Source organism: Streptomyces sp. NPDC048825 (genome assembly GCF_043198355.1).
Lineage (GTDB): Bacteria > Actinomycetota > Actinomycetes > Streptomycetales > Streptomycetaceae > Streptomyces > Streptomyces xiangluensis.
On the sequence record NZ_JBICUR010000004.1, the window covers coordinates 1 to 57,671 of the forward strand.

Genomic DNA, 57,671 nt, shown 5'->3' on the forward strand with positions numbered 1-57,671 from the left:
GTCAGCCCGTCGCAGGGTGGGCATACGGCCCTTCGTCTGACACAGGGCGCAGGTGACCTGAGACAGAACCTACGCGACGGGCATACGACGCACCGGCCCACGTCCCCTCCCGCCGGTGGGAAAGTGCAGGGTTCGTCTGGGCGCAGGCTTTTGCTTTTAGGGGCGCGGGGAACTGCGCGACCAGCCACGACGCACCCGCAGCCGCGACACGACATGTCACCCCCCACCCCCTGGCGGGGGCCTGGGGCGCAGCCCCAGTTTCGGGAAGGGGCGGGGCTGGGGAAAGAAACCCCCCACCCCAGCCCCCGCGTACCCGCACCGGAATCACTCCCGGGCCGCCGCCCGAATCGCGTCCTCGATCCCGGCGAACGCGAAGGAGAAGCCCGACTCCAAAAGCCGGGCCGGGAGCACCCGCTGGCTGCCCAGCACATCCCCGGCCATCTCGCCGAGTACGAGCCGCAGTGCGGACGCGGGCACCGCGAAGAGGGTGGGCCGGTGCAACACGCGGCCCATCGCCGCCGTGATCTCCCGGTTGGTGAGCGGCTGCGGAGCCGTCAGATTGAAGGGCCCCGACAACGACTCCGTGTCGAGCAGATGCCGCAGCGCGGCCACGTGGTCGTGCAGCGCGATATACGACCAGTACTGCCGCCCGTCACCCAGCCGCCCCCCGAGCCCCGCCTTGAACAGAGGGAACAGCCGCTCCCAGGCCCCGCCCTTGGCGGACACCACCAGACCGGTGCGCGCGAAGACGGTCCGTACGCCCGCCTCCTCGGCCGGAGCCGCCGCCTCCTCCCACTCCACGCACAGCGAGGGCAGAAACCCGTCCCCGGGCGGCGCGTTCTCGTCCACGGCCCGCTCGCCGGTCTCTCCGTAGAAGCCGATCGCACTGCCGTTCACAAAGACCCGCGGCAACGGGGAGAGGGAGGCGGCCGCCTCCGCGAGCGCCGCCGTGCCGAGCACACGGCTGTCGCGGATCTTCCGCTTGTACGCGTCCGTCCAGCGGTGGTCACCGATCCCGGCCCCGGCGAGGTTCACCACGGCGTCGCACCCGCTGAGGCCCGCCGCGTCGACGTACTGCCGCTCGGGATCCCACTCGACCTCGTCCTTCGCCCGGGGTGTACGGCGCACCAGCCGCACCACCTCGTGCCCGTCCGCGGTCAGCGACCGCACCAGTGCCGCACCGATGAGACCGGAGGCCCCGGCCACGGCGATTCGGGAAGCTTCCATGCCCCCATCCTCCGCCCACGGCCTTCGCGGCACCGTGCCGAGGGGTGTCCGAAGCGTGCCGAAACACCGGACGAGGGCTCGCACGCCCGCCGTACAGTGACCTCCATGCCCGTCCTGCACATACGCCCCGCCCTGTTCGAAGACGAGGACGCCCTGGGCCGTCTCGACCGTGCGACCTGGTCGTATCTGCATGCGGTCAGGCCCCGGGAAGAGCCTCCGTACGAGCCGTTCTTCGGTGACCGCTACGGACCCCGCGACCATCTCGTCGCGGAGGTGGACGGACGCCTCGTCGGCTATGTGCGCCTCGGTTTCCCCACCCCGCTCGTCTCCAACGCACACGTACGGCAGATCCAGGGCCTCGCCGTCGCCGAGGAGGCGCGCGGCCTCGGCGTGGGCCGGGCGCTGATCCGTGCGGTGATCGAGGAGGCCCGCCGCCAGGGTGCCCTGCGCATCTCGCTGCGCGTCCTCGGCCACAACACTCCGGCCCGCAAGCTGTACGAGTCGGAGGGCTTCGTCGTGGAGGGCATCCAGCCGGGGGAGTTCTACCTCGACGGGAAGTACGTCGACGATGTGCTGATGGGGCGCAGTCTCTGAGCCTCCGTCAGGGCACCGACCCTGCCCCCTTCAGGGCTCAGGACGTGACCAGGTCGCCCGTGTCCACCGGCGTCGACGACCTCGCCGCCTGCTGTGCGTCGTCGGCGACCTCGTCGGCGGTCAGGACGTAACCCGTCTCGTCGTCGCTCGTGGACCGGGCGAAGACGACCCCGTACACCTTGCCGTCCGTGGTCAGCAGGGGGCCGCCGGAGTTGCCGGGCAGGACCGTGGAGCGGATGGAATAGATCTCGCGGGTGACGATGTCGGAGCCGTAGATGTTCTGGCCCCTGGCCTGGATCTTGTTCGCGACGGTGGCCGCCTGGAGGTCCAGGCCGCCGTCCTGTGGGTAGCCCGCGACCACGGCCGCGTCGCCGCGGGTCGCGCTGTTGTCGAAGGGCAGTACGGGGGCCTCCAGGCCCGGTACCTGGAGGACGGCGACGTCCTTGTCGGGGTCGAAGAGGACGACCTTCGCCTCGTACGCCCGTCCCGTGCCGCCCACGCGTACGGTCGGCTCGTCGATGCCCGCCACCACGTGGGCGTTGGTCATCACATGCTCGGACGCGTACACGAAGCCACTGCCCTCCCGGCCCTGGCCGCCCGCGACGCCCTCGACCTTCACCGAGGAACGCGTCGCCGCCCGGTTGGCCGCCGCGGTGACGCTGTCCCCGGAGGGCTTGGCGACGCTCGTCGCAGGCTCGCTCTCGAATGGGTTGAAGACCTGCGGGAAGCCCGCCTCCGTGAGCGCCGAGGTGGCGCGGGAGAACCACGCCGGGGTCGTCTCCGGCATGACGTCCTGGACCGTGCCGAGCAACGAGGAGCCGCGGATGGCCTGGCTGAGGACGGGAGACGCGGAGGCGGCGAGCACGCTCGCGGCGACCCATGACACCACCAGGACGGCCAAGGTGTTGGCCGCGGCTCCGCCGACTCCGTCGGCGACACGCAGGGGACCCTGGTCCAGCTCGCGGCGCAGCCGCAGGGCGAGGCGCCCAGCCAGCTCGTGCCCGACCACGGCCGGCAGGAGCACGGTGAACACCGCCGTGAGCGTCGCCGCCGTGGTCCCCGCCGCCACCAGGTCCATCATCCAGGGCAGCACCCATACGCCGATGACCGCGCCGCCGACGAAGCCGGCCAGCGACACACAGCCCGCCACGAGCCCGCGCCGGTAGCCGTACGCCGCATAAACGAGGATCACCAGCAACAGCAGGATGTCGAGCAGGTCCACGGAGCACCCTTTCTCTTGGGCCCCTCAGTACGTGCGCCGCAGGCCCAGTGATCAGGCACGCGCGCGGGGAGCCCCTGTTTCGGCCACGCGCGCGTGGAACCTAAGAAACGCGCTGAGCACGGGTGTTGGTTCCACCAGGTGGCACAGCACACATCGCGGACGGCACGGGTGTCCCGGAGAGTGGGCCTCATGCGTGTCTTCCGTGCACCGCTGTCGCGACTGCCGCGTGCGGTGCGGGTGGCCCTGGTCTGTCTGCCCGGCCTCGCGGCCGTCACCGCGCTGGTCCTCTGGGCCATGGGCGCCGACCGGACGCCGACGGGCGCCGGACGGCCCGCCACGGCGCGGACCCCCGCGGGACACCGCGCCGAACGGCCCGCCATCGTGCCCAGGGAGCGCTGGCTCGGCGACGCCGCGTACACGCGCCCGCCCGCCCGGTACGCCGACCGCGTCCTGGCCGTGTTCGTGCACCACACCGACTCGCCGAACGACTACGACTGCGCCGACGCGCCCCGCATCATCCGGGACATGTACGTCGGGCAGGCCGGAGGCCGGCAGTGGGACGACATCGGCTACAACTTCCTCGTCGACCGCTGCGGCACCGTCTACGAGGGCCGGGCGGGAGGAATCGAGCGGCCCGTCGTCGGGGCGCACACGCAGGGCTTCAACGTCGGTACGACGGGGATCGCCGCGATCGGCACCTTCACCGCCGGCGTGCCGGTCCCACGGGCCATGACCGACGCCATCGCGGCCGTCGCCGCCTGGAAGCTGGGCCTCGGCGACATCGACCCGCGCTCCCCGGTGCGGCTGGTCTCCACGAACAGCATGAGCAAGTACCGGGCAGGCGCCCCCGGGACCTTCGCGGCCGTCGCGGGCCACGCCGACGGCTACTACACCGCCTGTCCGGGCGCGGCCCTGACGGCCCGTCTCCCCGCGATCCGGGAACGGGCGGCCCACCTCCAGGGCAGGCGATAGCTCACAGCTACGCCACAGCCGGCTCACCGATCACCCAGAGCCGCGCCTTCCAGCATCGGGGCACGCACTGACCGGAGGTGGGGATCATGAACAGTCACCAGCACGACAGGCATCAGCTGCCCAGGCGGACGTCCCTGTGGGCACGGGCCGTACGGAGCCCGTGGACCGTGGCCTGTGTAGTGGCCGCCGTAGTGGTGGGGCCCTCCGCCGCCACCGCGTCCGCACTCGACCGAGCCAACGCGGCGCCTCCGCACAGCGCGCCGAGGACCGGCTCGTACGCCCCGGACGTTCCCCGGCACGTACCCGTCCAGAGCCGGTAGCGCTCAGTCCGCGAACCGCTCCCACAGCCGTGGAAAACGTTCCGCCAGAACCTTCTGGTTCTCGAAGTCGATCGGCGTGCCCGTCGGCTCCGGGGGCGCCGCCGGGATGCCGAGGTCCGGGGCGACGGCGCCGGTGAGCTGTTCGTACGCCTCGTCCGCCGCGTAGCCGAGCTCCTCCCCGTCCCCGTCGACCTCGTCGTCGAAGTCGGGCAGGAGCTCGGCGAGCTGGTCGGGATCGTGCACGGCGTGCTCGTACACCTCGCGCCCCTGGCCGATCAGCCAGCAGCGGAAGAAGTCGAAGGCGTCGTCGCTGGCGCCGTCGAGGAGGATCCAGGCGGCGCCCCAAAGGTCCCATGTGTAGGCGCGGTTGTAGCGGGCCTCGAAGTGACGGGCGAAGTCCAGCACCGAGTCCGGGTCCAGCCCCAGAAGCCGTTCGACGAGCAGGTCGGCCTGCTCCTCGGGGTCGCCCTCGGCGGCCTCGCGGGTTGTGTCCACCAGCTCCCAGAACTCCGTCTCGTCCATCACGTGCACCAGCATCGGGCCTGTACCCGGCCTGCGCACCCGGGGACGGACAGATCGTTATGCGTGCACATGCCGAAGGAAAGGCCACGGACAGTCCACGCGACAGTCGACTGGAAAGCCGGACAGCGGATGTCGGCTTTTGGCGGGATGCTCGGCGTATGGAGAACGCACAGGCACTCAAGGGGAAGATCGCCCTGGTCGCGGGCGCAACGCGCGGCGCCGGACGGGCCATGGCCGTGGAACTGGGACGCGCCGGAGCCACTGTGTACGTCACGGGACGCACGACCCGTGACCACGTCAGCGAGGTCGGCCGTTCCACCGAGACCATCGAGGAGACCGCCGAACTGGTCGACGCGGCGGCCGGAACCGAAGGCCGGGGCATCGCCGTGCCGACCGACCACCTGGAGCCCGATCAGGTACGGGCCCTCGTCGCCCGCATCGACCGGGAACAGGGCCGTCTCGACCTCCTCGTCAACGATATCTGGGGCGGTGACGCACTCCTCGACATGGGGTCGCGTGAGCAGCCGAAACTGTGGGAGATGGACCTCGACAAGGGACTGCGGGTCATGCGCCTCGGCATCGAGTCGCACATCGTGACCAGCCACTGCGCCCTGCCGCTCCTGGTCCGCAACCCCGGCGGCCTGCTCGTCGAAGTCACCGACGGAACCGAGGAGTACAACCGCGCCACCTACCGCAAGCCGTTCTTCTACGACCTCGCCAAGACGACCCCGATCCGCATGGCGTACGGCCTCGGCGAGGAGCTGAAGGAGTTCGGCTGTACGGCAGTCTGTCTCACGCCGGGCTGGCTGCGCTCCGAGGCGATGCTCGACAGCGCCTTCCACGTCACCGAGGAGAACTGGCGGGACGCCTGCGAGCAGGCTCCGCACTTTGCGATCTCCGAGTCGCCCACGTACATCGGACGGGCGCTGACCGCGCTCGCCGCCGATCCCGATGTGGCGCGCTGGAACGGGCAGTCGCTCTCCAGCGGAGGCCTGGCCCGGGAGTACGGCTTCACGGACACCGACGGGTCCGCGCCCGACGCCTGGCGCTATATCGCCGAGGTCGATCAGACGAGCGCGTCCGCGGACGTCACGGGCTATCGGTGACCTGCGCGTCGTAGTACGCCGCCGTCCGGGCCGCCGCCTGCGCGAAGCGCTGCCGCAGCCCGGACGGCTGAAGGACCTCCACCTCCGGTCCGAGGGCGAGGAGTTGGGTGTACGCCACGTCGTGCGACTCGACGCGCAGTGTGAGCGTCAGCCGGCCCTCGCCGTCGGGCGGCCCTGACTGAGCCAGCGCCTCCTGCGCGGAGAGCGGGTCGACGGCGTACTGCAGCTGCCGCCTGCCCGCCTCCGACAGCCGGATCACCACCGTCGCCCGCAGGATCGACCGCGCGAACTGCACCGCTCGCTCCGCCCAGAAGCCGGGCAGATCGAATGCCTCATCGCGTACGAAGCGCTCGTCGCCGCTCTCGACCGCCGTGAACCGGTCGATGCGGTAGACGCGGAAGGAACCCGGGTTCGGAACGTGGGCGCACACATACCAGACGCCCGCCTTCAGCACGAGCCCGTACGGCTCCAACTCCCGCTCCACCTCGGCCTCTTGCCGCCGATAACGGGCAGTGATCCGCCGGTCGTCCCACACTGCCTCCGCGACGGCGGGCAACAGCTCGGGCGTCTTGGGCTCGGTGAACCAGGCGGGCGCGTCCAGGTGAAACCGCTGCGCCGCGCTGTGCGGGGCGTCGCGCAGGGAGGGCAGCAACGCCGCCGACACCTTCAGCCGCGCCCCCGAGGCAGCATCCTCGAGCCCCATCTCGCGAAGCGCCCCCGGCACCCCACTCAGAAACAACGCCTCGGCCTCACTCCGCGCAAGCCCGGTGAGCCGCGTCCGGTACCCACCGATGAGCCGATACCCACCGGCCCGCCCCCGATCCGCATACACCGGCACACCGGCCTCCGACAGTGCCTGCGCGTCCCGAGTGATGGTCCGCTCGGAGACCTCCAACTCGCGGGCGAGTTCGGCGGCGGTCATGGAGGGGCGGGACTGGAGGAGCAACACCATCTTGATGAGGCGGGCAGCGCGCATGGCTTCATGATGCCGGGCGCTCCGCGGGAAGTGCGGTTGGAATCTGCGGGCTGTCGGTGGTTGAGCGCGCAGTTCCCCGCGCGAAGCCCCTTCAGGGGCGCGGGGAACTGCGCGACAAGCGACGACGGACCCGCAGATTACGAACCGGCCGTTGCTGCGGGGCGCGGGGCGGAGCCCCTGGGGATGGGACGGGTAGGGGCGGCGGAGGCGACCCCCCTCCCGGCCCTTACAACCCGTACCGCTCCCGCGCCTCCTTCACGTCGGAAGCCTTGATCTCCCCCCGGCGGGCGAGCTGGGCCAAGGCCGCTACCACGATCGACTCGGCGTCGACCCCGAAGTGGCGGCGAGCCGCCTCGCGGGTGTCGGAGAGACCGAAGCCGTCCGCGCCGAGTGAGGAGTAATCCTGTTCCACCCACTGCGCGATCTGGTCCGGAACCTGGCGCATGTAGTCCGAGACCGCGAGGACCGGACCCTCGGCGCCATGCAGCACCTGACGGACGTACGGCACCCGCTCCTCGCCCCGCAGCAGCGCCGCGTCCGCCTCCAGGGCGTCCCGGCGCAGCTCCGTCCAGGATGTCGCCGACCAGACATCCGAAGCCACGCCCCACTCCTCCGCGAGCAGCTTCTGGGCCCGGAGCGTCCAGTGGATCGCCGTTCCGGAGCCCAGCAGCTGGATGCGCGGCGCGTCGGCAGCGGGCGAAAGGCCCGCGGACTCGGCCGTGTTGAAGCGGTAGAGGCCCTTGATGATGCCCTCGTCCACGCCGGGGGCGGCGGGCTTCGCGGGCTGGGGGAGGGGCTCGTTGTAGACGGTGAGGTAGTAGAAGACGTTGGGGTCCTCGCCGGGAGCCGACTCGCCGTACATGCGGCGCAGACCGTCCCGTACGATCGCCGCCACCTCGTACGCGAACGCCGGGTCGTACGTCAGCGCCGCCGGGTTCGTCGCCGCGATCACCGGCGAGTGTCCGTCCGCGTGCTGCAGGCCCTCACCCGTCAGCGTCGTACGGCCGGCAGTGGCGCCGATCAGGAAGCCGCGGCCGAGCTGGTCGCCGAGCTGCCACATCTGGTCGGCCGTGCGCTGCCAGCCGAACATCGAGTAGAAGATGTAGAAGGGGATCATCGTCTCGCCGTGCGTCGCGTACGACGTCGACGCCGCGATGAAGTCCGCCATCGAACCGGCCTCGGTGATCCCCTCGTTGAGGATCTGGCCGTCCTTGGCCTCCTTGTAGTACATCAACTGGTCGCGGTCGACCGGCTCGTACGTCTGCCCCTTCGGCGAGTAGATGCCGAGGGAGGGGAAGAGCGATTCCATGCCGAAGGTGCGCGCTTCGTCGGGGACGATCGGTACCCAGCGCTTCCCCGTCTGCTTGTCGCGGACCAGGTCCTTGACCAGGCGTACGAAGGCCATCGTCGTCGCCACGTTCTGCGTGCCGGAGCCCTTGTCGAACGACGCGAAGGTCTTGTCGGCGGGCGCGGGCAGCGGCGCCGGCGCGTGCGTGCGGCGGGCCGGGGCCGGGCCGCCGAGGGCCGCGCGGCGCTCCTGGAGGTAGCGGACCTCGGGGGAGTCGGTGCCGGGGTGGCCGTACGGGACGACCCCGTCCACGAACTGCGCGTCGGAGATGGGCAGTTCGAGCAGGTCGCGCATCTGCTTGAACTCGTCCGTCGTCAGCTTCTTCATCTGGTGGTTGGCGTTCTTGGACGCGAAGCCCTGGCCGAGCGTGAAGCCCTTCACCGTCTGAGCGAGGATGACGGTCGGCGCGCCCTTGTGCTCGACCGCCGCCTTGTACGCGGCGTACACCTTGCGCGCCTCATGACCACCGCGGGACAGATGGAAGCACTCGAGGATCTTGTCGTCGCTCAGCAGCTTCGCCATCGCGGCGAGCGCCGGGTCGGCGCCGAAGAAGTCCTGGCGGATGTAGGCGGCGTCGCGGGTCTGGTACGTCTGCACCTGCGCGTCCGGTACCTCGCGGAGGCGGCGTACGAGCGCGCCCGTGGTGTCGAGCTGGAACAGCTCGTCCCAGGCGTTGCCCCACAGGGACTTGACGACGTTCCAGCCCGCGCCGCGGAACTGCGCCTCCAGCTCCTGCACGATCTTGAAGTTCGCGCGGACCGGGCCGTCGAGGCGCTGGAGGTTGCAGTTGATGACGAAGGTGAGGTTGTCGAGGCCCTCCCGGGAGGCGAGCGCGAGTGCCGCGGTCGACTCGGGCTCGTCCATCTCGCCGTCGCCGAGGAACGCCCATACGTGGGACTGCGAGACGTCCTTGATGCCGCGGCTGGTGAGGTAGCGGTTGAAGCGCGCCTGGTAGATGGCGGAGAGCGGGCCGAGGCCCATCGAGACTGTCGGGAACTCCCAGAGCCAGGGGAGGCGGCGCGGGTGCGGGTAGGAGGGGAGGCCGTTGCCGCCCGACTCCTGGCGGAAGTTGTCGAGGTGCGTCTCGTTCAGGCGGCCGTCGAGGAAGGCACGGGCGTAGATGCCGGGGGAGGCGTGGCCCTGGATGTAGAGCTGGTCGCCCGAGCCGTCGCCCTCCTTGCCCCTGAAGAAGTGGTTGAAGCCCGTCTCGTAGAGCCAGGCCGCGGAGGCGAAGGTGGCGATGTGGCCGCCGACGCCGTGTTTCGAACCCCGGGTCACCATCGCGGCCGCGTTCCAGCGGTTCCACGCGGTGATACGGGCCTCCATCGCCTCGTCGCCGTCCACGGTGGGCTCGGCGGCGGTGGGGATGGTGTTGACGTAGTCGGTCTCAAGGAGCTTGGGCAGCGCGAGACCGCCCGCCTCCGCGCGCTCCAGCGTGCGGCGCATCAGATATGCGGCGCGGTGCGGCCCGGCCGCCTTGGTGACGGCGTCCAGAGAGGCACGCCACTCGGCGGTCTCCTCGGGGTCGCGGTCCGGGAGCTGGTCGAGCTCGCTCGGCTGGATAGCGGTGGGGTCGGTCATTGCGCCGCCTTCCGGATACGGAGGGGCACGTGAAGGGGGTTCCTTCGACGGTCTCCCTCAGCGGTAAGGGGTTGGGATGTGCCCTTTGTCTTTGGCAGGACAGGGCGGCGGGCTGTGTGGCAGCCCGTCGGCGACTGTAACTCCCTGATCGATGATCGATCAAAGGGTTGAAGCCCTAAATCTGCCGATGTCGAGAAATTGGCATGCGGTGCCGCCAGTTGAGGCACCGGGTGCCGCGTTTTCCCTGCTCAGCTGAGCGCGAGCCGGGCAGGGCTGAGCGGGCAGGGCTGAGCGGGCAGGGCTGAGCGGGCAGGGCTGAGCGGGCAGGGCTGAGCGGGAAGGGCTCAGAAGGGCTCAGTTGGAAGGGCGGTTCGAAGCTGCGGGTCCGTTGTGGCTGGTCGCGCCCGCGCGGCGGAGCCGCACATTGATACAGCCCCGCGCCCCTCGAGGGGCGCGGGGAACGTCAGCGTCATCCGGTCGCCGTCTGCCTCTCGGTCTCCGGCTGATCTGCGGCGGAGGAAGTCTGCCTGCTCTCCTCGCGTTCGGCGCGTTCGCGCTCGATGCGTTCGTGTTCCTCGCGTTGGCGTGCGGACTGCTCCCGGGTGACCACTTCGGTGGCGGCGCCGACCGCTACCGCCACTGGCCAGCCGATGGCCCCGGCCGCGGTCATGCCGCCGAGGAGGCCGTAGAAGGCCAGCTTGCGGGGTGAGGGGAGCAGTGAAGTGGCCGCAGAAGTCGCGGTGGTGGCCACGGACGTGGCTGCGGAAGTGGCCGTACGGAAGGCGTCGCCCGGAGTTACGTACGGAATGGGGACCTTGGCGTGCGCGGTGTGCATGTGCACCACCTTGCCGCCGGTCCGCTTCTCCTGGTCCTGCGCCTCCCGGGCGCGGGTCTCCTCGCCCTGCGCCTGGGTCGGTTCCTCCTGGGGTTGTTCCTGGGATTCTGGCTTGACGTGTGGGGGAATCATCTCCGCCCTCCCATGCTGGAAAGCGTGAGTCGCTGTCCCCGGACCGCCTTCCATGCATACGCGCTGATAAACCCAACAAACGGACAAACATGCCCGGGGTTACCGGGAGGTTCAGAGTCCGCGCGGCGGTCAGGCAGTGGCGGCCACCGGACGCCCGCTCGCGGCGAACGACTTCCAGAGCTGCATGATCAGGCGTACCAGAACGGCCTCGATCAGGGCGATCGCCACCTGGGTCAGGATCGTGCTGAGGATCTGCGGCACGGTGAGCCGCCTTTCATGTGGACGTGCGGGGTTACGGCTCCTTTGTGCGCCCCGACGTCATCCGGCGGGCTGCCCCAAGGTGACCTGCGCGTGAATATCCCCTTGCGGTCAGGTCAGGTCAAGCCCTGCCGCCCGTTGGCCGCCCCATCCGCGTGACGGCACCGGCCGCGCCCTGCGCCACGGCGGGCACCAGAACCGAGCCCACCGCCGACGCCACCGCGATCGTCCAGCCCACCGGACCCAGGGGCCGGCTGCCGAAGAAGTGGCTGAGCCCGGGCACGCTCACCACCACGCCCAGCACCACCAAGGACCCCACCACCGCCGCGGCGACCACCGGATCGCGGCCCGCGTCCTGCAGCGTCTGGAGCAACTGGGACGCCACCAGGGCGACCAGGGAGACGGTGTCGGCGTGCGCCCTGGTGCCGGTCGCGCGGGCGGCGATCCAGGCGACGGTGGCCGCCGCGGTGGTGACGGCGGCACGCAGCCGGATGTGCCGGATCAGGGCCTTGCCGAGGGAGACCTCCGGGCCCTCCGCGAGCAGCCGGTCGGTGTGGTCGGCGGGCGGGCGGGCGGCGATGGCCATGGCGGGCAGCATGTCGGTGAGCAGGTTGACCAGGAGGAGCTGGCGCGCGTTCAGCGCGCTGCGCCCGGTGAGCAGGGAGGTCGCAAGGGTGAAGGCGATCTCCCCCAGGTTGCCGCCGAGCAGGATGCCCAGCGCCTTGCGCACCGAGGCCCACATGGCCCGGCCCTCGACGAAGGCGTCGACGATGGTCTCGATGCGGTCGTCGGTGACCACCACGTCGGCGGCGGCGCGGGCCGCCGGAGTGGCCCGGGAACCCAGCGCGATACCGACGTCGGCGATCCGGATCGCGGGCGCGTCATTGGCGCCGTCACCCGTGACGGCGACGATCCGGCCGGCCGCGCGCAGCGCGGTGACGATACGGACCTTGTGCGCCGGAGTGACCCGGGCGAACACCGTGATCTCCGGCAGCGTCCTGGCGAGCGCCGCCTTGTCCAAGGACTCCAGCTCCGCCCCGGTCATCAGGCGCGGCTCCTCCTCGGGCCGCAGCTCCCGGGCGATCGCGGCGGCGGTGCTGGGATGATCGCCGGTGAGCATGACGATACGTACCCCTGCCCGGGACAGCCGGTCCACGCTCTCGGCCGCTGTGGACCGCACCGGGTCCGCAAGGCCGAGCAGGCCCAGCAGACTCAGTTCGCCGACGTCCTCGTCATCGAGCTGCGGGGGAGCGGTGCCGGTCCGCTCCGGCGACTGAAGCACCTGCGGCTCCGGCGACGGCGGCTTGGGGGCACCCGTGGGCAGCACCCGTTCGGCGACCGCGAGCACCCGCAGACCGCGCCGGGCCAGCCGTTCGATCTCCGCTTCGAGCTCCTCCCGCACCCGGTCGTCGAAGGGCTCGGGGGTGTCGTCCCGGCGGATGCTCACGCAGCGGGCCAGTACGACCTCGGGTGCGCCCTTGACGACGATCCGCGTCTCGGAGTCGGAGCGCCCCAGCACGGCGTGGTAGCCGCGCCCTGGCTCGAACGGCAGCTCCGCAAGGCCCTCCCAGGAGTCCGTGCCGAGCCCGGCGGCCCGGGCGGGAGGGGCACCGAGCAGTTCGGCGCCGGCCGCGATGGCACGGTCGGTGGGGTGGGCGAGCGTCGCGGCCCGCCCCGGTGGGCCCGCCAGGGCGGCCGTGGCGACGATGCGGCGCAGCGGCGGGGTGAGCCGGTCGGGCGGACGCTCCTCCAAGGCGTCGGAGACCTGCTGGAGACTGATCCGGCCCTCGGTGAGCGTGCCCGTCTTGTCGAAGCACAGCACGTCGGTACGCCCCAGTGCCTCGATGGTGGAGGCGCTGCGTACGAGGGTGTTGTGGGTGGACAGCCGGCGGGCCGCGGCCAGCTCCGCGACCGTGGCAACGAAGGGCAGCCCCTCGGGCACGGCCGCCACGCACAGGCTGACCGCGGAACCCAAGGCGGCGCCCAGGGGCCGCCTGCGCAGCAGGTCGATGGCGAAGAGGGCGACGCCCGCGGCGACGGACAGCGGCAGGAACCAGCGGCCCAGCGCCTTCAGCCGCCGCTCCACACCGCTCTCCGGCGGCCCGCCCTCGGGGCCCGCCTGCGCAGCGCTGCCCGCCTCGGTGGCCGTACCGATGGCGACGACCACGGCCAGCGCCTCGCCGGCCGCCACCGTCGTCCCCTGGTAGAGCATGGACGTACGGTCCGCGACCGTCCGGGCCGCGGTGGGCGAGGCGCTCTTCACGACGGGCAGCGACTCGCCGGTGAGGCTGGACTCGTCGACCTCCAGGCCCTGCGCCCGGACCACCCGGCAGTCCGCCGGGACCGCGTCCCCGGCCCGCAGCTCGATCACATCGCCCCGCACCAGGTGCTCACCGGCCGCTTCGACGGCCTCGGTCCGGCCGGGCCGGCGTACGCGTACCCGCGCCGAGGTGGCCTCGACCAGCCGTTCCGCCGCCTCGTCCGCCTGCTGCCGCTGCACCCCGCCGACCAGCGCGTCTACGCCGAGTACGCCACCGATGAGCACAGCGTCCAGTACGGAGCCGAGCGCGGCCGAGATGCCGCCGCCGATCGCCAGGATGGGCGTGAGCGGATTGGCCAGCTCCTCGACGACCCTGCCGACCAGGGTGACGGCACCGTCATGCCGGTCACGGCCCGCGAACTGCCGGCGCCGCGCGGCCTCGGCCTCGTCCAGGCCACGGGACGAGGTGCCGAGCCGGGTCATCACCTGACGTACCGCCATGGCATGCCAGGGCGTACGCTCGGCCGCCGCCGGGGTCGGACGCCCGTGCAGCCGCCAGCCCGCCCAGAAGCCCGTCGCGATCCCGGCGATGGTCACCGCGTCGGTCACCAGGCGGGCCCGCGCCCAGGCCCGCGGCCGGGGCACCAGCAGCGCGAGGCCCGAGCCCGCCACGGCGCCGGCAGCCTCGAGCCGGGTGCAGAGCCGGCTGATCCGCCGGGCCTCCGGCAGGGCCGTCAGCAGCAGGTGGACGACATCGGGCGGGGCGGCCACATCGGCGTCCCACGGCACGTGCCGCCCACCGGTGATCACCCCGATGCCCAGGTCCGCGCGGACGAGGGCACGCCGGGTCCGTGCCGAGACCACGGCGACACCATGGCCCTGCGACTGGAGGGAGCGGACCAGGGCGGCCGTACGCCGGTGCCCCGTGCGCGCGGCCTCACGCAGTCCGAACCGGCGGTGCAGCCCCGGCGGGCCGCCCACCAGCCGCACCTGGCCGCACTCCCGCGCCGCGCGCACCAAGTGGTGGGCGAGCGGGTGCAGTTGGGGGGCCAGGGCGGCCACGGCCACCGGCCTGCCCTCCCGCAGGACGAGCATGACCCGCGCGCCCTCCTCGGCCCACTGCCGGGCGAGCGCGGCAGGCTGGGCGGGTAGCTCGGCGCCAGGGGCGGCGTCCACGCCGGTGAACGGCCGCAGCTCCCAGTCCCCCTGCCGCTGTGGCGGCAAGGGACCGGCACCGGGCGGCCGGGCGCGCCTCGGAGGACCGTCCGGCTCCATCAACTCGTGGATCCGCGCATGCAGTTCGTCGTCGTCCGGAACGTCCTGCTCCTGCTCAGCTGTGCCCTCCGGGCCGCCGTTCAGGGGCGCCACGCCCTCGACCGTCCAGCCGCCGGTGGCCAGCAGCCGGGCGTCGAGAACCACCGTGTCGATCCGGTCCAGGCGGCGCAGCGCTTCCGGCCGCAGGGCGAGTGCCCCGCGGTCGGAGACAGCGCGGGACACCGAGGACGCGAACGCCTCCCGGCCGAACCGCGGGCCCCGCGGAGTCCCCGCGATCAGCAGCGCCAGGCCCCGGTCATGGCTGAGAGTGCCGGTCGCCGTCAGCCCGTACGCGGCCAGGGACACCGGAGCCGCCACGTTCGCGTACCGGTCGCCGGGCCCCGGCGGCAGCTTGGCCGGCCGCTCGTAACCTGGCAGCGCGTCGTGCCGGTACGTCCCCTCGTGTACGGCCAGCCTGCTCGCCCAGTCCGCCCACGACCTGCGCCGGGCCTGCACTTCCACGTACCGGGCGGCGGCCATCGTGGTGGCCACCGTGGCGCCGAGCGGCCGGAACGTCAGCGTCGTCAGCAGCAGGTTCGTCATGGCGAAACCGCGCTCCGTGGCCTTCTCGCCGATCCGGCGGGCGAGGCCGTCGCGCAGCGGCGGCGCGGACTCGACGAGTTGGAACGCCGACATCACCACCGGCGGCAGGCCCTGCAGCCGGAGCCTGTTGCCCACAGTCGCCACGCCCACCGCCACCAGGCCCGCGCCGAGCCGCACGGCCGCCCCGACCGCGGCGCCCGGATCACCCGGGAAGCCGGCCTGGCTCCGCGCCCGCCCGGCCTCCCCCGCCCGCCGGGCATCCGCACTCTTCGCCTCCTGGGCGGCGGCGTCCGCCGTGGCGACGAGTCCGGTGACGCGCTCAAGGTCGGTTTCCGGCCCGCAGCCGACGTATACGCAGCCCAGCGTGCCGTTCATCTCGGCACGGCTCACCCCCGGCACCCTCCGCAGCGCGGCCTCCACCTCGCGTGCCGCGGCTGCCGTGCCGGGCCGCCCCAGGCGTCGGACCTCGATCTGCACGCCTCCGGAGGTCGGCCAGAGCCGGGGCTTCGACGTCATGGACCGCAGCAGCACTGTCGGTACGGTGGTCAGCTGCCCCGCGCCGGAGCGGACCGTGGAGGACGCCGCGGAGTACATCGCCGCGGGCAGTACGGCCGCGACCTGGACGGACTTGAACAGCACGGACTTGGCGAGCGCGGAGGAGAGCGCTGGCAGCATCATGCGGACTCCACCATCGGCCGGCTACGGGCGTGTGGGCGGCGCCCCGGAGGACACGACTCGCACCAGTATGTGCACGTATGGGTGCCTTGCGCCTGGGCGGGCCCGCTGGATGGGCCAGCGGGAGGAGGGCGTTCGGCGGGCTGAGCAGCCTTGGTGAAGTCCGGTGCGATACCGCGCCCTGACAGGGGCGCGGGGAACTGCGCGACCAGCCACAACGAACCCGCAGCTTGAAACCGCGCAACCCAGCGGAGCGCTTACGCGTCCGCGCGCGGAGCGCACCCCAGCACATGATCCTTCACCAGGCGGCCGATGTCCGGGTCCCGGCGCTTGAACGCCTGGACCAGTGCCTCGTGCTCCTCTGCGTACGACTGCTGCCGGGTGCCGAGCCAGCGGATCGACAGGGCCGTGAACACCTCGATGCCCAGCCCTTCCCAGGTGTGCAGCAGCACGCTGTTCCCGGCCGCCCGCACCATCTCCCGGTGGAAGGCCACGGTGTGCCGCACCTGGGCCTCACCGTCGGCCGCGCGGTCCGCCTCGTACAGCGCCGCGACCTCGGGGTCCAGTGCCGAGGTGTCCTCGGCCAGCCGCTGAGCCGCCAGCTCGGCGGCTATCTGCTCCAGACCGGCCCGGACCGGATAGATCTCCTCCAGGTCGGCCGCCGTCAGGCTCCTGACCCGCACGCCCTTGTTCGGCGCCGACTCGATCAGCCGCAGCGCCTCCAGTTCCCGCAGGGCCTCCCGTACGGGCGTCTGGCTGACCTCCAGCTCCACGGCGATCCGCCGCTCCACGATCCGCTCGCCCGGCTTCCAGCGCCCGCTCACGATGCCGTCCACGATGTGCTCGCGGATCTGTTCGCGCAGCGAGTGGACGACGGGCGCGGTCATGAGGGCTCCTTCTGAGGGGGCGCTGAATCCAATGCTGCGGCCCGAAGGGCCTCGTTGAGGGGCGGTGGTCGGGCGGCGGGCGGGACCCGGGGGCGTTGACGTCTAGACAATAAGGCCGAGTTCCCGTCCGAGAGGGGCGCGAGGGGGTGCTTCGGCGCAGGTGAGACAAGCCTTACACGGTGCCAGGGGGTCGCCCGATGTAAAGAGCCGTGCGGATGACCGTACGGATACCCCGTGCGAGATACGACGACGCCCCCGTCCTCCGAAGAGGACGAGGGCGCGTACGTACGAACGGAGTTACAGCCCGAGCTCGACCTCGAACTCGCCCGCCTCCAGGATCGCCTTGACCGCCGTCAGGTAGCGGGCGGCGTCGGCGCCGTCCACCAGGCGGTGGTCGTAGGAGAGCGTCAGGTACGTCATGTCGCGTACGCCGATGACGGTGCCCTCGTCGGTCTCGATGACCGCCGGGCGCTTGACCGTGGCACCGATGCCCAGGATCGCGACCTGACCCGGCGGCACGATGATCGTGTCGAACAGCGCGCCGCGCGAACCGGTGTTGCTGATGGTGAAGGTCGCGCCGGACAGCTCGTCCGGAGTGATCTTGTTGGCCCGGACCTTGCCCGCCAGGTCGGCGGTGGCCTTGGCGATACCGGCGAGGTTCAGGTTGCCGGCGCCCTTGATGACCGGGGTCATCAGGCCCTTCTCGGAGTCCACCGCGATACCGATGTTCTCGGTGTCGAAGTAGGTGATCGTGCCCTCTTCGACGTTGATCCGGGCGTTGACGGCCGGGTGGGCCTTCAGCGCCTGGGCCGCCGCCTTGACGAAGAACGGCATCGGGGAGAGCTTGACGCCCTCACGTGCCGCGAACGCGTCCTTGGCCCGGCCGCGCAGCTTCATCAGCCGCGTGACGTCGACCTCGACGACCGAGGACAACTGAGCCTGCTCGTGCAGGGCCTTGACCATGTTGTCGCCGATGACCTTGCGGATGCGCGGCATCTTGATGGTCTGGCCACGCAGCGGGGAGGCCTCGAGAACCGGGGCCTTCTTCGCGGCGGTGGCGGCAGGGCCCCCGGCAGTCACAGCAGCGGCCGGAGCCGGAGCAGCGGCGGCGGCCTTCGCGGCCTCGGCGGCGGCGATGACGTCCTGCTTGCGGATACGGCCGCCGACGCCGGTGCCCTTGACGGTGGCCAGGTCGACGCCGTTCTCGGCGGCAAGCTTGCGCACCAGCGGGGTCACGTACGCGCCCTCGTCGGTGGGCTGCGCGGCGGCCGGAGCCGCCGGAGCCGGAGTGACGGGAGCGGGCGCGGCCGGCGCGGGGGCGGCCGGCGCCGCTGCCTGGGCCGGAACGGGTGCGGGCGCGGCCGGAGCCGGAGCCGGAGGGGCCGGAGGCGCGGCCGGGGCAGCGGGCTGGGCCGGAGCGGCGGGTGCCGCGGCCGGGGTGGGCTGCGCCGGAGCCGGAGCGGCGGCCGGAGCCGCGCCCGGGGCACCGATGACGGCGAGCTTGGCGCCGACCTCGGCGGTCTCGTCCTCGGCGACGGTGATCTCCAGGAGCACACCGGAGGTGGGCGCCGGGATTTCGGTGTCGACCTTGTCCGTGGAGACCTCGAGCAGCGGCTCGTCGGCCTCGACGCTCTCGCCGACCTCCTTGAGCCAGCGCGTCACGGTGCCCTCGGTGACGGACTCGCCCAGCGCCGGGAGGACCACATCGGTGCCCTCGGCGGTGCCGCCACCGGTGGCGGCCTGAGCGGTCGGGGCCGGAGCCGGAGCGGCGACCTCGGTGGAAGGCGCGGCCTGCGGTGCCGGCTCGGGGGCGGGCGGTGCGGCGACCTCCTCGACAGCCGGGGCCGGGGCAGCAGCGGGGGCGCCCGTGCCGTCGTCGATGACGGCCAGCTCGGCGCCGACCTCCACCGTCTCGTCCTCGGCGACCTTGATGGACGCCAGTACGCCGGCGGCGGGCGAGGGGATCTCGGTGTCGACCTTGTCGGTCGACACCTCGAGCAGCGGCTCGTCGGCCTCGACGCGCTCGCCCTCGGCCTTCAGCCAGCGGGTGACAGTGCCCTCGGTGACGCTCTCGCCGAGCGCCGGAAGGGTTACGGAAACCGCCATGGTTTCTGTTGCTCCTTACGAATTGCGGAAGTCTGTGTCGTCGCGCCCGAGGGCTGTCAGTCGTGCGAGTGCAGCGGCTTGCCGGCGAGGGCCAGGTGGGCCTCGCCGAGCGCCTCGTTCTGCGTCGGGTGAGCATGGATGAGCTGCGCGACCTCGGCGGGCAGCGCCTCCCAGTTGTAGACCAGCTGGGCTTCGCCGACCTGCTCGCCCATGCGGTCGCCGACCATGTGGACGCCGACGACGGCACCGTCCTTGACCTGGACGAGCTTGATCTCGCCCGCGGTCTTGAGGATCTTGCTCTTGCCGTTGCCCGCGAGGTTGTACTTGAGAGCGACGACCTTGTCCGCGCCGTAGACCTCCTTGGCCTTGGCCTCGGTGATACCGACGGAGGCGACCTCCGGGTGGCAGTACGTCACCCGCGGCACACCGTCGTAGTCGATGGGCACGGTCTTCAGACCGGCGAGACGCTCCGCCACCAGGATGCCCTCGGCGAAGCCGACGTGCGCGAGCTGGAGCGTGGGAACCAGGTCACCGACGGCCGAGATGGTCGGCACGTTCGTGCGCATGTACTCGTCGACCAGGACGTAGCCGCGGTCCATCGCGACGCCCTGCTCCTCGTAGCCGAGGCCCTGCGAGACCGGGCCGCGGCCGATGGCGACCAGCAGCACCTCGGCGTCGAAGGTCTTGCCGTCGGCGAGGGTCACACGGACGCCGTCCTGCGTGTACTCGGCCTTCTCGAAGAAGGTGCCGAGGTTGAACTTGATGCCGCGCTTGCGGAAGGCGCGCTCAAGAAGCTTGGAGCTGTTCTCGTCCTCGACCGGCACGAGGTGCTTGAGGCCCTCGATGACCGTGACGTCCGTACCGAAGGACTTCCAGGCGGAGGCGAACTCGACGCCGATGACGCCGCCGCCGAGGATGATCGCGGACTGCGGGACACGGTCCAGCGTCAGCGCGTGGTCCGAGGAGATGATGCGGTTGCCGTCGATCTCCAGGCCCGGCAGCGACTTCGGCACGGAGCCGGTCGCGAGGAGGATGTGGCGGCCCTGGACGCGCTGGCCGTTCACGTCGACGGAGGTGGGGGAGGACAGCCGGCCCTCGCCCTCGATGTACGTCACCTTGCGCGAGGCCACCAGGCCCTGCAGGCCCTTGTAGAGGCCGCTGACCACGTCGTCCTTGTACTTGTGGACGGCCGCGATGTCGATGCCCTCGAAGGTGGCCTTGACGCCGAACTGGTCGGCCTCGCGCGCCTGGTCGGCGATCTCGCCGGCGTGCAGCAGGGCCTTCGTGGGGATGCAGCCGTTGTGCAGGCAGGTGCCGCCGAGCTTGTTCTTCTCGATCAGGGCGACGTCAAGTCCCAGCTGCGCTCCGCGCAGGGCCGCGGCATAGCCGCCGCTACCGCCGCCGAGGATCACTAGGTCGAAAACGGTGCTGGCGTCGTTCGCCACGTCACGTCCTCCATGCATGTGCGCCGTATGCCGGTCTCCCGACCGGGCGGCGGCTGGTGTCCGGCCGCTCTTTCTTCGGCCCTGTGGTGGGGCCCTGTCCTGCCGAGAACCCATCTTTGCACTTGTCCGCGGGAACGTGGACGCCGGGCCGGTGTGTGAGACGTCGCACGCTCACTTGTGAGAGGGCGGTGGGACAGCCGAACCCAGGGGCGCGGGGCTGTATCGATATGCGGCTCCGCCGCGATGGGGGTCCCCCCGCTCATGGGGGTCCCCCCGCTCGAGCGAAGCCGAGAGTGGGAGAGGAGCCGAGAGTGGGGGAGCGATCAAGCACATACGACCTGCAGTCGCGCAATACCCCGCAGCCCCGAGTTCATGGGCGCCCTCAGCCGAGGTCCCCCGAAGCCGCCAGCTCGGCAACCCGCACCAACGTGCGCACAGCCGATCCCGTGCCCCCCTTCGGGGTGTAGCCGAAGGGACCGGACTCGTTGAAGGCCGGGCCCGCAATATCGAGGTGGGCCCAGGTGATGCCCTCGCCGACGAACTCCTTGAGGAACAGCCCGGCGACCAGGCCCCCGCCCATCCGCTCACCCATGTTGGCAATGTCGGCGGTAGGGGAGTCCATCCCCTTCTTCAGATGGTCCGGCAGAGGCATCGGCCACGACGCCTCTCCGGCCTCCTCCGCGGCCTCGACGACCGCGGAGCGAAACGCGTCGTCGTTGGCCATCACACCGAACGTACGGTTGCCCAGCGCGAGCATCATCGCCCCGGTCAGCGTCGCCACATCGATGATCGCGTCCGGCTTGTCCTCGGACGCCTTCCACAGCGCGTCGGCGAGGACGAGCCGCCCCTCGGCGTCGGTGTTCAGCACCTCGACCGTCTTGCCGCTGTACATCCGCAGCACATCCCCGGGCCGGGTGGCCGACCCCGACGGCATGTTCTCGGCCAGCGCCAGCCAGCCGGTCACGTTGACCTCGAGGCCCAGCCGAGCGGCAGCGACGACCGCGGCGAAGACCGCCGCCGCCCCGCTCATGTCGCACTTCATCGTCTCGTTGTGCCCCGCGGGCTTCAGCGAGATACCGCCCGAGTCGTACGTGATGCCCTTGCCGACAAAGGCCAGGTGCTTCTTCGCCTTGGACGAGGTGTACGACAGCTTCACCAGGCGGGGAGCGGACGCGGAGCCGGCGCCGACGCCGAGGATGCCGCCGTACCCGCCCTTCTCCAGGGCCTTCTCGTCGAGCACCTGCACCTTGATGCCGTGCTCCTTGGCCGCGGCCTGTGCGACAGCCGCGAAGGCCTCCGGGTTCAGGTCGTTCGGCGGGGTGTTGACGAGGTCGCGGGCGCGGTTGAGCTCCTCGCAGACGGCGGAGGCGCGCTCGACGGCCGCCTTGTACGCCTTGTCGCGGGGCTTCCCGCCGAGCAGCGCGACCTCGGCGAGCGGGGCCTTGCCGTTCTTCGCGCCCTTCTTGGCGTCCTTCCCGTCCTTGCTGTTCTCCTTGTACACATCGAAGGCGTACGCCCCGAGCAGCGCGCCCTCCGCGATGGCGCCCGCGTCGGCGGCGTCCGTGACCGGCAGGGCGAACGCGGCCTTCTTGGAGCCGGCCAGCGCGCGGGCGGCGGCACCGGCGGCGCGGCGCAGCGTCTCCGGGCCGAACGAGGCGTCCTTGTCGGGCTGCGCACCCAGACCGACCGCCAGCACGACCGGCGCCTTGAAGCCGGACGGTGCCGGCAGCTTCGTCACTTCGCCCTCGCCACCGGAGGCGCCGAGGGTCTCCAGAACGCCGGCGAGCCCGCCGTCGTACGCCTTGTCCACGGCCTCGGCGCCCGCTGCGACGACCAGGTCCCCGGACTTGGCGGAGCCGCCCTTGGCGACACCGACGACGATCGCGTCGGCCCGCAGGCCGGGCGCTGCGGCGGTGCTGAGAGTGAGAGCAGTCACGGTGGTGAAATCTCGCTTCCATTGAGTTGCTGTGGCCGAGGGGGGTGGCTCGGCCGGGCCCGACGAAGGAGCCTAGGAGACGGCGGATCGGCAGGCTGGACCGGACCAGGGGAGTCCCGGACATGAGCCTACGCTCGGTAGCGGGTTTCGCTCATTCCAGAGGCCGTTCATCCCCCTGTGGCGGACTGGCCACTTCTCAGCGTTCACATGAGGTGACCTGAGTCACACTCGTCGCATTTGGCGTGAGTGATCCTCTCTCCGCTTTGCATGATTTCCACGGATCCTCCTTCGGCTGACCACATGAGGATCCGTCAGGGGAGGAAGTCACCGTGGCGCAGAGCGCGCGCAGTTGGAGAACCGCGGCCGTTGCATCGGCGGCGGCGGGCATGCTGGCGCTGGGCCTCGGAGTACCGGGAGCGTCCGCGGCCGAGGAGCCGCGTATCGATCTCAAGGTGCTGGTCGTCGACAACGGCGACAGTCCCGTCGAGGCCATCGCCGAGGAGCTGAAGAGCACCGGCATCCCGTACACCACCGTCGATCTCGACGATGCGGACCGCCCGACGATCGACGAGGCGTTCCTGAGCGACACGGTGGACGGTGCTTCGCGCGCCAGGTACCAAGGCGTCGTCCTGCCCAACGAGGCGCCGTTCGGGGCGGGTTCGGCCGAGCAGGCCGCCCTGGAGTCGTACGAGAAGACCTTCGGCATCCCCCAGGTCGACGCCTACACCTGGGCGCACCCCGGTGTCGGCCTCGACTACACCAGCGAGGGCGGCTGGGCCGGAACGCTCGACGGCCGTGAGGCGTCGGTCACCGAGGCCGGGCAGGCGGGGTATTTCGGCTACCTCGACGGGCCGCTGAGGTTCGAGGACAACTCCGGCTCCGTACAGGAGAGTTACGGGTACGTGGCCCGGCCCCGCGAGGGCTTCACCAGTTACGTCGACATCGCCGTGCCCGGAGGCACAGGCCGCGGCAGCCTGGTCGGTGAGTACGCCCACGACGATCGCCGCGAACTTGTGGTGACCTTCGCGTACAACGACGACCAGCAGCAGTTCCGGGTCCTGGCCCGTGGAATCGTCGAATGGCTGACTCAGGGCGTACACCTGGGACAGAACAGGAACTACCTTTCCGTCCACGTCGACGACGTCTTCGCTCCCGACAGCCGCTGGGACACCGAACGCAACTGCACACCCGGCGACTTCGACTGCGTCGGCGGTGACGGTGAGGGGACCACGCCGATCCGGATGACCGCGGACGACGCGGTGTACGCCGCGCAGTGGCAGGAGAGCAGCGACTTCACGCTCGACATGGTCTACAACGCGGGCTCCGGCGAGGAGTGGAAGGCCGAGAACGGCGGCGCGGACGCGCTGACCGGCCAACTGCTCGCGGACAAGGACGAGTACCGCTGGATCAACCACACGTACACGCACCCCTTCCTCGGCTGTGTCCAGGACACCAGCACCGTGCCGTGGAGCTGCGCCAAGAACCCCGAGAGCGCCGGCGGCGCGACGCAGTACATGAGCCGCGCCGAGATCTCGGCGCAGATCCGTGACAACAACCAGTGGGCCGCCGCTCACGGACTCCCGGTCGACTCCACCGAGTTGGTGACCGGTGAGCACTCCGGTCTGAAGACGCTGCCGCAGCAGCCGGACGACAACCCGAACCTCGCCGGCGCCCTCGCCGACAACGGCGTCAAGTGGATCGCCTCCGACAACTCCCGTGAACCGGACCAGCGTTCGGTGGGCGCCGCGCTGACCGTGCCGCGCCATCCGATGAACGTGTACTACAACGTCGGTACGGCCGCCGAGATGACCGACGAGTACAACTGGGTCTACACGTCCGCGGCCGACGGCGGCAGCGGCGTCTGCGAGAACAACCCCACGTCCACCTGCCTGGAGGACCCGCTCGACCCGGCCACCGGATTCGAGTCGTACATCGTCCCGCAGGAGGCCCGTATCGCCCTCGGGCACGCCGTGAACAACGACCCGCGCCCGCACTACGTCCACCAGTCCAACCTGGCCGAGGGCCGGCTGCTCTACCCGGTCCTGGACAAGGTGCTCGCCGACTACCGCGCGCTGTTCGCCGACAACACCCCGCTGGAGAACCCGCGGCAGAGCGCGATCGGCACCGAGTTCCAGCGCCGCGCCGACTGGCAGCAGGCCGTCGCCGACGGCGACGTCACGGCGTACCGCGTCGGCGACACCGTCACCGTCACCGCCCCGTCCGGGACCGAGATCCCGGTGACCGCGCCGGAGGGAACGCTCAAGCAACTCCCGCTCGGGACCACCGAGTTCGGTACTCCGTACGCGGGCGAGCGCTCGGCCTGGACCACGCCGGAAGCCTCGCAGACCGCCCTCACCCTGAGACTGCCCGCATAACGACCGACCGCCCGCCTGACGAGAGCGCAGCGCAACAGCACGAGGCCCGCCCCGGCCAGGACCGGCCGGGGCGCGCAACCGTAGACATGTTCCAGGGGGAACCCCACGATGACCACCGGCCGTCATGTCACCATGCTCACGGAGGGCACGTATCCGCTGGTCCACGGCGGGGTCAGCACCTGGTGCGACCAGCTCGTGAAGGGCATGCCCGAAGTCGAGTTCAACCTCATATCGCTCGCCGGCAGCGGTCGCGAACCCGTGACCTGGGAGCTGCCGTCCAACGTCTACCAGCACATATCCGTGCCCCTGTGGGGCAGGCGCCCCGGCTCGAGGCGCCCACCACGGGGGCGCGCCCGCCGCCGTTTCATCGACACCTACGAACGGTTCCTGCTGTCCTTCCTCGACCCCGACGCGCACTGCGACTTCGGCGAGGCACTCTACGAACTCGCCCTGCTCGCCCGCGAAGGACGGCTGTCGGCGGCCCTGCGCACCGAGGCCGCGCTGCGCTCGCTGATGTGGATCTGGACCATGCCGCATCTGCCGACCGCCGCCGCCCGGCCCACCGTGCACGACGCGCTGACCGCGACCGACCTGCTGGAGCACGCACTGCGCCCGCTCGGCGTACGGCTCCCCGAGGGCTCCGTATCGCACTCCACCGGCAGCGGCCTGGCCACCCTTCCGGCCCTGGCCGCACGGAAGTTGGACGGCATACCCTTCCTGCTCACCGAGCACGGCATCTATCTGCGCGAGCGCTATCTCGGCTACCGCAGCGAGGCCCAGCGCTGGCCCGTCAAGGCCCTGATGCTCGGCTTCTACCGCGAACTCAACACCCTCGGCTACAAGACAGCCGACCTGATCACCCCCTGCAACCAGTACAACCGCCGCTGGGAAGAGCGCGGCGGAGCCGACCCCGACAGGATCCGTACGGTCTACAACGGCGTCGACCCGCACGCCTTCCCGCACGCCGGACCCGAGCCGGTGGTGCCCACGCTCACCTGGTGCGGCCGTATCGACCCCATCAAGGACCTGGAGACACTGATCCGCGCGTACGCCATGGTGCGCGCCGAACTCCCCGAGACCAGGATGCGGCTGTTCGGTCCCGTGCCGCCCGGGGGAGAGGCGTACAAGACGCGCCTGGAGAAGCTCGCCGCCGAGCTCGGTGTGACGGACGGGCTCAGCTTCGAGGGCCGGATCAGTGAGGTGTGGCGCGCGTACGCGGCCGGGCATGTGGTGATGCTGTCGTCGATATCGGAAGGCTTCCCCTTCTCGATCATCGAGGCCATGTCGTGCGGGCGGACCACCGTCTCCACCGACGTCGGCGGGGTGAGCGAGGCGGTCGGCGACACCGGGTTCGTGGTGCCGCCCCGTGAGCCCGAGAAGATGGCCGCGGCGGCGCTCACGCTGCTCAAGGACGACGAATGGCGCCTGGCACTCGGCCGGTTGGCGCGCCAGCGGGTCATCGACCGGTTCACCCTCCGCCGTTCCGTGGACGCCTTCCGCACCATCTACCAGGAAGTCGCGGGCCTGCCCGAGGTGTACGAGCCCACCGTCGAGACCGTCGCCGACTGGACCGTCGAGCTGCGCGACCCCTGGTACCAGGCCGTCGCCACGGACGGGACGGACTGGTGAGCGGATCGATCCGGATGCCGCCCGGGGCGCGCACCGACACCCTGCCCGCTGTACCGCGCCGGCGCCGGCCCAGCTGGGCGGGACCCGACGCGGTGGACGAACTCGCCACGCGTCTCGAAGAGTTCATCGCCGCCGCCGTCCACCCCGACGAGATCGCCGCGCTCCTGGAGTCCGACGGCATGTCGGACGACCAGATACGCGAGAAGTACGGCTGCAAGGACTCCTTCTCGCTCGCCGAGGAACTGTACGCACGCGTCGAGCGCCGACATCCCGAACCGGCCGGCCCGGCCCACGACCCTTGGCGCATAGGCCTGTTGGGCTGCCTGCTCCGAGGCGTCGTCTTCGCGCTGCCCGGACTCGGCTACGTCCTCGGGGCGCCCCTCCTCGCGGGCCCCGAGGACGGCCTCGGGCTCCCGGCCGGTACGGCGCCACTGCTGGCCGGTGCCCTGTGCGGCTGGGCCTGGAACCAGGGCCTGGCCCATCGGGCGTACTCCTGGCTGGGGTTGGGCGACCGCACCGCCTCCCGCCGCTCGCTCCTCCTCGGCGCTCCGGCGGGCGCGCTGCTCGGCTCGCTGGTCGCCCTGGCCGTCGCCTCGGACCACCTCGGCGCGGTCGCCTTCGCGGCAGGGCAGTCCTGCTACCTCGGGGCGGCCACCGTCCTGCTGGTGATGGGCCGCGAACGCGCCCTGCTGGCCGCCCTGTTGCCCATGACGGCGGGCGCCCTTCTGGCACTGGCCCGCCCGGTGCCGGACGCCGCGAGACTGGCCCTGCTCCTCGGCTCCCTGGCCGCGGTGTCGGCGCTCGCGGTGCGTGAAGTCGCCCCAGCCGTACGGGAGCCGGGGGACGGGAAACGGATCAGCCGGGCGTCGGCGTTCGCGGCGCTGCTGCCTTTCCGGGGCGGTACCCCGGACAGAACGGGCACAAGTGCCGCGCCCTGGCTCGGCGCCTCGCTGCCGTACGCCTTCTTCGGGGTGGGCAGCGGCGTCCTCGTCGTGTACGTGGCGCTCGGCGACGTGATGGCCGAGGGCGCCGGTTCGGACGCCGCGATCGCCGCACCGGCCGCCGTGGCGCTCACGCTGAGCATGGGGCCCGCGGAGTGGCTGCTGTACCGGTTCCGCAGCTCAAGCCTCGCCGGGCTGCGCTCCAGCCGTACGTCCCGCGCGTTCTGGCGGACCACCGCGGTCACCCTCGTGAAGTGCCTCAGCGGCTATCTGGCGGCTCTGTTCCTGCTCAGCCTCGCCACCGCCGCGCTGTGGCCCGACGCGCCCGGCCTGGGCGGCGTACGGCTCACCGCCCTGATGCTCCTCGGCGTCGTCCTGTGGACGGGCCTGCTGCTCCAGTCGTTCGGCGCGGTCCTGAGCGCCGCCGTGGTCTGCTGCGCCGCGGGGCTCGCCCAGAGCGTGGCGCTGCTCGTGGACGGAGCGGACCCGCATCTGATCGGCCTCGTCGTGTACGCCACGGCCGCCGGGGTGCTGGCGGGCCTGGTGTGCTGGCTGCTGGGCAGAGCGACGGCCCACCGGTGAGCCGCTTGCTGGTCCCCTACTACGAGCACCCGTCCGTCCGCCCCGCCGAATGGGAGGCGATCGTCGCCGCCGCGCCCCGCCTCTACGGGGTCGTACTGAACCCGGCCAGCGGCCCCGGCGAGCGCCCCGATCCTGCCTTCGCCCAGATCGCGGAGCGACTGCGCACGGCGGACGTCCGGGTCCTCGGATACGTCGACACCGCCTACGGCCGAAGACCGCGCGCCGAAGTCGTCGCCGACCTGACCCGACACCGCGACTGGTACAGCACGGACGGCGCCTTCCTCGACCAAGTAGCCACCCGGTTAGGGGAGTTCGGCTACTACCAGCGGCTCGCCACAGCCGCCTGGGGCGCCGGCCACGACACCCTGGCCTTCAATCACGGGGCGCCACCACACCCCGCATACGGCAGGCTCGCCGACGTCCTCGTCACCTTCGAGGGCCCCTGGGACACGTACCGCACCCTGCGCCCGGACCCGTGGCCGGGCGGCACTCGGACCCGCCTGTGCCACCTTGTGTACGGGGTGCCGCCGGGTGCCCGGGTCGGGGAACTGGCGCACGCGCGGGGGGCGAGGGTGCACTGCGCGGTGCCGGGCGAGGGCGAGCACCCGTGGGGCACACTGCCCCACGCCTTGGAACTGCGCTGAGGAGAGCGCCCTGTAAGGGACGGGGGGCCGCGCCGAGGATCGGCTCCTCAGCGGAACGACGAGGTCCAGGCGGCGGCGCGGACTTCAGCGGGGTCGCGGACCTCCGCAGGAGCGCCCCGTCAGGGGCGCGGGGCTGTATCGATTTGCGGCTCCGCCGCGATGGGGGTCCCCCGCTCATGGGGGTCCCCCCGCTCGAGCGCAGCCGAGAGTGGGGGAGAAGCCGAGAGTGGGGGAGCGACCAGCCACGGACGGCCCGCAGTCTCAACACGACCTCCTGGCCCTCATCGGAGAGCCAGGATCAGCAGCGCCGTGGTAGCGGCAGTCTCAGCCAGCCCCCCGAACACATCACCCGTGACCCCACCGAACCTGCGGACACAATGCCGCAGCAGGAGCTCGGCCGCGCCGCAGGCCGCGAGTACGGCGAGCGCGCCGCGCACAACGCCGTACACCCCGTCGTACGCCCCCAGGAGGGCGCCCGCGCCGGTGACGCAGACCCCCACGAGCAGCGCACCCCTCAGGGGAACCGTTCCCGCGACCGCCGCGCCAAGCCCCTCAGGGCGGGCCGCCGGAACCCCCGTACGGGCGGCAAGGGTGAGCGCAAGCCGCGCAGCGGTCGCCGAGACGACGGCCGCCAACATCCCACCGGTCCAAGAGGCCCCGTACGCCTGGGAGAGCGCCGCCACCTGAGCCAGCAGCACGAAGAGCAGGGCAATGACACCGAACGGCCCGATGTCCGACTGCTTCATGACGCGCAACGCGTCCGCCGCGGGCTTGCCGCTGCCGAGGCCGTCCGCCGTATCGGCGAGCCCGTCGAGATGCAGGCCGCGCGTGAGAACGGCGGGTATCGCCGCGGTGGCCACGGCGGCGAGCAGCGGACCGGCGCCAAGGAGCAGGAACAGCCCGCCCGTCACAGCCGCGCACAGGCCGACGACCAGACCCGCGACAGAAGCGCAGAGCATGCCCGCGCGGGCGGCCTCGCGGTCCCAGCGGGACACCGCGACGGGGAACACGGTGAGGGTGCCGAAGGCGAAGCGGAGGCCGTCCGGCCACGGGGTCCCGGACGTCTCGGGCGCGGGCTCGCTTCCGGGCTCGCCCTCGGGCTTGTTCTCCGGCTCGTACACGGGTTCGTTCTCCGGCTTGGACACGGGCCGCAGAGTACGGCACAGCAGGCAGCGGACCGGATCCGGTCGCAGGATGGGGCCATGGGTGACTGGTGGTATCAGAACATTTACGAGCCGGGGAAACTGCCCCTGCTGCTGGCGCTCGCCTCGTTCGTGCTCACCTTCGTGATCACGCGGGTCATCACCCGGCTCATTCGGGCGGGCAAGGGCCCGTTCGGCAACGTCAAGACCGGCGGCGTGCACATTCACCACGTCGTCCCCGGAGTGATCCTGACCGTCGTCGGCGGCTTCGGCTCGGTGGCGGGCGGGGGGCACGGCTTCGGCTCGGGGATGTGCGCGGTCCTCTTCGGGATGGGCGTGGGCCTGGTGCTCGACGAGTTCGCGCTGATCCTGCATCTCGACGACGTCTACTGGAGCGAGCAGGGCCGCCAGAGCGTCGAGGTGGTGACGGTCACGGCGGCGCTGGTGGGCCTGGTCCTCCTCGGCTTCCTGCCGTTCGGGGTCAACGACCTCAGCGAGAACGAACTCCAGGACCGCGGCGCGGCCATCAGCAGCGTGGTGGGGAACTTCCTCATCGCCCTGCTCGCCCTCAGCAAGGGCAAGGCCCGTCTCGCGATCTTCGGCGTGATCGTCCCGCTCATCGCCCTGATCGGCGCCATCCGCCTGGCCCGCCCCGGCTCCCCCTGGGCCAAACGCTTCTACCGCCGCCGCCCACGGGCCCGCGCCAGATCAAGCCTGCGCGCCTACCGCCACGACCGCCGCTGGTCCGGCCCCCGCCGCCGACTGGAGGACTGGATCGGCGGCACACCGGACCCGACCCCGAAGCGGCTCCCCGAAGGCTGAGCCGGAATCGCTGCGTCCGGCGGGGAGCGCCCCGTCAGGGGCGCGGGGCTGTATCGATTTTGCGGCTCCGCCGCGATGGGGGTCCCCCCGCTCGAGCGAAGCCGAGAGTGGGGGAGCGACCAGCCACAACGAACCCGCAGCTTGAAAACCGCCTTACCCAGCGGAGGCCTCCGGCTCCTCCGGGTCTTCCGAGCCCTTCGGCTCCTCCGCCTCCGGCATCTCCGGCAGCTCAGCGGCCAGCGCAGCCGCGGCCTGGACCAAGGGAAGTGCAAGCAGCGCCCCCGCACCCTCACCGACCGTGACCCCGTGGTCGAGCAGCGGCTCGAGGGCCATACGGTCGAGGGCCTTCGCCTGCGCGGGCTCCCCGCTGTTCTGGCCGGCGAGCCACCAGTCGGGGGCACGGAAGGCGACCCGCTGCCCGACCAGCGCGCAGGCGGCGGAGACGACTCCGTCGAGGATCACCGGCGTCTTGCGTACCGCGCTCTGCAGCAGGAAACCGGTCATCGCGGCGAGATCGGCGCCGCCCACGGTCGCGAGCAGCTGCAACTGGTCCCCGAGCACGGGCCGAGCGCGCCGCAGCGCGTCCCGTACGGCCGCGCACTTGCGCATCCAGGCCAGGTCGTCGATCGCGCGCCCGCCGCGCCCGGTGACCACGGAGGCGTCGGTCCCGCACAGCGCGGCGATCAGTACGGCCGCGGCCGTCGTCCCGCCCACGCTCACATCCCCGAGGACGACCAGATCGGTCCCGGAGTCAGCCTCCGCGTCCGCGAGGGCGACCCCCGCGCGAAACGCCGCCTCCGCCTCCTCGACGGTCAGCGCGTCCTCCACGTCGATCCGCCCGGAGCCACGCCGCACCCGATGCCGTACGACCTCGTCGGGCAGCGTCTCCGGCTCGCAGTCGAGCGCCATGTCGACCACCCGTACGGGCACGCCCAGCCGCCGGGCCAGCACCGCCCCGGGGCTCGCGCCGTCGAGCACGGCCCGCACCAGCTCGTCGGCACTGCCGGGCGGTCGTGCCGAGACACCGAGTTCGGCAACCCCGTGGTCACCCGCGAACAACAGCACACGCGGACGCTCGATCGCCCGCACCGGCACGGCCGACTGCGCGGCCGCCAGCCACTCACCCAGTTCGTCGAGGCGCCCGAGGGACCCGGGCGGCACGATCTGCCGCTCCCGGCGCGCCTCGGCGTCCCGGCGCACACCGCCGTCGGGACGCTCGATCAGATCGGTGAAGTCGTCGAGATTAAGCGAGCTCATTCGCCGAACAGTACCGGCAGCGTCCGCAGCCGGCCTTGGACGGGCCGCCCGTGCGACACGGCCCCCGGTCCGCACCGTCAGCGCCCCTGTCACGGCACGTGAAGCGATGACTCCACGACGTGATTGCATCGGTGAGGGTGATCTCATACGTTCCGGTTTGCAGCGAATTGTCGTACGGGTCGTACCGCGTCGTTCTCTCCCGGCAGGAGCAGCTCATGCCCCCCACACCGCAGGCCGGCGCCGTGGGCGCCGCCCACGGCGTCGCCCATCCCGGCGAACTCGCCCTGGGTCCCGACCAGTTCCACGAACCTCGCAGGCGGGACTGTCCCTGGTGCGGCTCGCGGCGGCTGCGCACCCTGCTGCGTACGCGGGACCTGCTCCAGCACAAGCCCGGCATCTTCGTCCTCGACGAATGCCAGGACTGTGCCCACGCCTTCCAGAACCCCCGCCTCACCGCCGAGGGCCAGGCCTACTACCACCGGGACTTCCCCCACGAGACCCTGCCGGTACGCATCCTCCGCACCCGCGCCGGACGCGGACGGCACCTGGCCTTGGCCCGCGCGATGCTCACGTACCCCGAGCCCGAGAGCTGGCTGGACGTCGGAACCGGATACGGCAGGTTCCCGGCCGCCGCGAGGGAGGTGCACCCGTACACCGCCTTCGACGGGACCGACCCGAGTGCACGCGTCGAGCGGGCACGGGTGCTGGGCCGCATCGAGGAGGCGTACCGCGGCCGGCTGCCCGACCTGGTCGAGCGGCTGCGGGCCCGCTACGACGTGGTGAGCATGCTCCACCACCTGGAGCACAGCCCCGACCCGCGCGAGGAGCTGCGCGCCGCGCTCGCCGTGCTGCGGCCCGGCGGGCATCTGCTGGTCGAAGTCACGGACCCCGACTGCGAGTTCGGCACGTTGCTCGGCAAGTGGTGGCTGTCGTACGGACAGCCGCGGCATCTGCACCTCGTGCCGCTCAGCAATCTGCTCGGCGAGCTCGAAGCGCTCGGCTGCGCGGTCGTCTGCGTCGACCGGTGCTCGCCACATGTCCCGTACGACCTCACCGGAGCGGTTTCGCTGCGCCTGGCCGGCCGATGTGCTCCTGCGCTGGCCGTTCCGTTCGCCCTGGACCATGCGCTGGCCCCACTGCTGCGCCGCACCCGGTTCTCCAACTCGTACCGGGTGATCGTGCGGCGGTGAGCCTTGGACGGCTCCGCGGCCCCTCACCCCCGCAGCGGCACCGCCTGCCCCGCCACCACCAGCAACACGTGCTCGCACTCCGCCGCGAACGTCGCATTCAACCGACCCAGCTCATCCCGGTAGCGGCGGCCGGAGGGCGTGGCGGGGACGATGCCGGAGCCCACCTCGTTGGACACGGCCACGACGGTGCGGCGGGTCTCGCGGACAGCGGCCGTCAGCTCCTCCACCCGCGCCCGCAGGGCACGTTCGCCGCCGCCCGCCCATTCGTCGTCGTCCCAGGCGTCCACGGAGTCCATCGCGTCCGTCAGCCACAGCGAAAGACAGTCGATGAGCAGCGGCGGCCCGTCCTGCTTCAGAAGCGGTACGAGATCGCAGGTCTCGGCGGTACGCCAGGAACCGGGGCGCCGCTCACGATGGACGCTCACCCGGGCCGCCCACTCGCCATCCCCGTCGCGGGCGCCACCGGTCGCCACGTACAGCACATCCGGGAAGGACTCCAGCCGCCGTTCCGCCTCCACCGACTTCCCGGACCGCGCACCGCCGAGGACCAGCGTCCGGCGCGGTACGTCAGGAACGTCCTCGTACACCCCTACGGTCAGCGTCGTCCCGTCCGGCACCGCCCGCGCCCCCGCCGCCGCGAGCCGCCGCCGCAGCTCGGGACCCGGCGGCACATCGTGGCCGACATGCACCGCGATCACGTCGGTCGCAGGTCCGGCGGCCCCGGCCGCGCGCAAGCGGGCCAGCGCGTCCGGCCGCCCGAGGACGTCGGCGACCACCATGTCGTACGACTCGTCCTCCCCCACTCTCGGCTTCTCCCCCACTCTCGGCTTCGCTCGAGCGGGGGGACCCCCACCCTCCAGCCCCGCGGGTGCGGCGCCCGGCGGCAGATACAGCAGCCGCTGCCCGTCGGGCCCGGTCACCGCGTACCCCGTGCCGGGTGCGTCCAGTGCCACCGCCCGCACCCGATGCCCGGTGAGCAGCGCCAGCTCCCGCCCGTCCGGCACCCGTCCGGGCTGCGGCAGCCCCGCGGGCACCTCGACCGGGGGCCCGTCATGCGGATGCGACAACAGCACCTGCCGCACACCGGCCAGCGACCGCCCCACCCGGGCAGCCGCGAACGCCGCCCCGGGAGTGAGGTCGAGCAACAACGTGCCGTCGACGAGAACAGCGGTGGCAGCCCGCGCATCCCGCCCGAGCGCAGCCGCGCAGGCCGCACACGGGCAACCGGGGCGGGGCAGACCATCGGGAGCACCGGTCCCGAGCAGAGTGATGTCCACGGGGTTGATTTTTCCGCCTCGGCCCACCGCTTGCGCGGCAGGGGCCCCTTTAGAGGCGTGTTGGAGCCGCGAACCCCGCACCCCCGGCGGAACGCCTAGTCTGGGCCGTAACCCGATCTTGCTCGGTACTTGTTCGGTACTGGTTCGGTACTTGGGAGGCGACATGGCGGCATGGACGTGGCGGTTCGAGAAGGCCGACGGGGCGGAGGTCCAGCCCGCGGTACAGCCCGAGGAGTTCACCACGCAGGGCGACGCCGAGTCCTGGATCGGTGAGCACTGGAAAGCGCTGGCCGACGGGGGAGTGGACCAGGTACGGCTGTTCGAGGACGCCACGGAGATCTACGGCCCGATGAGCCTGCACGCCGAGGCCTCGTAGACGTACCGCAAGAGACACAGCGGTGGCCGCGACCGTACGAACGGTCGCGGCCACCACTCGTTGTTTCCGGGGGCCCTCAGCCCCGCACCCCGCACAGGTGCAGCAACGCCGCCACGCCCCGGTACGGATCCGTCCGCCCGGCCCGCTCCTCGGCGGCCAGCAGCGCCTCCACGTCATCCGGAACGGGTGTGTCGTCCGTGGCCAGATCCGTGAAGACCCGCACCCCGTACCAGGCGTGCAACGGCGCCCCGATCCCGGAGAGTGTGCCGGTGAGTGCGTCGAGCCGGTCCGCGCGTACGTCGAGGCCGAGCCGATTTGTGTACGCGCCTGTGTCGAACGAGGCCAGGGCACCGGCCCAGTCGCCCGCGAGGCCCGGCCGCATGGCGAGGGCGTCGCCGTTCCGTACGAGCAACGAGAGCAGTCCGCCGGGGGCCAGCATCCGGGCCAGGCCCGCGACCAGGGCGTCGGGCTCCTCGACGTACATGAGCACGCCGTGGCACAGCACCACATCGAAACTGCCCGGCAGGAAGTGGACGCCGGTTTCCCGCCCGTCCCCCTCGAAGAGCCGCACCCGGCTGCGGATCCCCTCCGGCTCGGCGGCGAGCGCCTCGCGGGCCGTGGCGACCATCGTCGGGTCCTGCTCGAGCCCGGTGACCTTGTGCCCGGCCCGCGCCAGACGGAGCGCCTGCGTGCCCTGGCCCATGCCCACGTCGAGCACCCGCAGCCGCTGCCCCACCGGGAACCGCCCGGCTATCTGCTCGTCGAGCTGCCGGGTCACCAGTTCCTGCCGTACGACGTCACGCAGTCCGCCCAGCTTGTTCAGCCAGGCATCCGCCGCACCACCCGTGAAAGCTGCCGCGCTCAGGGCCGCTCTCCGCGCTTGACCTGCGGCTTCGGCAGCCGGAGGCGACGCATCTGGAGGCTGCGCATCAGCGCGTAGGCGACGGCGCCGCGCTTGGACTCGTCCGGGAGGCGCTCGTTCAACTGCCTCTTCAGGCGCATCGCGATGCCGATCGAGTCGACCACGATCATCACGATGACGAAGAGCCACAGCAGCAGAGCGATGTTCTGCAACTGCGGGATCTGGACCATGCTCAGTACGAGGATGACCACGGCCATCGGCAGGAAGAACTCGGCGACGCAGAATCGCGAGTCGATGAAGTTGCGCGCGTACTTCCGCACCGGGCCCTTGTCACGGGCGGGCAGATAGCGCTCGTCACCACTGGCCAGCGCCTCGCGCTGTTTCGCCAGCGCACGGCGGCGGTCCTCGCGCTGCTGCTTGGCCGCCTCCTTGCGGTTCGTCGGCGTACTGGCGACGCTGCGGCGCTGGGACTGGGCCTCATTGCGCTTGGGCGTGGGGCGACCCTTGGGGGCCTGCGGGTCGCGGGGCTGCTTGGAGTCGGTCACCTGCGCCTTGTCGGCGGGGGCCTTCTCTTCCTTGGCACGGCTACGGAACACAAAACCCAAGGGTACGGGGTATCCAGGCATGGACCACAGTCCAGAGGGGAACGATCCGGCAACACCCGTCGTCTGTCGGGGCACAGGGGGGACACAGAGAGGGCGTTGCCGACGGTTCGCCCCCAGTGCGCCTGAGGTAATCCCGAACTTGTCCCGTACCTAACCCCGGGAGGCACCTACTCCCTACGCGGGAGCGGTGCCGACCACAGTCGTCCTTGGGGATGAGCGCATCCGTCCCCGAACAGTGCGGTAATGGATGCAGAGCCCGTACCGTGGGTTCTGTTGCAGTCGCTGGAGCCGGAGTCCGTCAGAAGGGGGCGCGCGAAGCCCATGAGCGGTGTCATGAAGCGTATGGGGATGATCTTCCGCGCGAAGGCGAACAAGGCCCTTGACCGGGCCGAGGACCCTCGCGAAACCCTCGACTACTCGTACCAGAAGCAGCTGGAGCTGCTGCAGAAGGTGCGCCGCGGAGTCGCCGACGTGGCGACCTCCCGCAAGCGCCTGGAGTTGCAGCTCAACCAGCTCCAGAGCCAGTCCTCGAAGCTGGAGGACCAGGGCCGCAAGGCCCTCGCCCTCGGCCGGGAGGACCTGGCGCGTGAGGCGCTGTCGCGCCGTGCCGCGCTCCAGCAGCAGGTCACTGACCTGGAGACGCAGCACCAGACCCTCCAGGGAGAGGAGGAGAAGCTCACGCTCGCCGCCCAGCGGCTGCAGGCCAAGGTCGACGCCTTCCGTACGAAGAAGGAGACGATCAAGGCCACGTACACCGCCGCCCAGGCGCAGACCCGGATCGGCGAGGCCTTCTCCGGGATCTCCGAGGAGATGGGCGACGTCGGAATGGCCATACAGCGCGCCGAGGACAAGACGGCGCAGCTCCAGGCCCGCGCCGGCGCCATCGACGAACTGCTCGCCTCCGGTGCCCTCGACGACTCCTCCGGGCTGGCCAAGGACGACATCCAGAGCGAGCTGGACCGGCTCTCCGGTGGCACGGACGTGGAGCTGGAACTCCAGCGCATGAAGGCGGAGCTGGCCGGCCCCTCGTCGCCCCAGCAGGCGATCGAGGGCGGTACGGGTCAGACTCAGTCCCAGGACCAGTCCCAGTCAGGGGCACAGGACCAGCCGCGGGACACTCCGCGCTTCGACAAGCAGTGAGTCCCACGCCGTAGCAGTCCCACGCCTTGAGGAGGGCGTCGTGATCGTACGGATCATGGGGGAGGGACAGGTGAAGCTGGACAACGCCCACTTCACCGAACTCAACAAGCTGGACGACGAACTCCTGGCAGAAATGGAGTCCGGCGACGAGGAGGGCTTCCGCCGCACCCTGGGAGCACTCCTCGCAGCAGTACGCCGCCTGGGCACCCCACTCCCCGACGACGCCCTGGAACCCTCGGAACTGATCCTCCCGTCCCCCGACGCAACACTGGAGGAGGTCAGAGAGATGCTGAGCGAGGACGGCCTGATTCCGGGCTGACGAAAACTCGGGCGCCTTCGAAAGCGGGCTGCCGCTCGGACGCGCCCCCTAGGGGCGCAGGGTTGTGTCAGTTTGCGGCTCCGCCGCGCGGGCGGGACAAGCCACAACGAGCCCGCACTCGCCCACGACCCCGAACCCACCACCCCCATAGACGCCCAGGTTCCGCCCAACGCAGTGGCCCCGTACGGTGAACGCGTGAGCACAATCAAGCGCACCGCAACCTGGCTGCGGGCCCACCCGCTGGCAGTGGACGGCGCGCTCGCGGCAGCCGTCCTGGCGTGCATGATCGTCGCCTCGTTCGCCGCCCCGGACGAGCACGGCGACGGCAAAACCTGGGGCACGCAGGCCCCCGACGCGCTGGGCCTCACCCTGATGACGCTGGCCGCCGTCACCCTGGTCTTCCGCCGCCGCGGCCCCCTGCCGGTACTCGCCGTAACGGGCGCCCTCTCCCTCCTGGAGCTGGTCAGCGGTGACCCGCGGACCCCGGTCGTCATGTCCGCCGTGGTCGCCCTCTACACGGTGGCGTCGGCGACCGACCGGCCCACCACCTGGCGGGTCGGCCTGCTCACCATGACCGTCCTGACGGGCGTCGCGATGCTCGCCGGCTCCATGCCCTGGTACGAGCAGGAGAACCTCGGCATCTTCGCCTGGACGGGCATGGCCGCCGCCGCGGGCGACGCGGTGCGCAGCCGCCGGGCCTTCGTGCACGCCATAAGAGAGCGCGCAGAACGGGCCGAACGCACCCGTGAGGAAGAAGCCCGCCGCCGCGTCGCCGAGGAACGCCTCCGGATCGCCCGCGATCTGCACGACGTCGTCGCCCACCACATCGCGCTCGTCAACGTCCAGGCCGGGGTCGCCGCCCACGTCATGGACAAGCGCCCCGACCAGGCCAAGGAAGCCCTCGCGCACGTACGCGAGGCCAGCCGCTCCGCGCTCAACGAACTCCGCGCCACCGTCGGCCTGCTGAGGCAGTCCGGCGACCCCGAGGCGCCCACCGAACCGGCCCCGGGCCTGGACCGGCTCGACGAACTCGTCGGCACCTTCCGCAGCGCGGGCCTGCCCGTCGAGGTGGCCCGCGCCGACCATGGAACCACCTTGCCCGCCGCCGTCGGCCTGGCCGCGTACCGCGTCATCCAGGAAGCCCTCACCAATGTGCAGAAGCACGCGGGTACGGAGGCGAAGGCCGAGGTCAGCGTCGTACGCGTGGGACCGAACGTGGAGATCACCGTGCTGGACAACGGGCCCGGCGACGACGCGGAGGCCCGGCAGGACGAGAACGGCGGGCACGGGCTGCTCGGCATGCGCGAGCGGGTCGGCGCGCTCGGCGGCAGCTGCACCGCCGGACCCCGCTACGGAGGCGGCTTCCGCGTCCATGCGATCCTGCCGGTCAAGAGCCGCACCGGGGACACGGTCGGGGGCACCGCCTCCGCGAACGTGCCGTCGAAGCCCGCGGCAGCCAGGAGAACGGCACCCACGGGGGACCCCGCATGACCATCCGCGTCCTGCTCGCCGACGACCAGGCCCTGCTGCGGAGCGCGTTCCGTGTGCTGGTCGACTCCGAGCCCGACATGGAGATCGTCGGCGAGGCCTCGGACGGCGCCGAGGCGGTGCGGCTCGCGCGCGAGGAGCGGGCCGACGTCGTCCTGATGGACATCCGCATGCCCGGCACGGACGGTCTCGCCGCGACCCGGCTGATCAGCGCGGACCCTGGCCTCACGCACGTACGCGTGGTCATGCTGACGACCTTCGAGGTCGACGAGTACGTGGTGCAGTCCCTGCGGGCCGGCGCCTCCGGCTTCCTCGGCAAGGGCGCCGAGCCGGACGAGCTCCTCAACGCCATCCGGGTCGCGGCGAGTGGTGAGGCCTTGCTGTCCCCGGTGGCCACCAAGGGGCTGATCGCCAAGTTCCTCGCGCAGGGCGACGGGGACGACGGCCGGGACCCGGCCCGCGCCGAGCGCCTCGACGCGCTGACCGGCCGCGAACGCGAAGTCCTCGTCCAGGTCGCGGGCGGCCACTCGAACGACGAGATCGCCGAACGCCTCGAGGTCAGCCCGCTCACCGTGAAGACCCACGTCAACCGAGCCATGGCCAAACTGGGCGCCCGCGACCGGGCCCAACTGGTCGTCATCGCCTACGAGTCGGGGCTGGTACGTCCAAGGGTGGAGTGAGCCCCGTCCGCCCGTACTGCGCTCGCAGTAGGGGCCGGATAAGGAACGAGACCTGGGAGCGACGGATCGGCTCTCGACGGTGGCTCAGGGTGTAGGGGTGGGCGCTCACCTGTGCCCTTCTTGCCGCTCCAGCACACACAGCCACCCCCAGCCACAGAAGAGAGATCCGCCACCCATGTCCTGGCTGTCCAGGTTCAGCCTCGCACAACGGGCCCTCATAGGGCTGATGTCGATCGTCGCGTTAGCTTTCGGAGCGATCGCGATCCCGCAGCTCAAGCAGCAGTTGCTGCCCACCATCGAACTACCCATGGTGTCGGTGCTCGCGCCGTACCAGGGCGCGTCCCCCGACGTGGTCGAGAAACAGGTCGTCGAGCCCATCGAGGACAACCTCGAAGGAGTCGACGGCATCTCCGGCGTCACCTCCACCGCCAGCGAGGGCAACGCCCTGATCATGGCGTCCTTCGACTACGGCAACGACACCGAGCAACTCGTCGCCGACGTCCAGCAGGCCGTCAACCGCGCCCGCGTCCAGCTCCCGGACGACGTGGACCCGCAGGTCGTCGCCGGTTCCACGGACGACATCCCGACCGTCGTGCTCGCTGTCACCTCCGACAAGGACCAGCAGGCCCTCTCGGACCAGCTCGACCGCACGGTCGTGCCCGAGCTGCGCGACATCGACGGCGTGGGCCAGGTCACGGTCGACGGCGTACGGGACCTCGAGGTCACCGTCACCCCGGACAACGCCGAGATGGCACGCGCCGGGGTCACCCCCGTCGTGCTGGGCCAGGCTCTTCAGGCGGGCGGCGCGACGGTACCGGCCGGCTCCTTCGACGAGGACGGCAGCAACCGCACCGTCCAGGTCGGCGGCGGCTTCACCTCCCTCAAGCAGATCCAGGACCTGATGGTCAGCGGTCAGGGCGTCGAGAAGCCCGTACGCCTCGGGAACATCGCCACGGTCGAGGAGCAGCCCGCCACGGCGCAGTCGATCACCCGCACCGACGGGAAGCCCAGCCTCTCCGTGGCGCTGACGATGGACCACGACGGCAGTGCGGTCGCCATCTCCGACGCGGTCCAGGACAAGCTGGCCGACCTGCGGAAGGATCTCGGCTCCGGCTCGACGATCACCGTGGTCAGCGACCAGGGCCCGGCGGTCTCCAAGTCCATCTCGGGCCTGACCACCGAGGGCGCGCTCGGCCTGCTGTTCGCGGTCGTGATCATCCTGGTCTTCCTGGCCTCGGTCCGCTCGACCCTCGTCACCGCGGTCTCGATCCCGCTGTCGGTCGTCCTCGCGTTGATCGTCCTGTGGACCCGGGACCTCTCGCTCAACATGCTGACGCTGGGCGCCCTGACGATCGCGATCGGCCGCGTCGTCGACGACTCGATCGTGGTCCTGGAGAACATCAAGCGCCACCTCGGCTACGGCGAGGAGCGCCAGGAGGCGATCCTCAAGGCGGTACGAGAGGTCGCGGGCGCGGTCACGTCCTCCACTCTCACGACGGTCGCCGTCTTCCTCCCCATCGGCCTGACCGGCGGCATGGTCGGCGAGCTGTTCGGCTCGTTCAGCCTGACGGTGACGGCGGCGCTGCTGGCCTCACTGCTTGTCTCATTGACGGTCGTACCGGTGCTCTCGTACTGGTTCCTGCGCGCCCCCAAGGGCACGCCCGCGGACGCCGACGAGGCACGCCGCAAGGCCGAGGAGAAGGAGGCCCGCAGCCGACTCCAGCGCAGTTACGTCCCTGTCCTGCGGTTCGCCACCCGGCGCCGCCTCACCAGCGTGGCCATCGCGATCGTCGTCCTCATCGGGACGTTCGCCATGGCGCCCTTGCTGAAGACCAACTTCTTCGACCAGGGCGAGCAGGAAGTCCTCACCGTCAAGCAGGAGTTGAAGCCCGGCGCCAGCCTGGCCGCGACCGACGCCCAGGCCAAGAAGGTCGAGCAGATGCTCGACGGCGTGAAGGGCGTCGAGGACTACCAGGTCACGGTCGGTTCGTCCGGCTTCCTGGCCGCGTTCGGCGGGGGCACGGACTCCAACCAGGCCTCGTACACCGTCAAGGTCGCGGACTCGGCCTCGTACGACGATGTCCAGGACCGGATCGAGGAGGGGCTCGGCAAGCTCTCCGGGATCGGTACGACGACGATCTCGGCCGGTGACGGTTTCGGCGCCCAGGAGTTGAGCGTGGTCGTCAAGTCCGCCGACGCCGAGGTGCTGCGCGAGGCCGCGGAGGAGGTGCGGGACGCGGTCGCAGGGCTCGACGACGTCACGGACGTGACGAGCGACCTCGCCCAGTCCGTGCCGCGGATTTCCGTCAAGGCCAACTCCGACGCCGCCGCGGCCGGGTTCAATGACACGACGCTCGGCGCCGCCGTCGCCCAGGCGATACGCGGCACCCCCAGCGGCAAGGCGATCCTGGACGACACCGAGCGCGACGTGGTCATCAAGTCGGCGAAGCCGGCTCAGACGCTGGACGAGTTGAAGAAACTCCAGCTCGGTCCCGAGGTGGTACTCGGTGACATCGCCACGGTGGAGCTGGTCGACGGCCCGGTCTCGATGACCCGGATCGACGGTCAGCGCGCGGCGACGATCACGGCGAAGCCGACGGGCGAGAACACGGGCGCGGTGAGCGCGGACCTCACGACGAAGCTCGACGCGCTGAAGCTCCCCGACGGGGCGACGGCGGAGATCGGCGGTGTCTCGCAGGACCAGGACGAGGCGTTCGCGTCCCTGGGCCTCGCGATGCTCGCGGCGATCGCGATCGTCTTCATGCTCCTGGTGGCGACCTTCCGGTCCCTGATCCAGCCGCTGATCCTGCTGGTCTCGATCCCGTTCGCGGCGACGGGCGCGATCGGTCTGCTGGTCGCCACGGGCACCCCCATGGGCGTACCGGCGATGATCGGCATGCTGATGCTCATCGGCATCGTGGTCACCAACGCGATCGTCCTGATCGACCTGATCAACCAGTACCGCAGGCAGGGCTACGGAGTGGTCGAGGCCGTACTGGAGGGTGGCCGCCACCGGCTGCGCCCGATCCTGATGACGGCATTGGCGACGATCTTCGCCCTCCTCCCCATGGCCCTGGGCATCACGGGCGAGGGCGGCTTCATCGCCCAGCCCCTGGCGGTGGTGGTGATCGGCGGCCTGATCACGTCGACGCTGCTGACGCTGCTGCTGGTCCCGACGCTGTACGCGATGGTGGAACTCCGCAAGGAGCGCCGGGCGAAGAAGAGGGCGGCGAAGCGGGCGACTCCGCCGTCCCAGCCGGCGGAGTCGGGGGAGCCGGAGCCGGCGGGCGTCTGATGGGTTGATGGTGCCGGATCGATGGTGCCCCGTACGTTCGCGTACGGGGCACCATCGTGCGTTACGCCTAATCACCTCCGCCTGCGCCTCGAAGTCCATGAACCGCCTGTACTGGTCCGGATGCGCCTCGCGCTTGGCCAGTTCGTACAGCCCGTGGAAGTGCCGGTCCGTGCCGAACCCGGCGTCCAGCCGGTCCGGCAGGTCCGGCGGTGGCATCAACTCCGCCGTCTCGACGCGCGCGAGCGTGCTCTTGCTGGAGTTCACGATGCCCGCGAGCTGTACGAGAGACAGGCCCGCGCTCTCGCGGTGGCGGCGCTGCTCGGCGCCGAAGTAGTGGCGGGCGGACAGGTACGGGGTCAGGGTCTGCGGCCTGAACGTCATCGGTCTCGCCTCCCGGCTATCGGCCGTCGTCCCGATCTCAACGTCGGGACGGGGCGCTCCTGTTGAAGCAATCTGCCATAGCGCAACGATGGCGACACACACGGTAATCAATCGCCGGTGGTCATGCCCGACAGAGGGCCAGGTTCGGAGGAGCGACGGAAGATGATGCGCGAAGGAACGGGCACCCCCTTGCGGTTGCTGCCCTGGACCACGCCGGATGGCCGCCCGTGTTACCTCAGCGCGGACGCCGCCGACAGCCGGCTGTCCCGTATGGCGGATGAGTTGGAGACGGAACTGCTCGGCTCGGCCGCGTACGTCCTGGACGCGGCCAAGTCGCTGCTCGACGAACCGGGCGCGGGGAAACGAGAGTTGCACTTCGCGGGCGTACGGCTGGCCGAAGCGTTGGGAGATGCGCTGCGGATCGCGGCGAGCAGAGGGGCGCGGCTACCGGAGAGCTGACCGCTCAACGCATGGGTGGAGTACGGGCAGGAAACTGACAGCCCCGGAGGCAGCCACCCTGGGGCACCAGTCCGGGCGTCGGTTATGTTCCCGTCGGATCGACGGCAGGACAGAGGGGAGAGGCCATGGCGCAGCATCTGGGGCCGCTGGAGCTGATCGGAGACCGGTGGGTGATCGGGGACCCGACGCGGAAGGACGGCCTGTCCATCGTGCTCACGCCCGAGGGCCTGGAGCACCGCCGGCGCGGGGAGGCGGCACCCTTGCTCGCCATCGAGTGGCCCCAACTCATGGAGCTGAAGGTGCGAGCCGCCTACCGGAGGTGGCAGGCCACCCGAGGTGGAGGCTTCGTCGGGCTCGGCCAGCCCGGTGCCGACATGGGCCGCGACGGCTGCTCCCTGTACGGCATCCGGCGCCATCCGTACGAGCCGTGGTCGGTGCGGTACACGCATCACGAGCGCCGTTACACGGGCAGCCACGTCATTGTGCTGAAGGCGCTGTTCGACCAGCTCACCGAGGCGAAGACGCTGGACCGGCTCGGTGATCCCGAGTGGCTGGGTGCGGCGGTTGCCAAGCTGTCGTCGTACACCTTGTGGTACGCGCCCAAGGGCAACCGTCTGGTGAAGGAGACCATCCAGAGTCTCGGCGCCTGAGAAGAGGACGCACGTCGCTGGCCACGGGCGAGCCCGCATTGCGGCGCCCCCCGGGACCGCGGGCGACGGCCGTAGAGGAAGGCGGCCGCCTCCGCCCCATCCTGATGACGGCGCTGGCAATGGCCCCGAACCTCACGGCTCGGTGCCCGGCCGCCCTGTGTGCTGTTACGTATCCTGTGGGCTCGAACTGCTTTACGGGGGAAGGGGATTCGGGCGTGCCACTGCACAGGGACGACCCGAAGTCGGTCGGCGGGTACAAGCTGGTCGACCGGCTCGGAGCCGGGGGCATGGGGGTCGTCTACCGGGGCAGAGCCCGTTCGGGGCGCGAGGTCGCCGTCAAGGTGGTGCACGCCCAGTACGCCGCTGACGGCGTCTTCCGGGCCCGGTTCCGGCAGGAGATCGAGGCCGTCCGCAAGGTGAGCGGCGCCTTCACCGCACCGGTGGTGGACGCCGACCCGGAGGCGGCGCGGCCGTGGATGGCGACGCAGTACGTGCCCGGCCGCTCGCTCGCGCAACGGATCCGCGACCGGGGCCCGCTCCGGGACGCCGAACTGCGACAGCTGGCGCTCGGGCTGGTGGAGGCGCTGCGCGACATCCACCGGGCCGGGGTCGTGCACCGCGACCTCAAGCCGGCGAACGTCATGATGGCCGAGGACGGCCCCCGGGTCATCGACTTCGGCATCTCCCGCGCGGCGGAGAACCAGACCCTGACCGAGACCGGCCAGATGATCGGCACCCCGCCGTTCATGTCCCCGGAGCAGCTCACCGACGCCCGCACGGTCGGCCCGGCATCCGACGTCTTCTCCCTCGGGGCGCTCCTGGTCTACGCGACGACCGGGCGGGGGCCCTTCGACGCCGACAGCCCCTATCTGACGGCCTACCGGGTGGTCCACGACGAACCCTTGCTGGATGGGGTGGGGCACCCGCTGCGCGGGATCCTGGAGCGCTGCCTGGCCAAGGAGGCCGCGGACCGCCCCGGACTGGACGAGCTGGCCGCGGAGTTCGCCACCGCCCTGCCCGAACCCGACGCGGGCGACCTGGCCACCATGTCGCTGCGCCTGGAGGAGCTGCAGGCCACGCCGGACACCCGCATCGGCACCTTCACCGACCCGGCCACCTTCACCGACCCGGCCACCTTCACCGACCCGGCCACCTTCACCGACCCGGCCACCTCCACCGGCCCCGGCCGCCGGAGCCGCCGTGTCCGCCCGCTGTTGGCCGCCACCGGCACGGTCGGGGCGCTCGCCCTCGGGCTGACGGCCTATCTGATGCTCGGGCCGGGATGGGCGGACAGCGGCGACGGCGCGACCCCTTCGCCGTCGGCGCCCGCGCGGTGGTCGGCGCCGCCGAGCGGCTGGAAGCCGTGGCAGACCACGGTGTTCAAGGCGGCGCCGCTCGGCGCTGAGAAGGCGTTGGGAGCGCAGGAGGGTCTGACGTCGGGTGAGCCCGACTGTCTGCTGCACGAGGACGCCGTCTACTGCGCGGGCGAGAGCATCCTTCCGGTACGCGTGGACGCCCTGACCGGCAAGACCGTCTGGCGCGCCGAGGTCGTACCGTCCCGTATCGGGAGCGGGATGTACTCCGCCTCGCTGCTCGGCGTGCAGGACGGCACGCTGCTCCTGAGCCAGTCCGTCTCCAGCGAATCCGCCGAGAGCGACCCGGTCGACGTCTTCGCCCTCGACATCGCGACCGGCGCCGAGCGGTGGCACCGTACGGTGAACGACGCGAACCTCGAGTTGGCCCTGTCCGGCGACGTCGTGCTGACCTCCGACACCGGCCGGGAGGTGACGGCCAGGTCGCCGCGCACGGGCGCCGTGCGTTGGACCGCACGGCTGCCCGCCGGCTATTACTGCTCGTTCGTGACGGTCGGCGACGGGCTGTACGCGAACTGCAGCCCGGCCGAGGCCGCCGATCAGACGACCGCCCGGCTCCTGGAGGTGGACCGGACCGACGGTTCGGTGCGGACCCTGAAGACCCCCGCCGCCAGCGGCATCCTTGGCGCCCTCGACGACCGGCTGGTCCTGCTGGAGATGGACGCGGAGGACCTGAACTACTTCCGGATCCTGCTGCTGGACACGAAGACCGGCGCGCGTACGTCGACGAAGCTGGCGGACGACTACGGGGACAACGTGACGCTGGCGGACGCCACCTTGTGGTTCACCGCGTCCAACGGTCAGGTGACCGCCGTGTCGGCGCGTACGGGCAAGGTGCTGTGGAAGACCAGCACCAGCCTGGAACAACCGGGAGAGGCACGGTACGACCCACGGGCCGGAGCCCTGTACTTGACCAGTGCCAGCGGGCGCGTGGCGGCCCTCGACGGCCGTAGGGGAAAGGTGCTGTGGGAGACGTTGCCGCGCACCGAGTGGGTGACGTCGGGCATCTTCCAGCCCAAGGTGCTGCTCCACGACGGCACGCTGGTCGTGTCCACTCCGAACGGCACCCTCTTCGCCATCGACCCCGCCCACCCCGAGCGGAAACCCGCCGCGGAGTGAACGGGGCCGGTGACAGGCCTACGGAAGCGCCAGCATCCGCTCCAGCGCCAGCTTCGCGAACTGTTCGGTCTCCCGGTCTACCTCGATACGGTTCACGAGGTTGCCCTCGGCCAGGGACTCCAGCGCCCAGACCAGGTGCGGCAGGTCGATGCGGTTCATCGTCGAGCAGAAGCAGACCGTCTTGTCGAGGAAGACGATCTCCTTGCCCTCGGGTGCGAAACGGTTCGCCAGGCGGCGTACGAGATTCAGCTCCGTACCGATGGCCCACTTGGAGCCCGCCGGAGCCGCCTCCAGGGTCTTGATGATGTGCTCCGTCGAGCCCACGTAGTCCGCGGCGGCCACGACCTCGTGCTTGCACTCGGGGTGGACGAGGACGTTCACGCCCGGGATCCGCGCGCGCACGTCCGCCACGCTTTCCAGCGAGAAGCGCCCGTGCACCGAGCAGTGGCCCCGCCACAGGATCATCTTCGCGTCGCGCAGCTGCTCGGCGGTCAGCCCGCCGTTCGGCCTGTGCGGGTTGTAGACGACGCAGTCGTCGAGCGACATGCCCATGTCCCGCACCGCGGTGTTCCGCCCCAGGTGCTGGTCGGGCAGGAAGAGCACCTTCTCGCCCTGCTCGAAGGCCCACTCCAGGGCCCGCTTGGCATTGGACGACGTGCAGATCGTGCCGCCGTGCTTGCCCGTGAACGCCTTGATGTCCGCGGACGAGTTCATGTACGACACGGGCACGACCTGCTCGGCTATCCCCGCCTCGGCCAATACGTCCCAGCACTCGGCGACCTGCTCGGCCGTCGCCATGTCGGCCATGGAGCAGCCGGCGGCGAGATCCGGCAGTACGACCTTCTGGTCGTCGCCGGTCAGGATGTCCGCCGACTCCGCCATGAAGTGCACACCGCAGAAGACGATGTACTCGGCCTCGGGCCGCGCTGCCGCGTCCCGGGCGAGCTTGAAGGAGTCCCCGGTGACATCCGCGAACTGGATGACCTCGTCACGCTGGTAGTGGTGGCCGAGCACGAAGACCTTGTCCCCGAGCTTCTCCTTTGCCGCGCGGGCGCGCTCGACCAGGTCCGGGTCGGACGGCGAGGGCAGGTCACCGGGACACTCGACGCCGCGCTCGCTCCTCGGGTCGGCCTCACGGCCGAGCAGCAACAGGGCGAGGGGCGTCGGCTGTACGTCGAGCTCCTGGGTCTGGGCGGTGGTCACGAAACACGCACCCTTTCTGTTCTGCGGCTCGCTTGAATCACCTGGAACGATCAAGCAGGACAAGCCTTTTCGTCGAATTGACGTTATCTATCATAACCGCTTCACGTCAGATTGACGACGGCCATATTGTCGATGTGACGTGAATCCCGCCGCGTTCCGAGCCGGTTCCGAGCCGGTGGAGGCGGTGGAAGGACCCTGGGCTTGGCGCCGGGCTTGTCCACAGGACATTTTCCGGTGCCGACCGCATGTGCGAGCATGAAGGAGCAAGCGAAAGACACGCGCTCGGCCCGGAATGAATCCGCGGCCCCGCCGGTTGCAACCGTCGGCAAGCAGTCTCCGTACAACCCGGGAGAGAAGCAGATGTCCGTATCGGACGAGACCACCACCGTGAGCGACGGCATCCTCCTGTCGGACGCCGCCGCGGCCAAGGTCAAGGGCCTGCTCGAGCAGGAAGGCCGCGACGATCTGGCGCTGCGCGTCGCCGTTCAGCCCGGCGGCTGCTCCGGCCTGCGATACCAGCTCTTCTTCGACGAGCGCTCCCTCGACGGCGACGTCGTGAAGGAGTTCGGCGGTGTGAAGGTCGTCACCGACCGTATGAGCGCTCCGTACCTGGGCGGCGCCTCCATCGACTTCGTGGACACGATCGAGAAGCAGGGCTTCACGATCGACAACCCGAACGCGACGGGTTCCTGCGCCTGCGGCGACTCCTTCAGCTGACCCGGAGCCCGGCCTCGTACGTCCCAGTACAGAAGGCCGTGTAACGCAGAAAGGCGGCGCCCCCTCCAACGGGGCGCCGCCTTCGCGGGTTCAGGCCCTGCTCGGCAGGCCTACTTGGTTTTACTTCGTCAGCTTCGGCAGGTCCTTCTCCAGCGGCAACGCCTTGCCGTCCGTGCCCACGACCTTGCGGTCGCCGAGCGGCTCCTTCAGGTCCACCGTCTTGTGGAAGGTCTTCGCGATCATGATGCAGACCTTGTCCTTCCATGGTGTCTCGGTCACCTTGACCGTCACGGTGCTGCCCGTCTCCTCGGCCGACGCCGAGTAGTCACTGCACACACCGCCCGTGAAGCGCACGGTCAGCTTTGTGTCGTCCGCGCTGTAGCCCTCGACCCTGACGTTCCGCTGGGATGGTGCGGCGCTCGGCTCGTCACCGGGTTCGCCGGGCTTCGCGGTCGGAGGGGCCGGAGTGTTCTCCGCCTGGTCCGGAGAGGTCAGATACCTCGGCTCGACCGCCGGATGCGTCACCGTGTAGCTCTCCTCGGCACCCTCGGTCCGTACCTCGAAGAGCCAGGACGGCACCAGCGCCTGCTGTCCGTCCACGAAGTGCGACGCCAGACCGAACGTGGTGCCCTCGACTACCGCAGCGGGCGTGAACTTCAAGGTCGACGGCCCGCACGTGACATTGTCCGTCCCCTTCTCCCCGTCCTCCAGGGGTACGGGGGTGGCGCACCCGCCGATGCCCACGCGTCCGTCGCCCGCGGACCGGTTCAAGAGGTCGAGCGTCTGCTCAGCGTCGAGCACCGGGTAGGTGTCGCCCTTCACCGGTGCCTTCAACTGGCCGCTGCCGCCTACGACTTGACCGTCCGCGTCAATCTGGACACCGGTCGTCCAGCCGTACGTCGGCAGCCCGCCGACCTCCGGCTCGGCGTTCACCACGCGCTTCGTGCCCATGAGCTGGCTCGCGTCCAGCTTCGCGTCGTCCTGGCCGATCGCCTTCAGGACGGGCGCGGCGGCCTTCTTCGCGGCGTCCACGCTCACCGGGTCGACCTTGGCGTCCGGGGCGGTCGCGTCGCTCTCGCACACCGTGGTGCTCTCACAGGGGACGGTGCCGGGGACGGAGCGGCTGTACGTCCAGATGCCGGGCGCCTTCTTGTTCACCTGAAGACTCGGCCCCGAACCGGCCTTGGCGGCCCCGACCCTCCAGGCCTCGCCCTCCGCTGTCGGCTTGCCCTGCACGCCGAGGGCCTTCGCAAGGTCGGCCACCTCGGCCGCCGTGACCTCGCCCTTCGTGCGGTACACGGGCGCGGAGTCGGGGCCCTCTGGGGCCTTGTCCTCGAAGCGGTACTTCGTGCCGTTCGGGTCGGGCTCGCCGGGCGCGATGCCGTTCGGGTCGCCCGTACCGCTCTCGGTGTAGCCGTCCAGGGCGAGCGGTGGCGGATCGCCGACGCCGCCCGGCGTACCGGACCCGCCCCGGTCATCCGCGCCACCGCCGTCCGCCGCGGTCGTGGCGAAGTACGCCCCGCCACCCCCGACGAGCAGCACCGCGGCCGCGACCGAGGCGGCGACGACCGCCGAACGCCTCCGGCGTGGCCGGACGGGTTCGTTGCGGGCGGCTTCGTCCCGGACGACCTCGTTCTGGCCGGCCTGGTCCTGGCCGGCCTCGCCTCGGCCGACGTCGTCCCCGACGGGTTCGTCCCGGGCGGCTTCCTCGCGGACGGTCCCGTCCGTGGCCGCTTCCTCCCGGACGGTTTCGTCCTGGGCAGCCTCGTCCCCGACGGGTTCGTCCCGGGCGGCTTCCTCGCGGACGGTCCCGTCCGTGGCCGCTTCCTCCCGGACGGTCTCGTCCTGAGCAGCCTCGTCCCCGACCGTTTCGTCCGGGGCGGCTTGCTCCCGGGCGGCATCGTCATCGGGTCGCTCGGTGTTCACCGCATCGCTCCTTCTACCGCACCGCGGTCCCATGAGACCCAGCCCTGACAGGGCAGGGCGCAGCAGGGTCGTATCCCGTCTCCCCTTTACGGGGGACAGCCATGGGACGCGGCGGGGGAGCGCATGGTTCCCTCCTGGGGCCGTTCGCGGCGTCGGGCCCCTTCAGGGGCGCGGGGCTGTGTCAATGTGCGGCTCCGCCGCGACGTGGGTCCCCCGGTCATGGGGGTCCCCCCGCTCGAGCGAAGCCGAGAGTGGGGGGAGCGGCCGAGAGCGGGGGAGCGACCAGCCACGACGCACCCGCAGCTTCGAATCGTCCTCCCAGCGGAGCGTTCAGTCCCCGTAGTCCGACATCGCGTCCAGCAGTCGCGCGGACGTCGACGGAACCGTTACGCCGTGGATGAGTGAAGGGGACACCGGGAGGGGAGTGATCCGGGCGGGTGCGGCCCAGTGCGGCACCATTCGGGCGCAGTCGCCGCGCAGCTCCGCGAGGCCGCCCTCGAGGTCGACAGAGCCCTCGAGGCCGAGCGGAGCGGAGCCGTGGATCTTGAGGTTCGTCATATTGGAACCGTAAGCACCGCAAGGCCTACGGCAAAAGCCCTACTATCGGGTAGTTCTGCCCGCTTCGAAGTCGCGGAGCCGACCCGATAGCGTGAACTGTCAATCTCCCTCCTCGCAGGAGTGTGTCCTAGCCGTGCGTATCGCAGTCACCGGCTCCATCGCCAACGACCACCTCATGACCTTCCCCGGGCGCTTCGCCGACCAGCTGGTCGGGGACCAGCTGCACACGGTCTCGCTCTCGTTCCTGGTCGACTCCCTCGAAGTACGCCGTGGAGGTGTTGGCGCCAACATCGCCTTCGGCATGGGCCAGCTCGGCTCCTCGCCGATCCTGGTCGGAGCCGCGGGCGCCGACTTCGACGAGTACCGGGCCTGGCTGGACCGGCACGGCGTCGACACCGCGTCCGTACGCATCTCCGAGGTGCTGCACACAGCGCGCTTCGTCTGCACCACGGACGCCGACCACAACCAGATCGGCTCGTTCTACACCGGCGCCATGAGCGAGGCCCGGCTCATCGAGCTCAAGTCGGTCGCCGACCGCGTCGGCGGGCTCGACCTCGTCCTCATCGGCGCGGACGACCCCGAGGCGATGCTCCGGCACACCGAGGAGTGCCGTACCCGGGGGATCCCCTTCGCGGCCGACTTCTCCCAGCAGATCGCGCGCATGGACGGCGAGGAGATCCGGATACTGCTGGACGGCGCGACGTACCTCTTCTCGAACGAGTACGAGAGGGGGCTCATCGAGTCCAAGACCGGCTGGACGGACGCCGAGATCCTCTCCAAGGTCGGTCACCGTGTGACGACGCTCGGCGCGCGCGGCGTCCGTATCGAGGCCGTCGGCGAGGACACCATCGAGGTCGGCACCGCCGAGGAGACGGCGAAGGTCGACCCGACGGGCGTCGGCGACGCGTTCCGCGCGGGCTTCCTCTCGGGCCTGGCCTGGGGCGTGTCGCACGAGCGCGCCGCCCAGGTCGGCTGCATGCTCGCCACGCTGGTCATCGAGACCACGGGCACCCAGGAGTACGAGCTGCGCCGTACCCACTTCATGGACCGCTTCACCAAGGCGTACGGCCATGACGCGGCGGCGGAGGTCCAGGCCCACCTGGCCTGACGGCCGGCCTGACACCTGGCCCGGCAGCCGCCCGGCTACGACGTACGGCGGACCACGTAAGCCGAACCGTGGTCCGCCGGCTCCTCCCCGACGTACTCCTGACCCCGCATCGCGCACCACGCCGGGATGTCCAGGCGGGCCGCCTCGTCATCCGAAAGGACGCGGATCGTGCCGCCCAGGGGGACGTTGTCGATGACCTTCGCGAGTTCGATGACCGGGATGGGGCAGCGCCTGCCGAGAGCGTCCACGGTGAGGGTGTCCTCGGCGGCGGGGGCCTTCGGCGCGTGGACCGGAGCGCCCAGCTTCTCGCGGACCGTCGAGACCGCGCCCGGCAGCACCTCCAGGAAGCGGTCCACGTCTTCCTCGGACGTGCCCAGAGGCAACGACACCCGGACGTTGCCCTCCGTCAGTACCCCCATCGCCTTCAGCACATGGCTCGGTGTCAGCGTGCTGCTCGTACAGGACGATCCGGACGACACCGAGAAGCCCTCGCGGTCGAGCTCGTGCAGCAATGTCTCTCCGTCGACATAAAGACAGGAGAAGGTGAGCAGATGGGGGAGCCTGCGTACCGGCTCGCCCACCACCTCCACATCCGGCACCAGCTCCGGCACCCGCGCCCGGATCCTGTCCGTCAACTCCCGCAGCCGGGCCGACTCCGCGGCGGCCTCGGCGCGCACCGCACGCAGCGAGGCCGCCGCGGCGACGATGCCGGGGATGTTCTCGAAGCCGGGAGCGCGCCCCGACTCCCGCTCGTCGACGGGGCCTTGGGGCGCATACCGCACCCCCTTGCGCACGACGAGAACCCCGACACCCGACGGCCCGCCCCACTTGTGGGCGCTGCCCGTCAGCAACGACCAGTCACCCTCGACCGGCCCCCACGCCAACGACTGCGCCGCGTCCACCAACAGCGGTACGCCCGCCGCACGACACGCGGCGGCGACTGCGGCGACAGGCTGCTCCGTACCCACTTCATGGTTGGCCGACTGCAGACAGGCGAGTGCGGTGTCCGGGCGAAGCGCGGCGGCGTACGCGTCGGGGGAGACGGCTCCCGTGCGCCGTACGGGCACTTCGGTCACCGCCCCGCCCTCGGCCCGGTGAACCTCCGCAGCATGCAGCACCGAAGAGTGTTCGACAGCGGACACGATCAGGTGGCTCCCGACACGGCGACGTCCCGTCAGCGCCCCGGCGATCCCGGAATGCACGGCCGATGTACCGGATGAGGTGAACACCAGCTCGTCCGCCCGACACCCAACGGCCTCGGCCATGGCTTCCCGCGCGGCATCGAGCAACAGCCGGGCGCGCCGCCCTTCGCGGTAGAGCCGCGCGGGATCGGCCCACCCCTCGTCGAGTGAAGCTTGCAGAGCCTGCCGGGCGACGGGATGAAGAGGAGCGCTGGAAGCAGCGTCAAAGTAGGCCACACAGCAACGCTAAGACTTCCAGCAGGGGAGTGCTCCGACAGGGGGGCGGGGCTGTGTGAGCGAAGCCGAGAGTGGGGGAGAAGCCGAGAGTGGGCGAGCGAGAAACCACAGACAACCCGCACTCGCCACACAAAGCCGCACGGCCGAGCTGTTGGGCGCCCCAAACCCCGCCGGTTGAAGGCGATCCCAAGGGCGTCCAACCCGTCGGCGTGACCCGCGGAGCGACTCGCGGCACGTTGGGGCCCCCTCCCCGCGAACCCTCGGAGAGCGTCGGCTAGGGTTTGGTCCGCATAAACATCCAAACCCCTGCCCGACGCAGGGCGGCGACCGACCACCGAGAAGGCCGCAGCCAACACGCGCGGGCGAGACTCTCGGGAAGGCGCTACGTGAGTCCCAACGGCTCCGACCTCCCCCACGCCCCGGGGGGCGCGGGCGGTACCCCCACGCCGCGGCGCCCGCTCCGGCGGAAGCTGCTGCAGGCACTGACTGCGGGCCTGGTTCTGGCGACAGCCTCTGGTTGCTCGTACAACTGGGAAGACTTCCCCCGCCTCGGTATGCCGACCCCGACCACGGAAGAGGCTCCGCGGATCCTCTCCCTGTGGCAGGGCTCCTGGGCTGCCGCGCTCGCCACCGGCGTGCTGGTGTGGGGCCTGATCCTGTGGAGCACCATCTTCCACCGGCGCAGCCGCACCAAGGTCGAGGTTCCCCCGCAGACCCGGTACAACATGCCCATCGAGGCGCTGTACACGGTCGTCCCGCTCATCATCGTCTCGGTGCTCTTCTACTTCACCGCCCGCGACGAGTCGGAGCTCCTCGACACCTCCAAGAAGCCCGACGTGACGATCAACGTCGTGGGCTACCAGTGGAGCTGGGGCTTCAACTACGTCGAGGACGTCGAAGGTTCGGACGGCGACGCGAAGACCGACGAGAACCTGGACGCGATTCCGACCCGGTTCAAGGACGACTTCCCGGCGAACGCCGGCGGTGTCTACGACGTCGGCACCCCGGGTCAGCGGAACCCCCAGACGAACAACCCCGGCCCGACCCTCTGGCTCCCCAAGGGCAAGACGGTCCGCTTCGTCCTCACCTCGCGTGACGTCATCCACTCCTTCTGGGTGGTGCCGTTCCTGATGAAGCAGGACGTCATCCCGGGCCACACCAACGCCTTCCAGGTGACCCCCAACAAGGAGGGCACCTTCCTCGGCAAGTGCGCCGAACTGTGCGGCGTCGACCACTCCCGGATGCTCTTCAACGTGAAGGTCGTCTCTCCCGAGCGTTACGAGGCCCACCTCAGGGAGCTCGCGGAGAAGGGCCAGACCGGTTACGTCCCGGCCGGAATCGAGCAGACGGACCACGAGAAGAACCGGGAGACGAACCAACTGTGAGCATCCTCAACGAACCTCAGGGTGCCGCGCCGGAAGACACGTACCAGAACGAGGTCCCGGTACGGCGGAAGCAGCCCGGCAACGTCGTCGTCAAGTGGCTCACCACCACGGACCACAAGACGATCGGCACGCTGTATCTGGTCACGTCGTTCGCGTTCTTCGTCATCGGCGGCGTGATGGCGCTGTTCATGCGCGCTGAACTGGCGCGCCCCGGCAGCCAGATCATGTCGAACGAGCAGTTCAACCAGGCGTTCACGATGCACGGCACGATCATGCTGCTGATGTTCGCGACGCCGCTGTTCGCCGGCTTCACGAACTGGATCATGCCGCTGCAGATCGGTGCCCCCGATGTGGCGTTCCCGCGGCTGAACATGTTCGCCTACTGGCTGTACCTGTTCGGCTCGCTGATCGCTGTGGGCGGCTTCCTCACCCCGCAGGGCGCCGCGGACTTCGGCTGGTTCGCCTACTCGCCGCTGTCCGACGCGATCCGCTCGCCGGGCATCGGCGCCGACATGTGGATCATGGGTCTGGCGTTCTCCGGCTTCGGCACCATCCTCGGCGCGGTCAACTTCATCACCACCATCATCTGCATGCGTGCACCGGGCATGACCATGTTCCGCATGCCGATCTTCGTGTGGAACGTGCTGCTCACCGCGGTGCTCGTGCTGCTGGCCTTCCCGGTGCTGGCCGCCGCGCTGTTCGCGCTGGAGGCGGACCGCAAGTTCGGCGCGCACATCTTCGATGCCGCCAACGGCGGCGCGTTGCTGTGGCAACACCTGTTCTGGTTCTTCGGGCATCCAGAGGTGTACATCATCGCGTTGCCGTTCTTCGGCATCATCTCCGAGGTCATCCCGGTCTTCTCCCGCAAGCCGATGTTCGGCTACATGGGCCTGATCGGCGCGACCATCGCGATCGCCGGCCTGTCGGTCACCGTGTGGGCGCACCACATGTACGTCACCGGCGGCGTGCTGTTGCCGTTCTTCTCCTTCATGACGTTCCTGATCGCCGTGCCAACGGGCGTGAAGTTCTTCAACTGGATCGGAACGATGTGGAAGGGGTCGTTGTCGTTCGAGACCCCGATGCTGTGGGCCACCGGCTTCCTGATCACCTTCACCTTCGGTGGTCTGACCGGTGTCATCCTGGCCTCGCCGCCGATGGACTTCCACGTCTCGGACACGTACTTCGTGGTGGCGCACTTCCACTACGTGGTGTTCGGCACGGTGGTGTTCGCGATGTTCTCCGGCTTCCACTTCTGGTGGCCGAAGATGACCGGCAAGATGCTCGACGAACGCCTCGGGAAGATCACCTTCTGGACGCTGTTCATCGGCTTCCACGGCACGTTCCTCGTCCAGCACTGGCTGGGTGCCGAGGGCATGCCACGGCGGTACGCGGACTATCTCGCGGCCGACGGCTTCACCGCGCTGAACACGGTCTCGACGATCAGCTCCTTCGTGCTCGGCCTGTCGATCCTGCCGTTCTTCTACAACGTGTGGAAGACCGCCAAGTACGGCAAGAAGGTCGAAGTCGACGACCCGTGGGGCTACGGCCGCTCGCTGGAGTGGGCCACGTCCTGCCCGCCGCCGCGGCACAACTTCCTCACCCTGCCGCGGATCCGCAGTGAATCCCCGGCGTTCGACCTGCACCACCCGGAGATCGCCGCCATCGACCAGCTCGAGAACGTCGGTCCCTCCGAGAAGTCCCTCGCTGGTGGCAAGGAGGCCGGCAAGTGAAGATCCAAGGCAAGATGTTCATCTGGCTGGCCGTCTTCATCCTGGTCATGGCGATCGTCTATGGCGTGTGGTCGAAGGAGCCGGCCGGTACCACGGCGCTCTTCCTCGGCTTCGGCCTGAGCATCATGATCGGCTACTACCTGGCCTTCACGGCCCGGCGGGTCGACGTGGGCGCCCAGGACAACAAGGAGGCCGACGTCGCGGACGACGCCGGTGAGATCGGCTTCTTCAGCCCGCACAGCTGGCAGCCGCTCTCCCTCGGTATCGGTGGCGCGCTCGCCTTCATGGGCGTCGTCTTCGGCTGGTGGCTGCTGTACTTCTCGCTGCCGATCATCATGATCGGCCTGTGGGGCTGGGTCTTCGAGTACTACCACGGCGAGAACCGCACCCAGTAACACGTGCTCGGCGCTCTGGAGCCCGGACACTCCGTCACGGAGGGTCCGGGCTCCCTCGTTTGCCGGACAACGCATCCCCCACACGGCCCACCCGCCGCGCCACAGTGGTCATGCGTTCCTACGTTGAACGCATGAGCCTCTCAGTGTCTTTTCGGGGCGCCGCTGCGTCCGATATGCGCCTGCCGGCGCGTGACGGTGTCGAGAGTCCGACCGTGCCCGACCCTTCGGGCCTCCGCGCACTCAGCCTCTCGACACCGTCGCGCCCACGGCGAAACCGCACGGTGGCCGGCTGCACCGCGCTACTGGTCACCCTGGGCGCGGGCGTCACGGCCTGCAGCTCCGACGGCCACCCGCTCTCGGCCAGTC

General features: G+C 70.8%; 46 protein-coding genes and 1 pseudogene (1 of these 47 running past the window's edge). 25 read left to right on the forward strand and 22 right to left on the reverse strand.

All coding sequences use genetic code 11. The annotated features are described in order from the left end of the window. Positions 1 to 324: 324 nt before the first annotated feature. Positions 325 to 1,227 (reverse strand): TIGR01777 family oxidoreductase, encoded by a 903-nt coding sequence (locus ACGFNK_RS11425; RefSeq protein ID WP_393414446.1) that lies wholly within the window; start codon positions 1,225 to 1,227, stop codon positions 325 to 327. Positions 1,228 to 1,332: 105 nt separating this feature from the next. Here ACGFNK_RS11425 and ACGFNK_RS11430 point away from each other — a divergent pair, with 105 nt between their 5' ends. Continuing rightward, entirely contained in the window at positions 1,333 to 1,821 is a 489-nt protein-coding gene (locus ACGFNK_RS11430) for a GNAT family N-acetyltransferase (protein WP_393414449.1), read from the forward strand. 37 nt (positions 1,822 to 1,858) lie between these two features. Here ACGFNK_RS11430 and ACGFNK_RS11435 read toward each other — a convergent pair whose 3' ends face one another. Continuing rightward, positions 1,859 to 3,043 carry a MarP family serine protease gene (locus ACGFNK_RS11435; protein ID WP_393414452.1) on the reverse strand — a complete coding sequence of 395 codons (1,185 nt, stop codon included), beginning with the start codon at positions 3,041 to 3,043 and terminating at the stop codon, positions 1,859 to 1,861. Between the two features lie 189 nt (positions 3,044 to 3,232). Here ACGFNK_RS11435 and ACGFNK_RS11440 point away from each other — a divergent pair, with 189 nt between their 5' ends. Together ACGFNK_RS11440 and ACGFNK_RS11445 are read left to right on the forward strand one after the other, a co-directional pair. Next, a complete protein-coding gene (locus ACGFNK_RS11440) occupies positions 3,233 to 4,015 on the forward strand; it encodes a peptidoglycan recognition protein (protein WP_393414455.1) in 783 nt (260 codons plus the stop codon). 86 nt (positions 4,016 to 4,101) lie between these two features. After that, positions 4,102 to 4,335, forward strand: coding sequence for a hypothetical protein (locus ACGFNK_RS11445; RefSeq protein ID WP_393414458.1), 234 nt, complete (start codon positions 4,102 to 4,104; stop codon positions 4,333 to 4,335). Between the two features lie 3 nt (positions 4,336 to 4,338). Here ACGFNK_RS11445 and ACGFNK_RS11450 read toward each other — a convergent pair whose 3' ends face one another. Further along, the gene (locus ACGFNK_RS11450) at positions 4,339 to 4,857 is read right to left on the reverse strand and encodes a DUF4240 domain-containing protein (protein ID WP_344396269.1); all 519 of its coding nucleotides are present in this window, start codon (positions 4,855 to 4,857) and stop codon (positions 4,339 to 4,341) included. A gap of 158 nt (positions 4,858 to 5,015) precedes the next feature. Here ACGFNK_RS11450 and ACGFNK_RS11455 point away from each other — a divergent pair, with 158 nt between their 5' ends. Next, entirely contained in the window at positions 5,016 to 5,963 is a 948-nt protein-coding gene (locus ACGFNK_RS11455) for an SDR family oxidoreductase (RefSeq protein WP_393414460.1), read from the forward strand. Here ACGFNK_RS11455 and ACGFNK_RS11460 read toward each other — a convergent pair. From ACGFNK_RS11460 to ACGFNK_RS11500, 9 genes are all read right to left on the reverse strand, one after another. After that, on the reverse strand, positions 5,947 to 6,939 hold the full coding sequence (locus ACGFNK_RS11460; RefSeq protein WP_393414463.1) for a helix-turn-helix transcriptional regulator: 993 nt from the start codon (positions 6,937 to 6,939) through the stop codon (positions 5,947 to 5,949). The two genes, ACGFNK_RS11455 and ACGFNK_RS11460, sit on opposite strands and share 17 nt — an antisense overlap. 226 nt (positions 6,940 to 7,165) lie before the next feature. Then, positions 7,166 to 9,868: a pyruvate dehydrogenase (acetyl-transferring), homodimeric type gene (aceE, locus tag ACGFNK_RS11465; RefSeq protein WP_393414466.1), complete on the reverse strand. Its 2,703-nt coding sequence runs from the start codon at positions 9,866 to 9,868 to the stop codon at positions 7,166 to 7,168. Positions 9,869 to 10,337: 469 nt separating this feature from the next. Next, positions 10,338 to 10,835 (reverse strand): hypothetical protein, encoded by a 498-nt coding sequence (locus ACGFNK_RS11470; RefSeq protein WP_393414469.1) that lies wholly within the window; start codon positions 10,833 to 10,835, stop codon positions 10,338 to 10,340. A 129-nt stretch (positions 10,836 to 10,964) separates the two neighbouring features. After that, positions 10,965 to 11,096 (reverse strand): hypothetical protein, encoded by a 132-nt coding sequence (locus tag ACGFNK_RS11475; RefSeq protein ID WP_386346073.1) that lies wholly within the window; start codon positions 11,094 to 11,096, stop codon positions 10,965 to 10,967. Between the two features lie 118 nt (positions 11,097 to 11,214). Then, positions 11,215 to 15,888 (reverse strand): HAD-IC family P-type ATPase, encoded by a 4,674-nt coding sequence (locus ACGFNK_RS11480; protein WP_393414472.1) that lies wholly within the window; start codon positions 15,886 to 15,888, stop codon positions 11,215 to 11,217. A 254-nt stretch (positions 15,889 to 16,142) separates the two neighbouring features. Then, a complete protein-coding gene (locus ACGFNK_RS11485; RefSeq protein WP_393414475.1) occupies positions 16,143 to 16,772 on the reverse strand; it encodes a GntR family transcriptional regulator in 630 nt (209 codons plus the stop codon). A 297-nt stretch (positions 16,773 to 17,069) separates the two neighbouring features. After that, positions 17,070 to 18,878, reverse strand: coding sequence for a 2-oxoglutarate dehydrogenase, E2 component, dihydrolipoamide succinyltransferase (gene sucB, locus ACGFNK_RS11490; RefSeq protein ID WP_393414478.1), 1,809 nt, complete (start codon positions 18,876 to 18,878; stop codon positions 17,070 to 17,072). A gap of 56 nt (positions 18,879 to 18,934) precedes the next feature. Then, positions 18,935 to 20,323, reverse strand: a complete 1,389-nt coding sequence (gene lpdA / locus ACGFNK_RS11495; protein ID WP_393414481.1) for a dihydrolipoyl dehydrogenase — start codon at positions 20,321 to 20,323, stop codon at positions 18,935 to 18,937. A 382-nt stretch (positions 20,324 to 20,705) separates the two neighbouring features. Further along, a complete protein-coding gene (locus ACGFNK_RS11500) occupies positions 20,706 to 22,259 on the reverse strand; it encodes a leucyl aminopeptidase (protein ID WP_393414484.1) in 1,554 nt (517 codons plus the stop codon). A 386-nt stretch (positions 22,260 to 22,645) separates the two neighbouring features. Between ACGFNK_RS11500 and ACGFNK_RS11505 the strand changes: the two genes are divergently transcribed. The 4 genes from ACGFNK_RS11505 to ACGFNK_RS11520 all read left to right on the forward strand — a co-directional run bounded on the left by ACGFNK_RS11505 (position 22,646) and on the right by ACGFNK_RS11520 (position 28,430). Continuing rightward, a complete protein-coding gene (locus ACGFNK_RS11505; RefSeq protein ID WP_393415540.1) occupies positions 22,646 to 24,634 on the forward strand; it encodes a hypothetical protein in 1,989 nt (662 codons plus the stop codon). A 108-nt stretch (positions 24,635 to 24,742) separates the two neighbouring features. Then, positions 24,743 to 26,263 (forward strand): GT4 family glycosyltransferase PelF, encoded by a 1,521-nt coding sequence (gene pelF / locus ACGFNK_RS11510; RefSeq protein WP_393414487.1) that lies wholly within the window; start codon positions 24,743 to 24,745, stop codon positions 26,261 to 26,263. Then, positions 26,260 to 27,786, forward strand: coding sequence for a hypothetical protein (locus ACGFNK_RS11515; RefSeq protein WP_393414490.1), 1,527 nt, complete (start codon positions 26,260 to 26,262; stop codon positions 27,784 to 27,786). The genes pelF and ACGFNK_RS11515 overlap by 4 nt, the downstream gene beginning before the upstream one ends. Then, on the forward strand, positions 27,783 to 28,430 hold the full coding sequence (locus tag ACGFNK_RS11520; RefSeq protein ID WP_393414493.1) for a spherulation-specific family 4 protein: 648 nt from the start codon (positions 27,783 to 27,785) through the stop codon (positions 28,428 to 28,430). Before ACGFNK_RS11515 ends, ACGFNK_RS11520 begins: the two co-directional genes overlap by 4 nt. 281 nt (positions 28,431 to 28,711) lie before the next feature. Here ACGFNK_RS11520 and ACGFNK_RS11525 read toward each other — a convergent pair whose 3' ends face one another. Then, positions 28,712 to 29,440 (reverse strand): adenosylcobinamide-GDP ribazoletransferase, encoded by a 729-nt coding sequence (locus tag ACGFNK_RS11525; RefSeq protein ID WP_393415542.1) that lies wholly within the window; start codon positions 29,438 to 29,440, stop codon positions 28,712 to 28,714. Positions 29,441 to 29,632: 192 nt separating this feature from the next. Between ACGFNK_RS11525 and ACGFNK_RS11530 the strand changes: the two genes are divergently transcribed. After that, positions 29,633 to 30,394 (forward strand): hypothetical protein, encoded by a 762-nt coding sequence (locus ACGFNK_RS11530; RefSeq protein WP_393414495.1) that lies wholly within the window; start codon positions 29,633 to 29,635, stop codon positions 30,392 to 30,394. 153 nt (positions 30,395 to 30,547) lie between these two features. Here ACGFNK_RS11530 and cobT read toward each other — a convergent pair whose 3' ends face one another. Then, positions 30,548 to 31,651 (reverse strand): nicotinate-nucleotide--dimethylbenzimidazole phosphoribosyltransferase, encoded by a 1,104-nt coding sequence (cobT, locus tag ACGFNK_RS11535; protein ID WP_393414498.1) that lies wholly within the window; start codon positions 31,649 to 31,651, stop codon positions 30,548 to 30,550. A 215-nt stretch (positions 31,652 to 31,866) separates the two neighbouring features. Between cobT and ACGFNK_RS11540 the strand changes: the two genes are divergently transcribed. Next, on the forward strand, positions 31,867 to 32,841 hold the full coding sequence (locus ACGFNK_RS11540) for a class I SAM-dependent methyltransferase (protein ID WP_393414501.1): 975 nt from the start codon (positions 31,867 to 31,869) through the stop codon (positions 32,839 to 32,841). A 23-nt stretch (positions 32,842 to 32,864) separates the two neighbouring features. Here the strand turns inward: ACGFNK_RS11540 and ACGFNK_RS11545 are convergent, their stop codons facing one another. Then, entirely contained in the window at positions 32,865 to 34,118 is a 1,254-nt protein-coding gene (locus tag ACGFNK_RS11545; protein ID WP_393414504.1) for a bifunctional adenosylcobinamide kinase/adenosylcobinamide-phosphate guanylyltransferase, read from the reverse strand. 163 nt (positions 34,119 to 34,281) lie between these two features. Here ACGFNK_RS11545 and ACGFNK_RS11550 point away from each other — a divergent pair, with 163 nt between their 5' ends. Next, on the forward strand, positions 34,282 to 34,494 hold the full coding sequence (locus ACGFNK_RS11550) for a hypothetical protein (RefSeq protein ID WP_344392422.1): 213 nt from the start codon (positions 34,282 to 34,284) through the stop codon (positions 34,492 to 34,494). 76 nt (positions 34,495 to 34,570) lie between these two features. On the opposite strand, the gene ACGFNK_RS11555 is transcribed toward ACGFNK_RS11550, so the two are convergent. Next, positions 34,571 to 35,272 (reverse strand): class I SAM-dependent methyltransferase, encoded by a 702-nt coding sequence (locus ACGFNK_RS11555; RefSeq protein WP_393414508.1) that lies wholly within the window; start codon positions 35,270 to 35,272, stop codon positions 34,571 to 34,573. A gap of 83 nt (positions 35,273 to 35,355) precedes the next feature. Next, on the reverse strand, positions 35,356 to 35,982 hold the full coding sequence (locus tag ACGFNK_RS11560) for a DUF3043 domain-containing protein (protein WP_393414511.1): 627 nt from the start codon (positions 35,980 to 35,982) through the stop codon (positions 35,356 to 35,358). A gap of 300 nt (positions 35,983 to 36,282) precedes the next feature. Between ACGFNK_RS11560 and ACGFNK_RS11565 the strand changes: the two genes are divergently transcribed. The 5 genes from ACGFNK_RS11565 to ACGFNK_RS11585 all read left to right on the forward strand — a co-directional run bounded on the left by ACGFNK_RS11565 (position 36,283) and on the right by ACGFNK_RS11585 (position 42,883). Continuing rightward, positions 36,283 to 37,101 carry a PspA/IM30 family protein gene (locus ACGFNK_RS11565; RefSeq protein WP_393414514.1) on the forward strand — a complete coding sequence of 273 codons (819 nt, stop codon included), beginning with the start codon at positions 36,283 to 36,285 and terminating at the stop codon, positions 37,099 to 37,101. 40 nt (positions 37,102 to 37,141) lie between these two features. After that, a complete protein-coding gene (locus ACGFNK_RS11570) occupies positions 37,142 to 37,420 on the forward strand; it encodes a hypothetical protein (RefSeq protein WP_393414517.1) in 279 nt (92 codons plus the stop codon). A gap of 195 nt (positions 37,421 to 37,615) precedes the next feature. Then, the gene (locus ACGFNK_RS11575; RefSeq protein WP_393414520.1) at positions 37,616 to 38,911 is read left to right on the forward strand and encodes a sensor histidine kinase; all 1,296 of its coding nucleotides are present in this window, start codon (positions 37,616 to 37,618) and stop codon (positions 38,909 to 38,911) included. Further along, the gene (locus tag ACGFNK_RS11580; RefSeq protein WP_386346044.1) at positions 38,908 to 39,588 is read left to right on the forward strand and encodes a response regulator; all 681 of its coding nucleotides are present in this window, start codon (positions 38,908 to 38,910) and stop codon (positions 39,586 to 39,588) included. Before ACGFNK_RS11575 ends, ACGFNK_RS11580 begins: the two co-directional genes overlap by 4 nt. A gap of 175 nt (positions 39,589 to 39,763) precedes the next feature. Continuing rightward, complete coding sequence (locus ACGFNK_RS11585; protein ID WP_393414524.1) at positions 39,764 to 42,883, forward strand: efflux RND transporter permease subunit; 3,120 nt, start codon at positions 39,764 to 39,766, stop codon at positions 42,881 to 42,883. 63 nt (positions 42,884 to 42,946) lie between these two features. Here ACGFNK_RS11585 and ACGFNK_RS11590 read toward each other — a convergent pair. Continuing rightward, positions 42,947 to 43,264, reverse strand: a pseudogene (locus tag ACGFNK_RS11590) (helix-turn-helix domain-containing protein); the annotation flags it as partial. Positions 43,265 to 43,426: 162 nt separating this feature from the next. Here ACGFNK_RS11590 and ACGFNK_RS11595 point away from each other — a divergent pair. The 3 genes from ACGFNK_RS11595 to ACGFNK_RS11605 all read left to right on the forward strand — a co-directional run bounded on the left by ACGFNK_RS11595 (position 43,427) and on the right by ACGFNK_RS11605 (position 46,865). Beyond that, positions 43,427 to 43,723, forward strand: coding sequence for a hypothetical protein (locus ACGFNK_RS11595; protein ID WP_393414527.1), 297 nt, complete (start codon positions 43,427 to 43,429; stop codon positions 43,721 to 43,723). A 125-nt stretch (positions 43,724 to 43,848) separates the two neighbouring features. Next, on the forward strand, positions 43,849 to 44,373 hold the full coding sequence (locus tag ACGFNK_RS11600; protein ID WP_393414530.1) for a hypothetical protein: 525 nt from the start codon (positions 43,849 to 43,851) through the stop codon (positions 44,371 to 44,373). 215 nt (positions 44,374 to 44,588) lie between these two features. Next, complete coding sequence (locus ACGFNK_RS11605; RefSeq protein WP_393414533.1) at positions 44,589 to 46,865, forward strand: protein kinase; 2,277 nt, start codon at positions 44,589 to 44,591, stop codon at positions 46,863 to 46,865. A gap of 18 nt (positions 46,866 to 46,883) precedes the next feature. On the opposite strand, the gene nadA is transcribed toward ACGFNK_RS11605, so the two are convergent. Further along, positions 46,884 to 48,068 carry a quinolinate synthase NadA gene (nadA, locus tag ACGFNK_RS11610; RefSeq protein WP_393414536.1) on the reverse strand — a complete coding sequence of 395 codons (1,185 nt, stop codon included), beginning with the start codon at positions 48,066 to 48,068 and terminating at the stop codon, positions 46,884 to 46,886. A 360-nt stretch (positions 48,069 to 48,428) separates the two neighbouring features. Between nadA and ACGFNK_RS11615 the strand changes: the two genes are divergently transcribed. After that, complete coding sequence (locus ACGFNK_RS11615; RefSeq protein ID WP_165262550.1) at positions 48,429 to 48,785, forward strand: iron-sulfur cluster assembly accessory protein; 357 nt, start codon at positions 48,429 to 48,431, stop codon at positions 48,783 to 48,785. 120 nt (positions 48,786 to 48,905) lie between these two features. Here the strand turns inward: ACGFNK_RS11615 and ACGFNK_RS11620 are convergent, their stop codons facing one another. Further along, positions 48,906 to 50,711, reverse strand: a complete 1,806-nt coding sequence (locus tag ACGFNK_RS11620) for a hypothetical protein (protein ID WP_393414539.1) — start codon at positions 50,709 to 50,711, stop codon at positions 48,906 to 48,908. A gap of 330 nt (positions 50,712 to 51,041) precedes the next feature. Then, positions 51,042 to 51,269 (reverse strand): hypothetical protein, encoded by a 228-nt coding sequence (locus ACGFNK_RS11625; protein ID WP_386346028.1) that lies wholly within the window; start codon positions 51,267 to 51,269, stop codon positions 51,042 to 51,044. Between the two features lie 133 nt (positions 51,270 to 51,402). On the opposite strand from ACGFNK_RS11625, the gene ACGFNK_RS11630 reads away from it, so the two are divergent. Next, positions 51,403 to 52,377 (forward strand): carbohydrate kinase family protein, encoded by a 975-nt coding sequence (locus ACGFNK_RS11630; RefSeq protein WP_393414542.1) that lies wholly within the window; start codon positions 51,403 to 51,405, stop codon positions 52,375 to 52,377. A 35-nt stretch (positions 52,378 to 52,412) separates the two neighbouring features. Here ACGFNK_RS11630 and ACGFNK_RS11635 read toward each other — a convergent pair whose 3' ends face one another. After that, positions 52,413 to 53,795, reverse strand: coding sequence for a cysteine desulfurase/sulfurtransferase TusA family protein (locus ACGFNK_RS11635; protein ID WP_393414545.1), 1,383 nt, complete (start codon positions 53,793 to 53,795; stop codon positions 52,413 to 52,415). Between the two features lie 386 nt (positions 53,796 to 54,181). Here ACGFNK_RS11635 and coxB point away from each other — a divergent pair, with 386 nt between their 5' ends. The 4 genes from coxB to ACGFNK_RS11655 form a co-directional block, all read left to right on the forward strand. After that, positions 54,182 to 55,180: a cytochrome c oxidase subunit II gene (gene coxB, locus ACGFNK_RS11640; RefSeq protein WP_393414548.1), complete on the forward strand. Its 999-nt coding sequence runs from the start codon at positions 54,182 to 54,184 to the stop codon at positions 55,178 to 55,180. Next, the gene (gene ctaD, locus ACGFNK_RS11645) at positions 55,177 to 56,910 is read left to right on the forward strand and encodes a cytochrome c oxidase subunit I (RefSeq protein WP_393414551.1); all 1,734 of its coding nucleotides are present in this window, start codon (positions 55,177 to 55,179) and stop codon (positions 56,908 to 56,910) included. The genes coxB and ctaD overlap by 4 nt, the downstream gene beginning before the upstream one ends. Then, positions 56,907 to 57,305 carry a cytochrome c oxidase subunit 4 gene (locus ACGFNK_RS11650; protein WP_344392398.1) on the forward strand — a complete coding sequence of 133 codons (399 nt, stop codon included), beginning with the start codon at positions 56,907 to 56,909 and terminating at the stop codon, positions 57,303 to 57,305. Before ctaD ends, ACGFNK_RS11650 begins: the two co-directional genes overlap by 4 nt. Positions 57,306 to 57,517: 212 nt before the next feature. Further along, on the forward strand, positions 57,518 to 57,671 hold the beginning of the coding sequence (locus ACGFNK_RS11655; protein WP_393414554.1) for an Ig-like domain-containing protein. 1,139 nt of this gene lie beyond the right edge of the window; the window shows 154 of its 1,293 coding nt (coding positions 1-154); it begins with the start codon at positions 57,518 to 57,520; its stop codon lies beyond the right edge, outside the window.

Coding starts and splice junctions, on each gene's coding strand:
- ACGFNK_RS11425 (WP_393414446.1), bottom strand. CDS start 1,227: ATGGAAGCTTCCCGAATCGCCGTGGCCGGGGCCTCCGGTCTCATCGGT.
- ACGFNK_RS11430 (WP_393414449.1), top strand. CDS start 1,333: ATGCCCGTCCTGCACATACGCCCCGCCCTGTTCGAAGACGAGGACGCC.
- ACGFNK_RS11440 (WP_393414455.1), top strand. CDS start 3,233: ATGCGTGTCTTCCGTGCACCGCTGTCGCGACTGCCGCGTGCGGTGCGG.
- ACGFNK_RS11445 (WP_393414458.1), top strand. CDS start 4,102: ATGAACAGTCACCAGCACGACAGGCATCAGCTGCCCAGGCGGACGTCC.
- ACGFNK_RS11450 (WP_344396269.1), bottom strand. CDS start 4,857: ATGGACGAGACGGAGTTCTGGGAGCTGGTGGACACAACCCGCGAGGCC.
- ACGFNK_RS11455 (WP_393414460.1), top strand. CDS start 5,016: ATGGAGAACGCACAGGCACTCAAGGGGAAGATCGCCCTGGTCGCGGGC.
- ACGFNK_RS11460 (WP_393414463.1), bottom strand. CDS start 6,939: ATGCGCGCTGCCCGCCTCATCAAGATGGTGTTGCTCCTCCAGTCCCGC.
- aceE (WP_393414466.1), bottom strand. CDS start 9,868: ATGACCGACCCCACCGCTATCCAGCCGAGCGAGCTCGACCAGCTCCCG.
- ACGFNK_RS11470 (WP_393414469.1), bottom strand. CDS start 10,835: ATGATTCCCCCACACGTCAAGCCAGAATCCCAGGAACAACCCCAGGAG.
- ACGFNK_RS11480 (WP_393414472.1), bottom strand. CDS start 15,888: ATGATGCTGCCAGCGCTCTCCTCCGCGCTCGCCAAGTCCGTGCTGTTC.
- ACGFNK_RS11485 (WP_393414475.1), bottom strand. CDS start 16,772: ATGACCGCGCCCGTCGTCCACTCGCTGCGCGAACAGATCCGCGAGCAC.
- sucB (WP_393414478.1), bottom strand. CDS start 18,878: ATGGCGGTTTCCGTAACCCTTCCGGCGCTCGGCGAGAGCGTCACCGAG.
- ACGFNK_RS11505 (WP_393415540.1), top strand. CDS start 22,646: ATGCTGGCGCTGGGCCTCGGAGTACCGGGAGCGTCCGCGGCCGAGGAG.
- pelF (WP_393414487.1), top strand. CDS start 24,743: ATGACCACCGGCCGTCATGTCACCATGCTCACGGAGGGCACGTATCCG.
- ACGFNK_RS11530 (WP_393414495.1), top strand. CDS start 29,633: ATGGGTGACTGGTGGTATCAGAACATTTACGAGCCGGGGAAACTGCCC.
- cobT (WP_393414498.1), bottom strand. CDS start 31,651: ATGAGCTCGCTTAATCTCGACGACTTCACCGATCTGATCGAGCGTCCC.
- ACGFNK_RS11540 (WP_393414501.1), top strand. CDS start 31,867: ATGCCCCCCACACCGCAGGCCGGCGCCGTGGGCGCCGCCCACGGCGTC.
- ACGFNK_RS11550 (WP_344392422.1), top strand. CDS start 34,282: ATGGCGGCATGGACGTGGCGGTTCGAGAAGGCCGACGGGGCGGAGGTC.
- ACGFNK_RS11560 (WP_393414511.1), bottom strand. CDS start 35,982: ATGCCTGGATACCCCGTACCCTTGGGTTTTGTGTTCCGTAGCCGTGCC.
- ACGFNK_RS11565 (WP_393414514.1), top strand. CDS start 36,283: ATGAGCGGTGTCATGAAGCGTATGGGGATGATCTTCCGCGCGAAGGCG.
- ACGFNK_RS11580 (WP_386346044.1), top strand. CDS start 38,908: ATGACCATCCGCGTCCTGCTCGCCGACGACCAGGCCCTGCTGCGGAGC.
- ACGFNK_RS11585 (WP_393414524.1), top strand. CDS start 39,764: ATGTCCTGGCTGTCCAGGTTCAGCCTCGCACAACGGGCCCTCATAGGG.
- ACGFNK_RS11595 (WP_393414527.1), top strand. CDS start 43,427: ATGATGCGCGAAGGAACGGGCACCCCCTTGCGGTTGCTGCCCTGGACC.
- ACGFNK_RS11600 (WP_393414530.1), top strand. CDS start 43,849: ATGGCGCAGCATCTGGGGCCGCTGGAGCTGATCGGAGACCGGTGGGTG.
- ACGFNK_RS11615 (WP_165262550.1), top strand. CDS start 48,429: ATGTCCGTATCGGACGAGACCACCACCGTGAGCGACGGCATCCTCCTG.
- ACGFNK_RS11625 (WP_386346028.1), bottom strand. CDS start 51,269: ATGACGAACCTCAAGATCCACGGCTCCGCTCCGCTCGGCCTCGAGGGC.